The 56283-nt window shown below is 65.5% G+C and carries 56 protein-coding genes (2 of these 56 running past the window's edge); 24 read left to right on the forward strand and 32 right to left on the reverse strand.

Annotated elements, in window-relative coordinates; all coding sequences use genetic code 11:
- From U1H99_RS08930 to U1H99_RS08955, 6 genes are all read left to right on the forward strand, one after another.
- Positions 1–140 carry the 3' end of a type II secretion system protein GspM gene (locus U1H99_RS08930; RefSeq protein ID WP_323141384.1) on the forward strand. It extends 574 nt beyond the left edge of the window, so only the last 140 of its 714 coding nucleotides appear in the window; its start codon lies off the left edge, out of view; the stop codon is at positions 138–140.
- A complete protein-coding gene (locus U1H99_RS08935) occupies positions 125–496 on the forward strand; it encodes a hypothetical protein (protein ID WP_323141385.1) in 372 nt (123 codons plus the stop codon). Before U1H99_RS08930 ends, U1H99_RS08935 begins: the two co-directional genes overlap by 16 nt.
- Positions 497–523: 27 nt before the next feature.
- Positions 524–2293 (forward strand): pilus (MSHA type) biogenesis protein MshL, encoded by a 1770-nt coding sequence (mshL, locus tag U1H99_RS08940; protein WP_323141386.1) that lies wholly within the window; start codon positions 524–526, stop codon positions 2291–2293.
- Positions 2293–3189, forward strand: a complete 897-nt coding sequence (locus U1H99_RS08945; protein WP_323141387.1) for an ExeA family protein — start codon at positions 2293–2295, stop codon at positions 3187–3189. The genes mshL and U1H99_RS08945 overlap by 1 nt, the downstream gene beginning before the upstream one ends.
- 30 nt (positions 3190–3219) lie before the next feature.
- Complete coding sequence (locus U1H99_RS08950; protein ID WP_323141388.1) at positions 3220–4473, forward strand: tetratricopeptide repeat protein; 1254 nt, start codon at positions 3220–3222, stop codon at positions 4471–4473.
- Between the two features lie 301 nt (positions 4474–4774).
- Complete coding sequence (locus U1H99_RS08955) at positions 4775–6484, forward strand: DUF262 domain-containing protein (RefSeq protein ID WP_323141389.1); 1710 nt, start codon at positions 4775–4777, stop codon at positions 6482–6484.
- A gap of 436 nt (positions 6485–6920) precedes the next feature.
- On the opposite strand, the gene U1H99_RS08960 is transcribed toward U1H99_RS08955, so the two are convergent.
- Both U1H99_RS08960 and U1H99_RS08965 read right to left on the reverse strand, forming a co-directional pair.
- Positions 6921–8078 carry a pyridoxal phosphate-dependent aminotransferase gene (locus U1H99_RS08960; RefSeq protein ID WP_323141390.1) on the reverse strand — a complete coding sequence of 386 codons (1158 nt, stop codon included), beginning with the start codon at positions 8076–8078 and terminating at the stop codon, positions 6921–6923.
- Between the two features lie 211 nt (positions 8079–8289).
- Positions 8290–8733 (reverse strand): PIN domain-containing protein, encoded by a 444-nt coding sequence (locus tag U1H99_RS08965; RefSeq protein ID WP_323141391.1) that lies wholly within the window; start codon positions 8731–8733, stop codon positions 8290–8292.
- 45 nt (positions 8734–8778) lie between these two features.
- Between U1H99_RS08965 and yaaA the strand changes: the two genes are divergently transcribed.
- Complete coding sequence (gene yaaA, locus U1H99_RS08970) at positions 8779–9549, forward strand: peroxide stress protein YaaA (RefSeq protein WP_323141392.1); 771 nt, start codon at positions 8779–8781, stop codon at positions 9547–9549.
- A 100-nt stretch (positions 9550–9649) separates the two neighbouring features.
- Entirely contained in the window at positions 9650–10621 is a 972-nt protein-coding gene (locus tag U1H99_RS08975) for a hypothetical protein (protein WP_323141393.1), read from the forward strand.
- A 79-nt stretch (positions 10622–10700) separates the two neighbouring features.
- On the opposite strand, the gene U1H99_RS08980 is transcribed toward U1H99_RS08975, so the two are convergent.
- Positions 10701–11543 (reverse strand): outer membrane protein assembly factor BamD, encoded by an 843-nt coding sequence (locus U1H99_RS08980; RefSeq protein WP_141829384.1) that lies wholly within the window; start codon positions 11541–11543, stop codon positions 10701–10703.
- 126 nt (positions 11544–11669) lie between these two features.
- Between U1H99_RS08980 and U1H99_RS08985 the strand changes: the two genes are divergently transcribed.
- Together U1H99_RS08985 and pgeF are read left to right on the forward strand one after the other, a co-directional pair.
- The gene (locus U1H99_RS08985; protein WP_323141394.1) at positions 11670–12674 is read left to right on the forward strand and encodes an RluA family pseudouridine synthase; all 1005 of its coding nucleotides are present in this window, start codon (positions 11670–11672) and stop codon (positions 12672–12674) included.
- On the forward strand, positions 12674–13453 hold the full coding sequence (pgeF, locus tag U1H99_RS08990; RefSeq protein WP_323141395.1) for a peptidoglycan editing factor PgeF: 780 nt from the start codon (positions 12674–12676) through the stop codon (positions 13451–13453). Before U1H99_RS08985 ends, pgeF begins: the two co-directional genes overlap by 1 nt.
- A 26-nt stretch (positions 13454–13479) precedes the next feature.
- Here the strand turns inward: pgeF and U1H99_RS08995 are convergent, their stop codons facing one another.
- Positions 13480–13698 (reverse strand): hypothetical protein, encoded by a 219-nt coding sequence (locus U1H99_RS08995; RefSeq protein WP_323141396.1) that lies wholly within the window; start codon positions 13696–13698, stop codon positions 13480–13482.
- A gap of 50 nt (positions 13699–13748) precedes the next feature.
- Between U1H99_RS08995 and phaC the strand changes: the two genes are divergently transcribed.
- From phaC to U1H99_RS09015, 4 genes are all read left to right on the forward strand, one after another.
- A complete protein-coding gene (gene phaC / locus U1H99_RS09000) occupies positions 13749–15551 on the forward strand; it encodes a class I poly(R)-hydroxyalkanoic acid synthase (RefSeq protein WP_323141397.1) in 1803 nt (600 codons plus the stop codon).
- 221 nt (positions 15552–15772) lie between these two features.
- The gene (gene phaR, locus U1H99_RS09005) at positions 15773–16333 is read left to right on the forward strand and encodes a polyhydroxyalkanoate synthesis repressor PhaR (protein WP_323141398.1); all 561 of its coding nucleotides are present in this window, start codon (positions 15773–15775) and stop codon (positions 16331–16333) included.
- 247 nt (positions 16334–16580) lie between these two features.
- A complete protein-coding gene (gene rimO / locus U1H99_RS09010; RefSeq protein WP_323141399.1) occupies positions 16581–18068 on the forward strand; it encodes a 30S ribosomal protein S12 methylthiotransferase RimO in 1488 nt (495 codons plus the stop codon).
- 252 nt (positions 18069–18320) lie between these two features.
- Positions 18321–19484, forward strand: a complete 1164-nt coding sequence (locus U1H99_RS09015) for a cystathionine beta-lyase (protein WP_323141400.1) — start codon at positions 18321–18323, stop codon at positions 19482–19484.
- Between the two features lie 3 nt (positions 19485–19487).
- Here the strand turns inward: U1H99_RS09015 and U1H99_RS09020 are convergent, their stop codons facing one another.
- Positions 19488–19862 (reverse strand): DUF4870 family protein, encoded by a 375-nt coding sequence (locus U1H99_RS09020; protein ID WP_323141401.1) that lies wholly within the window; start codon positions 19860–19862, stop codon positions 19488–19490.
- Between the two features lie 50 nt (positions 19863–19912).
- Positions 19913–20356, reverse strand: coding sequence for a thioredoxin TrxC (gene trxC, locus U1H99_RS09025; RefSeq protein WP_323141402.1), 444 nt, complete (start codon positions 20354–20356; stop codon positions 19913–19915).
- Positions 20357–20636: 280 nt separating this feature from the next.
- Between trxC and U1H99_RS09030 the strand changes: the two genes are divergently transcribed.
- The 5 genes from U1H99_RS09030 to U1H99_RS09050 all read left to right on the forward strand — a co-directional run bounded on the left by U1H99_RS09030 (position 20637) and on the right by U1H99_RS09050 (position 24231).
- Entirely contained in the window at positions 20637–21401 is a 765-nt protein-coding gene (locus U1H99_RS09030; RefSeq protein WP_323141403.1) for a DUF72 domain-containing protein, read from the forward strand.
- A 31-nt stretch (positions 21402–21432) separates the two neighbouring features.
- Positions 21433–22203, forward strand: coding sequence for a Mut7-C RNAse domain-containing protein (locus U1H99_RS09035; protein ID WP_323141404.1), 771 nt, complete (start codon positions 21433–21435; stop codon positions 22201–22203).
- A 62-nt stretch (positions 22204–22265) separates the two neighbouring features.
- The gene (locus tag U1H99_RS09040) at positions 22266–22682 is read left to right on the forward strand and encodes a hypothetical protein (protein WP_323141405.1); all 417 of its coding nucleotides are present in this window, start codon (positions 22266–22268) and stop codon (positions 22680–22682) included.
- 76 nt (positions 22683–22758) lie between these two features.
- Entirely contained in the window at positions 22759–23205 is a 447-nt protein-coding gene (locus U1H99_RS09045; protein WP_323141406.1) for a hypothetical protein, read from the forward strand.
- A 108-nt stretch (positions 23206–23313) separates the two neighbouring features.
- A complete protein-coding gene (locus U1H99_RS09050; protein WP_323141407.1) occupies positions 23314–24231 on the forward strand; it encodes a PAS domain-containing protein in 918 nt (305 codons plus the stop codon).
- Between the two features lie 18 nt (positions 24232–24249).
- On the opposite strand, the gene U1H99_RS09055 is transcribed toward U1H99_RS09050, so the two are convergent.
- The 7 genes from U1H99_RS09055 to U1H99_RS09085 form a co-directional block, all read right to left on the reverse strand.
- Positions 24250–24558, reverse strand: coding sequence for a hypothetical protein (locus U1H99_RS09055; RefSeq protein WP_323141408.1), 309 nt, complete (start codon positions 24556–24558; stop codon positions 24250–24252).
- Positions 24559–24601: 43 nt separating this feature from the next.
- Positions 24602–25225 (reverse strand): RNA polymerase sigma factor, encoded by a 624-nt coding sequence (locus tag U1H99_RS09060; protein WP_323141409.1) that lies wholly within the window; start codon positions 25223–25225, stop codon positions 24602–24604.
- A gap of 123 nt (positions 25226–25348) precedes the next feature.
- On the reverse strand, positions 25349–25576 hold the full coding sequence (locus U1H99_RS09065; protein ID WP_323141410.1) for a hypothetical protein: 228 nt from the start codon (positions 25574–25576) through the stop codon (positions 25349–25351).
- 8 nt (positions 25577–25584) lie between these two features.
- Positions 25585–26214 (reverse strand): ABC transporter ATP-binding protein, encoded by a 630-nt coding sequence (locus U1H99_RS09070; protein WP_323141411.1) that lies wholly within the window; start codon positions 26212–26214, stop codon positions 25585–25587.
- Positions 26215–26224: 10 nt separating this feature from the next.
- Positions 26225–27448 (reverse strand): DUF6136 family protein, encoded by a 1224-nt coding sequence (locus U1H99_RS09075; RefSeq protein WP_323141412.1) that lies wholly within the window; start codon positions 27446–27448, stop codon positions 26225–26227.
- Between the two features lie 98 nt (positions 27449–27546).
- Positions 27547–28743, reverse strand: coding sequence for a GGDEF domain-containing protein (locus tag U1H99_RS09080; protein ID WP_323141413.1), 1197 nt, complete (start codon positions 28741–28743; stop codon positions 27547–27549).
- A 198-nt stretch (positions 28744–28941) separates the two neighbouring features.
- Positions 28942–29691, reverse strand: coding sequence for a type 1 glutamine amidotransferase domain-containing protein (locus U1H99_RS09085; RefSeq protein WP_323141414.1), 750 nt, complete (start codon positions 29689–29691; stop codon positions 28942–28944).
- A gap of 405 nt (positions 29692–30096) precedes the next feature.
- Between U1H99_RS09085 and U1H99_RS09090 the strand changes: the two genes are divergently transcribed.
- A complete protein-coding gene (locus U1H99_RS09090; RefSeq protein WP_323141415.1) occupies positions 30097–30399 on the forward strand; it encodes a putative quinol monooxygenase in 303 nt (100 codons plus the stop codon).
- A gap of 54 nt (positions 30400–30453) precedes the next feature.
- Here U1H99_RS09090 and U1H99_RS09095 read toward each other — a convergent pair whose 3' ends face one another.
- The gene (locus U1H99_RS09095; RefSeq protein WP_323141416.1) at positions 30454–30801 is read right to left on the reverse strand and encodes a winged helix-turn-helix transcriptional regulator; all 348 of its coding nucleotides are present in this window, start codon (positions 30799–30801) and stop codon (positions 30454–30456) included.
- 30 nt (positions 30802–30831) lie between these two features.
- Between U1H99_RS09095 and U1H99_RS09100 the strand changes: the two genes are divergently transcribed.
- Positions 30832–31143, forward strand: a complete 312-nt coding sequence (locus U1H99_RS09100; protein ID WP_323141417.1) for an SDR family oxidoreductase — start codon at positions 30832–30834, stop codon at positions 31141–31143.
- Here the strand turns inward: U1H99_RS09100 and U1H99_RS09105 are convergent.
- On the reverse strand, positions 31138–32316 hold the full coding sequence (locus tag U1H99_RS09105; protein ID WP_323141418.1) for a sugar diacid recognition domain-containing protein: 1179 nt from the start codon (positions 32314–32316) through the stop codon (positions 31138–31140). The genes U1H99_RS09100 and U1H99_RS09105 overlap by 6 nt on opposite strands.
- Positions 32317–32525: 209 nt before the next feature.
- Between U1H99_RS09105 and U1H99_RS09110 the strand changes: the two genes are divergently transcribed.
- Positions 32526–33854 (forward strand): MFS transporter, encoded by a 1329-nt coding sequence (locus U1H99_RS09110; protein WP_375341604.1) that lies wholly within the window; start codon positions 32526–32528, stop codon positions 33852–33854.
- A gap of 22 nt (positions 33855–33876) precedes the next feature.
- Entirely contained in the window at positions 33877–35073 is a 1197-nt protein-coding gene (locus U1H99_RS09115; protein ID WP_323141420.1) for a glycerate kinase, read from the forward strand.
- 19 nt (positions 35074–35092) lie between these two features.
- Here U1H99_RS09115 and U1H99_RS09120 read toward each other — a convergent pair whose 3' ends face one another.
- Entirely contained in the window at positions 35093–36298 is a 1206-nt protein-coding gene (locus U1H99_RS09120) for an MFS transporter (RefSeq protein ID WP_323141421.1), read from the reverse strand.
- Positions 36299–36434: 136 nt separating this feature from the next.
- Here U1H99_RS09120 and U1H99_RS09125 point away from each other — a divergent pair, with 136 nt between their 5' ends.
- Entirely contained in the window at positions 36435–37049 is a 615-nt protein-coding gene (locus U1H99_RS09125; protein ID WP_323141422.1) for a TetR/AcrR family transcriptional regulator, read from the forward strand.
- A 20-nt stretch (positions 37050–37069) separates the two neighbouring features.
- Here the strand turns inward: U1H99_RS09125 and U1H99_RS09130 are convergent, their stop codons facing one another.
- From U1H99_RS09130 to U1H99_RS09205, 16 genes are all read right to left on the reverse strand, one after another.
- Entirely contained in the window at positions 37070–37687 is a 618-nt protein-coding gene (locus U1H99_RS09130; protein ID WP_323141423.1) for an SRPBCC family protein, read from the reverse strand.
- 101 nt (positions 37688–37788) lie between these two features.
- Positions 37789–38217 (reverse strand): hypothetical protein, encoded by a 429-nt coding sequence (locus tag U1H99_RS09135; protein WP_323141424.1) that lies wholly within the window; start codon positions 38215–38217, stop codon positions 37789–37791.
- Between the two features lie 61 nt (positions 38218–38278).
- Positions 38279–38803 carry a hypothetical protein gene (locus U1H99_RS09140; RefSeq protein ID WP_323141425.1) on the reverse strand — a complete coding sequence of 175 codons (525 nt, stop codon included), beginning with the start codon at positions 38801–38803 and terminating at the stop codon, positions 38279–38281.
- Positions 38804–38899: 96 nt separating this feature from the next.
- Positions 38900–39628 (reverse strand): ABC transporter ATP-binding protein, encoded by a 729-nt coding sequence (locus U1H99_RS09145; RefSeq protein WP_323141426.1) that lies wholly within the window; start codon positions 39626–39628, stop codon positions 38900–38902.
- 10 nt (positions 39629–39638) lie between these two features.
- On the reverse strand, positions 39639–41579 hold the full coding sequence (locus U1H99_RS09150) for a branched-chain amino acid ABC transporter ATP-binding protein/permease (RefSeq protein ID WP_323142093.1): 1941 nt from the start codon (positions 41577–41579) through the stop codon (positions 39639–39641).
- 20 nt (positions 41580–41599) lie between these two features.
- Positions 41600–42490 carry a branched-chain amino acid ABC transporter permease gene (locus tag U1H99_RS09155; RefSeq protein WP_323141427.1) on the reverse strand — a complete coding sequence of 297 codons (891 nt, stop codon included), beginning with the start codon at positions 42488–42490 and terminating at the stop codon, positions 41600–41602.
- A 204-nt stretch (positions 42491–42694) separates the two neighbouring features.
- A complete protein-coding gene (locus U1H99_RS09160; protein ID WP_323141428.1) occupies positions 42695–43852 on the reverse strand; it encodes an ABC transporter substrate-binding protein in 1158 nt (385 codons plus the stop codon).
- 263 nt (positions 43853–44115) lie between these two features.
- Positions 44116–44547 (reverse strand): hypothetical protein, encoded by a 432-nt coding sequence (locus U1H99_RS09165; RefSeq protein WP_323141429.1) that lies wholly within the window; start codon positions 44545–44547, stop codon positions 44116–44118.
- 92 nt (positions 44548–44639) lie between these two features.
- Entirely contained in the window at positions 44640–46214 is a 1575-nt protein-coding gene (locus U1H99_RS09170) for a methyl-accepting chemotaxis protein (RefSeq protein ID WP_323141430.1), read from the reverse strand.
- A gap of 182 nt (positions 46215–46396) precedes the next feature.
- Positions 46397–47665: an SGNH/GDSL hydrolase family protein gene (locus U1H99_RS09175; RefSeq protein WP_323141431.1), complete on the reverse strand. Its 1269-nt coding sequence runs from the start codon at positions 47663–47665 to the stop codon at positions 46397–46399.
- Positions 47666–47783: 118 nt separating this feature from the next.
- Positions 47784–49058 carry an SGNH/GDSL hydrolase family protein gene (locus U1H99_RS09180; protein ID WP_323141432.1) on the reverse strand — a complete coding sequence of 425 codons (1275 nt, stop codon included), beginning with the start codon at positions 49056–49058 and terminating at the stop codon, positions 47784–47786.
- Between the two features lie 201 nt (positions 49059–49259).
- Complete coding sequence (gene serB, locus U1H99_RS09185) at positions 49260–50108, reverse strand: phosphoserine phosphatase SerB (protein WP_323141433.1); 849 nt, start codon at positions 50106–50108, stop codon at positions 49260–49262.
- A gap of 17 nt (positions 50109–50125) precedes the next feature.
- Positions 50126–53581: a transcription-repair coupling factor gene (mfd, locus tag U1H99_RS09190; protein ID WP_323141434.1), complete on the reverse strand. Its 3456-nt coding sequence runs from the start codon at positions 53579–53581 to the stop codon at positions 50126–50128.
- Between the two features lie 117 nt (positions 53582–53698).
- Positions 53699–54703 carry an HDOD domain-containing protein gene (locus tag U1H99_RS09195; protein ID WP_323141435.1) on the reverse strand — a complete coding sequence of 335 codons (1005 nt, stop codon included), beginning with the start codon at positions 54701–54703 and terminating at the stop codon, positions 53699–53701.
- A 128-nt stretch (positions 54704–54831) separates the two neighbouring features.
- Entirely contained in the window at positions 54832–55146 is a 315-nt protein-coding gene (locus U1H99_RS09200) for a hypothetical protein (protein WP_323141436.1), read from the reverse strand.
- 196 nt (positions 55147–55342) lie between these two features.
- Positions 55343–56283: the final stretch of a penicillin-binding protein 1A gene (locus U1H99_RS09205; protein WP_323141437.1), read on the reverse strand. 1426 nt of this gene lie beyond the right edge of the window; the window shows 941 of its 2367 coding nt (coding positions 1427–2367); its start codon lies off the right edge, out of view; its stop codon occupies positions 55343–55345.

Below are 56283 nucleotides of genomic sequence, written 5' to 3' on the forward strand. Positions count from 1 at the left end.
ACTACATGGCGGCGCTGGAAGCGCTGCCGACCCAGCTGTTCTGGGGCCGCGCCCAGCTCGAGGTCGAAGAATACCCGACCGTGCGCCTGACCCTGACCCTGTACACCCTGAGCCTGGACGAGAAATGGATGAAGCTGTGAAGACCCTGCTGGCCGCCGTGCTGACGCTGGCCGCGGGCGCCGCCGCGGCCCAGGCCTTGCAGGACCCGATGCGGCCGCCGGCCAGCCTGATGGAGGTCACGGCCGGCTCCAGCGCGGCGCCGAGCGCCGCGCCGCAGCTGCAGACCATCCTGATCGGGCGCGCGCCCGGCGGCCGCCACCTGGCCGTGATCGACGGCGAGACCCTGCGCCCCGGCGACGATTTCCACGGTGCGCGCGTGGCGCGCATCGCCGACAACGAGGTCGAACTGGTACGCGGCCGCGAACGCCAGGTGCTGCGCCTGGTGCCGCCGGCCGCCGGCGGCATCTCGCCCGCACGCTCCACCCGAGGACAATGAATGCATAAGAAGACGCTTACCTGTGTGATGACCCGAGCTACCTTGATCGCAAGCGCCGCGGCGCTGCTGCTGGCCGGCTGCCAGAGCGCGCCGAACAACACGACCTACGACCAGATCCGCAAGGAAGTCGCCGGCGTCAATGCCAGCCGTCCGGCCGCCGCCCCGAGCGTCGACCGCGCCGTGGCCGACGCGCTGCTGCCGCCCGCCGCCGCGCTCGCGACCCAGCTGCCGAAGGCGCGCCCGGCACTGGAAGAACGCTTCAACGTCTCGTTCAACAACGTCCCGGCGCAGCAGTTCTTCCGCTCGATCGTCGCCGGCACCCGCTACAACATCCTGGTGCACCCGGACGTCAGCGGCACCATCACCGCCAACCTCAAGGACGTGACCCTGCCCGAAACGCTGGACGCCATCCGCGAGATGTACGGCTACGACTACCGGATCGAAGGCACCCGCATCTCGATCAAGCCGCTGACCATGCAGACCAAGATGTTCCATGTGAACTACCTGGTCGGCAAGCGGCGCGGCGCCTCCAACCTGCGCGTGACTTCGACCTCGGTGTCGAACGCCGTCAACAACCAGAACGGCAACCAGAACGGCGGCCAGGGCACGAGCGGCCAGAACAACGGCAACCAGAGCAGCCAGTACGGCGCCAACCAGGGCCAGGTCGAGAGCACCGACGTCAATACCACCTCGGACAACGATTTCTGGGCCGACCTGAAGTCCGCCGTGGAAGCCATTGTCGGGCCGAAGGAGGGCGGCCGCAACGTCGTGATCAGCCCGCAGTCGGGCGTGATCGTGATCCGCGCCATGCCGGACGAACTGCGCAACGTCGACGCCTACCTGAAGGCGACCCAGCTTGCGGTCGACCGCCAGGTGATCCTGGAAGCAAAGATCCTCGAAGTCGAGCTGAACGACAGCTACCAGAGCGGCGTGAACTGGGCCTCGTTCGCCTCGATCCGCAGCAGCCACGACAACCGCGTCTCGGGCGGCATCATCGGGCCGGGCGCGTCGCTGACGCCGCTGCCCTTCGGCGGCGGCCAGCCGGCCGTGATCACCGACCCGGCCACCGGCCTGTCGGCCAGCACCGGCTTCTCGCTGTCGAACGCGGTCAGCTCGGCCGGCTCGATGTTCGGCCTGGCGGTCCAGACCAGCAACTTCGCGGCGCTGCTGTCCTTCCTGGAAACCCAGGGCACCGTGCACGTGCTGTCCAGCCCGCGCGTGGCGGCGATCAACAACCAGAAGGCGGTGCTGAAGATCGGCACCGACGAGTTCTACGTGACCGGCGTGACCACCACCACCGCGCTGTCCACCAGCAGCAATACCGTCACGCCGAGCGTCACCCTGCAACCCTTCTTCTCGGGCGTGGTGCTGGACGTGACCCCGCAGATCGACGAGAAGGGCAACATCCTGCTGCACGTGCACCCGTCGGTGAGCCAGGTCTCGACCGTCAACAAGGATGTCAGCCTGGGTTCGGCCGGCAACCTGACGCTGCCGCTGGCGGCATCGGCCACCTCGGAACTGGACAGCATCGTGCGCGGCACCAACGGCCAGGTGGTCGCCATCGGCGGCCTGATGCGCCAGGCCTCGACCAACGACAGCTCGAGCGTGCCGGGCGCCACCAACGTGCCGGTGCTGAGCACCCTGTTCGGCCAGAAGAAGCGCGTCAACCAGAAGCGCGAACTGGTGGTGCTGATCAAGCCGACCATCGTCGAAGGCATCAACAACTGGAACGACGACCTGCTCGACGCCAACCGCCGCATCGAGCAGCTCGATCCGCGCGCGCGAGGGATGCGGTAATGTACACGGCCCACTTCGGTTTGCGCGAGGCCCCGTTCGGGATCACCCCGGACACCAGCTTCTTCTTCGGCAGCCCGCATTCGCAGGAAGCCCTGAACACGCTGCTGGTAGCGGCGCGCGGCGGCGAGGGCTTCATCAAGATCACCGGCGAAGTCGGCACCGGCAAGACCCTGTTGTGCCGCAAGTTCATGGCCACGCTGGGCCAGGACTTCGTCACCGCGTATATCCCGAACCCCTATCTGGAACCGCGCACGCTGATGCTGGCGCTGGCCGACGAGCTCGAAGTGCATCTGGAGCGCGACGTCGACCAGCACCGCATGCTGAAGGCGATCACCGACCGCCTGCTGCAGCTTGCGGGGCAGGGCAAGCACGTGATCCTGTGCCTGGACGAAGCGCAGGCGATGCCGGTGGAAAGCCTGGAAGCGCTGCGTCTGCTGACCAACCTGGAAACCGAAAAGCGCAAGCTGCTGCAGATCGTGCTGTTCGGCCAGCCGGAACTGAACCGCAAGCTGGAACTGCAATCGATCCGCCAGCTGGCCCAGCGCATCACCTTTCATTACCACCTCGGACCGCTCAGCCGCGACGACCTCGATTATTATGTGGCCCACCGGCTGCGCGTGGCCGGCTGGAGCGGGGCGCGCCTGTTCACGCAGGGTGCGATCGGCCGCCTGTACCGCAGCAGCGGCGGCGTGCCGCGCCTGGCCAACATCCTGGCGCACAAAGCGCTGATGCTGAGCTACGGCGAAGGCCGGCACCAGGTGGCGGGCGCGCACGTGACCGCCGCCGCGCGCGACACGCTGGCGGCCAGCCCGCGCCGTGTCCGCCCATGGATGGCGGCGGCGGGCGCGGGCGCAACCTGCGTGGCCGCGGGCCTGGCCTGGGCGCTGTTGCGCTGAGCGCACCGTAACATTCGGAATGAGTGAGCGATGAGTCTGATTAACAAGATGCTGCAGGACCTGGACGCGCGCGGTACCGCGCCGGGCGAGGCCTTACCTTCGCAAATCAAGCCGGTGGCGCGCGAGCCCCACGGCGTCAACAAGCGCGTGCTTGCGGCTGGTGTGGCCGGTGGCGTCGCTGCCGTGGCGGTGGCATGGTTCGGGTGGCAGCAGCTGCATGCACCGGGCGTGGCGAGCGCGCCGGTGGTGGCCAAGCCCGCGCCGGCTGCCGTGCCGGTGCCCGTGCCTGCGGCGGCCAAGGCACCGCCGCAGATGACCAGCACGATTACCATGCTGCCGGCGGGCGCGCCTGCGCCGGAATCGGCGCCTGCAGCCGAACTGCCTGCCGCGCCGGCGCCCGAACCGGCACCGGTGGTGGCGGAACGTGCGGCAGCGTCCGAGCCGCCGGTGCCGGTCAAGGCAGAGGCCCGGCCGGCAAAGCCGGAGGCACCGCAGGCCCGCCGCGAGGGCGCCGTGCCGAGGCAAAAGGCCGCCGCCGACACGGCGCCGGTCCGGCTGGCGTACCAGTCAGTGGCGCCGGTCGAGCCGGACAGCGAGCAGGCGCGCACCGTGCGCCGCGCACTGGTCCAGGAACTGGAAGCGCGCCAGGCACGCAAGCCCTTCGCGCCTGCAAAGGCCGTCGCCGACAGCCGCAACGCACCCGGCCGCAACCAGAGCGTGTCGCAGCGCGCCGAAGCCGACTACCGGCGCGCGCTGGCCAGCATGCAGGACGGCCGCATGGGTGAAACCATCGCCTCCCTGGAGTCCGCACTGCGCATCGACCCGGGCCACGAACCCGCGCGCCAGACCCTGGTCGGCCTGCTGATCGAAGCCAAGCGCCCCGACGACGCCATCCGCCAGCTGCAGCTCGGCCTGACCCAGGACCCGCGTCAGCCGGCGCTGGCGATGCTGCTGGCGCGCCTGCAGATCGAGCGCGGCGGCAACGGCATCGAGACCTTGACCCGCACCTTGCCGTATGCCGGCGCCAACCCCGATTACCACGCTTTCCTGGCCGGCGCTCTGCAGCGCCAGCAGCGCCATCGCGAAGCCGCGGCCGAGTACCAGGCGGCGCTGCGCAGCGTGCCGGGCAATGGCGTGTGGTGGATGGGGATGGGGATTTCGCTGCAGGCCGAGAAGCGCAACAGCGAGGCGCTGGAGGCGTTCCAGAAGGCGCTGGGGAGCGGGGTGCTGTCGGCCGAGCTGCAGGCGTTTGTCGAGCGGCAGATTCGGCAGCTGGGGCGCTAGGACTCATATCAAAGTATCTTAATTTCGCGTGCAGCCAATAATTTTGTAAGTGCTCTCGTGAACAAAAATTTTCGGCGTGTTATGTCCCAAGCCTACGAGACTGAGACAATCTGCTCGGTATCTTGGATGCAATTTCTCTATAGCCGCAAGGTTAAGAGTGAATTAATGGCGAAGTTTGGACATGCGATGAGGAAATAAGGGTTGCTTTAATATGTTTAGAGAAATCTTATTTTTGATAGCTTCAAAATCCTCTCTTATCTGAATGATGGCGTGAACAATAGTACTCATTTAAAAAATTATCATGAAAATAGAAGCGCATGACAAGGAAATTCAAGATATTTTTTCCCTGAGTTATTTTCAGATCCCACGTTTTCAACGGCCATATTCTTGGGAGCGTGACGAGGTAGAGAATTTTTGGAATGATGTCGTAAATGAGTCGACAGAGAACTATTTCATTGGGTCAATGGTCGTCTATCAGTCCAAAAAACCATATTTTGGTATCGTCGATGGCCAACAGCGCCTTACAACAATCACTTTAATGTTGGTGGCTGTCCGCAATGCTTTTAATGCATTAGGTGAGGAAAACTTAGCTAAAGGTGTGCATAAATACATCGAAAAGCCGAATATCGAAAATTCAGAAGAGTTTGTTATTCATGCCGAAACATCGTTTCCCTATTTTCAAGATCACATCCAAAGTTTCGATGGCTTAGCTATTGATTGCGAGGTAGGTGTAGAAGAACAAAACCTTAAATCCGCCTTTGAGTTGATAAATCAGCGACTAACTAATTTTATTCCATTGTCAGTCGAGCAAAATCAGTCTAGTCTTTTTTTGGATATCAATTCTGACCTTATTCAAAAGTTGAAAGAGTTGAGAGACAAGATTCTGTCGCTTAAACTTGTTTTCATCCAGCTGGACAATGAGGAAGATGCTTATTTAATATTTGAAACTTTGAATGCTAGGGGGCGGGATTTAAAAACTTCTGATCTCGTAAAGAACCTTTTGCTCAAGAAAATGAAATCTGCAAACAGCAGATTGGATTCGCCCAAGGAATCTTGGAATAGTCTAGTCAAAAAGTTCGATGATACGAATGATTCGAATATTTTGGATACATTTCTGCTGCATTACTGGATATCAGAGCACTCTTACACTACTGATAAAAAACTTTTTTCGCAGATATCAGAATACGTATCAGTGGCCGAAGGTAATGCGTCTATCTTGCTAAAAAAATTAGTTGAGGTGGCAACAATCTACTGCAAGTTATTGCATCCGAATGGTGCTAGGTGGACTAGAGAAGAAGCAGAAGTAAAAGAATCGCTCCTGGCTTTAAATTCTTTTAAGGTTAAACAGCAGTATTCAATGACTCTCGCATTGCTTCGCGCATATGAAGATCGTAGGCTATCGCTTAAGAATCTAAAAACTTCGCTGAAGAAGATTGAATTTTTTCACTTTGTTTTTAATGCGATAACCTCACAGAGGTCATCAGGCACAATTGCAACTACATACTCAAGTTTCGCAATTAAGCTAACAATGGCGACTTCCGAAAGCGAAATTCAGTCGATACTGAGAACCCTGTTCCAGTCTCTGGGGAATAAAATTCCTGGGTTCGAAGAGTTTGAAGTGAAATTCATTTCACTGAATTATTTGTCAAATTTCACAAAAAATAAGCCGGTAGTGAAGTACGCGTTGTCAAAGCAACTGGGCGCAAACGCAAACGGATTAAACATTCAACATGAAAGTCTTACTATTGAGCACTTATTACCAGAAACAAAAATCAGGGAAGGTGTGAGTGAGGATTTGGTCGGCAGTATTGGCAACTTAATACTAACTGATGGGCCAACCAACGCGGAAAACCTAGCTGCAAGAGATGCTACTGAAAAAATAAGAATTTTGCGCGAAATTAATTATCCTTTAGCGGCCGCTCTTTTAAACACTAGTACATGGAGTGATAAGGAAATAAGAGATAGAGCTAAAGAAATGGCGAAATCTCTTTATTATTCTGTAAAACTTTAATTGTATTTACGTAAGCTGTCTGGGGCTTAAGGCATGCTATGCGTTGCGACGTTTCGGACTTTTTTTGGATGAGGTCGCATTAGGCGGTGCTGAGATCGAGTTGTGCGATCCAGAAAATCTACCGATGAATAGGCGTGAAAAAGAATCGACGAGCAGAAGGCATCTTGCATAGAAGCTGTGATTCTCTGAAGTTTGTGTAGATGGCTTTGGTGTGGCCAGCGTATGATCCACGGTGTGCGGCATTGCCTGCAATATTGTTGCATCAATGGCGTACCGCTCAGTAATTATTCAAAGTGTTAAACGGCATTGAGCCTGCGCTAGTAGAGCTATAAGCCGCTGCTAGCTCCGGCCGAAATTTTGTCCGCGCTTGCTCTAGTGTCGCTCGGGGATAAATGCAACCTTGATGATTTCCCTGGAAATGCAGCTGATCGGAAGCTCAAACTTCGCGCAATCGCTCCAACGCCGACCTCAACGTCTCATTCTGCTTCGCAAAGCAAAACCGCACGATCCCCGACTCCTTCGGCGTGCTGTAGAAAGCCGACACCGGAATCGCCGCCACCTTGATCTCGCGCGTCAGCCACTGCGCGAATTCCGATTCGCCCAGATCCGAAATGCCTTCATAACGCACGCACTGGAAGTAAGTCCCGTCAGCCGGCAACAGCGTAAAACGCGACCCCTCAAGCCCGGCCCGGAACAGGTCGCGTTTGCGCTGGTAGAACGCCGGCAGCTCGACATACGGCGCCGGATCGCGCATGTACCCGGCCAGCCCATGCTGCATCGGCGTATTCACCGTGAACACGTTGTACTGGTGAACCTTGCGGAATTCCGCGCTCAAGGCAGCCGGTGCGGCCACGTAGCCGACCTTCCAGCCGGTCACGTGGTAGGTCTTGCCGAAGCTGGACACGACGAAGGCGCGCTCGGCCAGCACCGGGTGGCGGCTGACGGATGCGTGCTGCTCGCCGTCGTAGACCATGTGCTCGTAGACCTCGTCCGACAGCACCAGGATGTCGGTGCCGGCGACAATCGAAGCCAGCGCGTCCAGGTCGGCAGCGCGCAGGATCGAACCGGTCGGGTTGTGCGGCGTGTTAATCACGATCATGCGCGTGCGCGGGGTGACCGCGGCCGCGATCTGGTCCCAGGGCACGCTGTAGCCTGCCTCGCCGAGCCGCATCTGTACCGTCACCGCCACGCCGCCGGCCAATTGGATTGAAGGCCTGTAACTATCGTAGGCCGGTTCGATGACGATCACTTCGTCGCCCGGATGCACCGCGCACAGGATCGCGGTGATGATGCCCTGGGTGGCACCGGCGGTGACCGTGATCTCGGTGTTGGCGTCATAGGCGTGGCCGTACAGCGTGGCGATCTTGGCGGCGATGGCCTCGCGCAGCGGGGCGGCGCCGGCCATCGGCGGGTACTGGTTCAGGCCGGCGCGCATGGCGTCGTTCACCATGTCGAGGAGTTGCGGGTCGCAGCCGAAGTCGGGGAAGCCCTGGCCGAGGTTGACCGCGCCATGTTCCGTGGCGAGGGCGGACATCAGGGTGAACACGGTGGTGCCGACGGCCGGCAGGCGCGATTGCAGGACGGGAGTGGTCATGATGAACGGTGCAGTTGTCGAATGGCCCATTGTAGCGCGGCCGGTATTTCCGTCTAGAGCCTAGGTCAGTGGGCAGGGGGAAGCGGATGGCGACATGCGCGTAGGCGATGCATGGCAAGCGCGGGCAAGGCGCGAGGAGGAAGCATGGTATTCCATGCGACGACGAGCAACGCCGCACCCGCTTGCCAGGCGCGCCAGCAGCGACTCCTGCCTACTGACCTAGGTTCTTGTGCCAGGCTTCGGGCGTCATGATGCGGAACAGCCCTTCGCGTGCGGCCTTGCGCGCCAGCTTGAGCAGCGCCTTGTCCTTGGTGACGAGGATGGCGGCGCCGGCGTCGCGCGCGATTTCCAGGAATTTCTGGTCATCGCGGTCGCTGCAGACGGGCAGGCGGATGGCGCGCGAGTCGGGCGCCACTACCTGGATCAAGGCATCGAAACGTGCCTCGGCATGCAGGCGCGCCACCTCGTCGAGCGGCAGGTGAGGGTAGTGCAGCACGATCCGGTATTCGTCGCGGCAGTCGGCGCGGGTCACGGCCTGGACCGTGCCAGCTTCGAGCGCCGCCAGCAGCGGCGCCCAGCGCGGGTCGTGGAACACGAACAGGTCGAGGCAAACATTGGTGTCTAGAATGATGGGTTTCGCTGGAGCAGGTATCATGTGCGGCATTGTACCTTTACCGAGCCGCTCCAAAGTTTCCGCACCATGCTGATCGTCCTGTCCCCCGCCAAATCCCTCGACCTCGACACCCCACCGACCACGCACCATGCCACCACGCCGCGCTTCATCGACCACGCCGCCGAACTGATCGGAGTCCTGAAACCCTGGTCGCCGGCCCAGGTCGGCGAGCTGATGAGCATCTCCGACCAGCTCGCCGTGCTGAACGTGACCCGCTACGCCGACTGGCACCCGGACCACGGCGCCGCGCGCCAGGCCATCATGTCCTTCGACGGCGACGTCTATACCGGCCTCGACGTGCGCACGCTGCACGCGGCCGGCCTCGACTACGCGCAGGCGCACGTGCGCATCCTGTCCGGCCTGTATGGCCTGCTGCGGCCGCTGGACCGCATGCATCCCTACCGCCTGGAAATGGGCACCCGCCTGCAGAACCCGCGCGGCAAGGACCTGTATGCCTTCTGGGGCGAACGCGTCACCGAGGCGCTGAATGCCGACGCGGCCGAGGCGGGCGCCGGGGCGCTGGTCAACCTGGCATCGGAAGAGTACTTCAAGTCGGTCAAGCCGAAGCTGCTGGACGTGCCGGTGATCACACCTGTATTCGAGGACTGGAAGAACGGCAAGTATAAGATCATTTCCTTCTTCGCCAAGCGCGCGCGCGGGATGATGGCGCGCTATGCGGCCGAGAACGGCATCACGGATCCGGGGCAGTTGAAGGACTTCAATGTGGATGGCTATGCCTTCGATGCCGCGGCGTCGAAGGAGAAGCAGTGGGTGTTCCGGCGCCGCCAGGAGGCCTGAGCCAGCGTGGAAATCCGCGCATTTTGACGGCTGCCGGCACGCTATCATGCGGATAGCGTCGCCCCCGCGGGAGGTGGGAACGCACCTGCCAAGGAGCCGAATGCGCCAGCTGTTCCCCGTCCTGTTAGCCGCGGCACTGGCTGCGCCGGTTGACGCCGCACCGCCGGCCGCTTCGGCGCCCGGCCAGCGCGTCCAGTTCGCCTTCCATAGCGGGTTCCTGATGAACCTGCACCACTTCCTGTACAACCTGGCGACGCATCCCGAGCGCCTGGCGGCGTTCCGGCAGGCGAATCCGCTGTCGGCGCAGGAAGCCGGCGCCCTGCAGCAAGCCGTCACCTTCTACCACGCCAATTACGCCGAACGCGACCTGCTGTTCGACAAGGACCTGGCCGCGATCAAGCGTGCCCTGAGCGCAGCCGCCGACGACCGGCGCGATCCGCAGGGGCTGGCACTGGCGCCGCCACTGGCGGGTCACCTGCGCGCCGTCGCGCCGCTGTACGCGGCCTACGCCTGGCCGGCGCAGGACGCCGGCAACCGCGCATGGATCCGCGCAGCGGCGGCACTCGACGCCCGTTACGGCGCTGCAGTCCAGGCCGGCATCGAAAAGGGCCTGGGGGCCGGTTTCCCGCGTACCCCGGTGCGGGTCGACCTGGTCGCGGAGACCGGCAAGCGCCAGGGCGCCTACACCGACCTGCAGGCCGTGATCCCGTCCGGCCGGCCCAGCTACCAGGGCCTGGCCGCGCTCGAGATGCTGTATCACGAGACCGCGCACGTGCAGACCACCGAGCCGCTCGAAGCGAAGATCGGGACTCGCCTGAAAGCCGCGGGCAGGCCGGACGATTCGGAGCTGTGGCACGTGCTGCAGTTCTACACGGTCGGGCGCGCGGTCACGCTGGCGCTGGGGCGCGACGGCATCGCCTACCGGCCGTATGCCGACAGCGTCGGCCTGTTCAGGGGCCATTGGGCGCCGTTCGTGCCCTTGATCGCGGCCGACTGGCAGCCGTGGCTGGACGGGAAGACGGGTGAAGACGAGGCCATCGCGCACATGGTCGCACACCTGCCGCCGGAATGATCAGGAAGCGACAACAATGAAAAAAGCCCCGCGGCCGTTGCCGGCACCGGGGCTTTTTTTTGCAGAGAACGAGGGCAGCTTACTGCACCACGTCCTTCGGCGACGGCTTCGGACCCGACTTGGCCCAGAACTTCCACCACGCCGCATCGCCCCTGGCGTTCGGGTTCAGGAAGCGGCTGTCCGGGTAGTTCTTCTGGAAGATGCGCTGGGTGTCGTCGCGCAGGTCGAACATGCCCAGCTTGTCGTAGCTGCGGATCATGATGAACAGCGCTTCTTCGCGCGCGGTCGCTTCGCTGAACTGGGTCACGGCGGTCTGGGCGCGGTTGAGGGCGGCCAGGTAGGCGCCGCGGCGATAATAATAGTTGGCGACGTGGACTTCATAGGCCGCCATCGCGTTGATCAGGTAATTCATGCGCGCGATCGAATCAGCTGCATATTTGCTGTTCGGGAACTTGTCGACCAATTCCTTGAAAGCGGCGAAGGCTTCGCGCGTGGCTTTCGGATCACGCTCGGTCGGGTCCTGCGAGTAGATGAAGCTCAGGAAGCCGATCTGGTCGTTGAAGTTGATCAGGCCGCGCAAGTAATACATGTAGTCGACGTTCGGGTGGTTCGGGTGCAGCTTGATGAAGCGCTCCACGGCCGCCATCGCCTCGGCGGCATCCTGGGCCTTGTAGTGGGCGTAAGCGATTTCCATCTGCGCCTGGGCGGCGTAGGTACCGAACGGGTAGTTGGATTCCAGGCGCTGGTACAGCTTGATCGCGGACTCGTAGTGGCCGCCCGCCATTTCATCCTTCGCGTCAGCGTATAATTTCGATGCTGACACGTTCTTGCTCTCGTCGTTACCGCGGTCCTTGAACAGACCGCAACCGGACAAACTGAGCAGGGCACAGGTCATGACCAATACAGACAATTTTTTTTGCATAGCTATTTGCAAGAAGTTTTTACCGAGCGGGACTGTGGACTTGCCACGGTTCCCAGAATCAACGAACAGCTGATTATAGCTGATGGGACTGACGTGATATTAAATGCTGCGCCGAATTCGGCTGAAATGATGATCGACTCCGACTTGGACGATGAACTCGATGCCGAATTCCCTGCCGAAGCGGGTGGCTTCGATGCTGAACCGATTACCCTGCAACTGAACGAAGAACACTGCGGCCAGCGCCTCGACAAGGTGGTCGCCGGCCTGGTGCCGCAATTCTCGCGCAGCCGCCTGCAGCAATGGTTCGACGAGGGCCATATCCTGGTCGACGGCAAGCCGGCCAAGGGCAAGGGCACCGCCTACGGCGACGAAACCGTGGTGGTAGTGCCGCAGCCGGCCCCGGAAGACACCGCCTACACCGCGGAAGCGATGGACCTGAACATCGTCTACGAAGACGAGTCGATCATGGTGATCAACAAGCCGGCCGGCCTGGTCGTGCACCCGGGCTCGGGCAACTGGTCGGGCACGCTGCTGAATGGCCTGCTGCACCATTGCCCGCAGCTGGTGTCGGTGCCGCGCGCCGGCATCGTGCACCGCCTGGACAAGGACACCAGCGGCCTGATGGTGGTCGGTAAAACCCTGGAAGCCCAGACCGACCTGGTGCGCCAGCTGGCGGCGCGCACCGTCAAGCGCGAGTATTTCGCCCTGGTCTGGGGTACGCCGCGTGACCACGGCACCATCGATTCGCCGATCAGCCGCCACCCGAAGGACCGCATCAAGATGGCGGTGTCGAATGCGCCGCTGGCCAAGCCGGCCATCACCCATTACGAATTGCTGGAGACCGGCGAGCTGGATCGCCGACCGGTGAGCCTGGTGCAGTGCCGCTTGGAGACCGGCCGCACGCACCAGATCCGCGTCCACATGCAGCACCTGGGCTACGCGCTGGTCGGCGACACGGTGTACGGCAAGCCGCACCTGATGCCCTTCTTCCACCGCCAGGCGCTGCAGGCGCGCCGCCTCGGCCTGAGCCACCCGGCCACCGGCGAGCACATGGAGTGGGTCGTGCCGCTGGCCGACGATTTCGCCGAGCTGCTCGAACGCGCCGGCATCGAAGAGCCGGAAGCGGTCTGATGGCCGGACTCGAGGCCTGCGTGATCCGGCCCGACTGGCCGGACCTGCCCGCCGGCGTCGGCGCGCTGGCGACCACCCGCAAGGGCGGGGTCAGCGCCGCGCCCTGGGATGACGGCGCGGGCGGTGGCGGCCTGAATCTCGGCCGCCACGTGGACGACGTCCCCGAGGCGGTCCAGGAAAACCGGGCTCGCCTGCGGGCGCTGCTGCCGGGCGAACCGGCCTGGATCGCGCAGGTGCACGGCGCCGACGTGGTCGATGCCAGCCTGGTCCGGCCGGGAGCGCCGGTGCATACCGGCGACGCCAGTATCGCGGCCGGCGCCGGCATCGTCTGCGCCATCCTCACCGCCGATTGCCTGCCGGTGCTGTTTGCCGACCTCGATGGCAAGGTGGTGGGCGCGGCCCATGCCGGCTGGCGCGGCCTGGCCGGCGGCGTGCTGGGCGCCACCGTCGCCGCCATGCGGGCGGCGGGAGCAGGGGAGATCACGGCCTGGCTCGGGCCGGCCATCGGTCCGGACGCCTTCGAAGTCGGGGGTGACGTGCGCGACGCCTTCGAGGCTGCGCTGCCCGGCGCGGCGGCCGACGCCTTCCGCGACTATCCCGGGCGCGAAGGCAAATACCTGGCCGACATCTATCTGCTGGCGCGGCGCATGCTGGCGCGCGATGGCGTCACCCGCGTGCATGGCGGCGAGCGCTGCACCTTCAGCGAGGCCACGCAGTTCTATTCCTACCGGCGCGACCGCGTCACCGGCCGCCAGGCGAGTTTGATCTGGCTCAAATGAAGCGCCGGGCCTGACGCCGAAGCGTGTCAGTGCCCCGGCGGGTCGGCCTCATCGGGCGCAGCCGCGGGCTCGCTGCGCGGCGCCGGCGGCGGGCGCCGCCGCAAGCGCACTCCGCCGAGATATAAAACGAGCGATAATGGCAGCACGCCATAACCAAGAAAAGTCATCATGCCGCCAACCACGCTCGGTTCGGTCGCCGCCATCAGGGTCACCACATACATCCATCCTATGGCCACGATCCACATCGACATCTCCGCGTTGGACAATCACTCATTCTAAAACAAGGGACACCGCTATGAATACGCCTGATGCCGCCTCCTGGATGTCGCAGTTTTCCGATCCCACTGCCTGGCAAGCCTGGATGAAGCTGCCCGAAGCCGGAATGGCTGCCATGAATGGTGCGATGAACGGTGCCTTGAACGGCGCTTTCAACGGTGGAGGCACACCGGCCGGCCTGGCGACGCGCCTGATGGGCGATTTCGGTGCCAGCCTGGCGCCGGCCAAGCTGGATGCGCTGCGCAACGACTACCTGCAAAAGGCGGCGCGCCTGTGGCAGGACGTCATGACCGGCAAGACGCCGAGCCTGCAGGACAAGCGCTTTTCGGCGCCGGAATGGAGCGCGAACCCGATGTCGGCCTTCAGCGCGGCCTCCTACCTGCTGAACGCCGAATTCCTGATGGCGCTGGCCGAAGCGGTCGAGGTGCCGGCCCGCGAAAAGCAGAAGATCCGCTTCGCGGTCCAGCAGCTGGTCGACGCCCTGTCGCCGGCCAATTTCCTTGCGACGAATCCGGAAGCCCAGCAGAAAGTTATCGAAACCAATGGCGAAAGCCTGACCAAAGGCTTGCAGAACATGCTGGCTGATATGCAGAAGGGCCGCATCTCGCAATCCGACGAATCGGCCTTCGAAGTCGGCCGCAACGTCGGCGTGACGCCGGGCAGCGTGGTATTCGAGAATGCGCTGTTCCAGCTGATCCAGTACACGCCGACCACGCCGACCGTGCATGCGGTGCCGCTGCTGATGGTGCCGCCGTGCATCAACAAGTTCTACATCCTCGACCTGCAGCCGGAAAACTCGCTGGTGCGCTACCTGGTGGAGCAGGGCAATACGGTGTTCATGGTGTCGTGGCGCAATCCCGACCAGACGATGGGCAACATCACCTGGGACGACTACGTGGAACAGGGCGCGATCGAAGCGCTGAACGTGACGCGCGCCATCTCCGGCCAGGACCAGGTCAACGTGTTCGGCTTCTGCGTGGGCGGTACCATCGCCGCCACCGCTTTGGCGGTCGAGGCCGCGCGTGGACGCAAGCCGGCGGCCAGCCTGAGCCTGTTCACGACGCTGCTCGACTTTGCCGACACCGGCGTGCTCGACGTGTTCGTCGACGAGACCCAGGTCGCGCTGCGCGAACAGACGCTGGCGCGCGGCGGCCTGATGCCGGGGCGCGACCTGGCCACTACCTTCTCGTCGCTGCGTCCGAACGACCTGGTGTGGAACTACGTCCAGCAGAATTACCTGAAGGGCAAGACCCCGCCGGCCTTCGACCTGCTGTACTGGAATGCCGACAGCACCAACCTGCCTGGCCCGATGTATTGCTGGTACCTGCGCAATACTTACCTGGAAAACAAGCTGAAGGTGCCGGGCGCCCTGACGGTGTCCGGGGTGCAGGTCGACCTCGGCCTGATCGATTGCCCGGTCTTCATCTACGGTTCGCGCGAAGACCACATCGTGCCCTGGGAAGCCGCGTTTGCCTCGATGGGCCTGCTGAACCCGGCAAAACCGAAGGCCAACCGTTTCGTGCTGGGCGCGTCCGGCCACATCGCCGGGGTGATCAATCCGGCCTCGAAGAACAAGCGCAGCCACTGGGTGTTTGAAGGCGGTCAAGGTAAGGGCAGCGGCAAGGACGCGAGCCGCCCGAGGACGGCGGACGAGTGGCTGGCAGGTGCCGTCGAAAAGAAGGGCAGCTGGTGGCCGGAATGGGCCAGCTTCCTGGCGGAGAACGGCGGCGCCGAAGTCGATCCGCCGGCGGCGCCGGGCGGGGCCGGCTACGCTGCGATCGAAGCGGCGCCGGGCCGCTACGTCAAGGCGCGTGGGGACTGACCGCCTGTTTCGTGTCTGATGGTTAAATCGGGCGACTTACTTGTGGAAGAATTTAGTTGCCCGCTGAATAATTGCTGCACCTGCGTGCACGACGTGGTATTTTTAGGGCGGTTCCTCGCGGAATCGGAGACACCACGGCTTGGCCGTGGCTGCGGCATCAGACAGCGCCGATTTATCGATGGCGCAATGGCGTAACGTAAGAACATGAGCAGGAACATGAGATGAGTAGTGCAAAGAAAAACACCGAACGCCTGATCAAGAAATACCCTAACCGCCGGCTGTATGACACCCAGACCAGTTCCTACATCACCTTGTCGGATGTAAAACAGCTGGTGCTCGATGCCGACGAATTCACGGTGGTCGATGCGAAGAGCAACGAGGACCTGACCCGCAGCATCCTGCTGCAGATCATCCTGGAAGAAGAATCGCACGGTGTGCCGATGTTCTCGAGCAGCGTGCTGTCCCAAATCATCCGCTACTACGGTCACGCGATGCAGGGGATGATGGGCTCGTACCTGGAAAAGAACGTGCAGGCTTTTACGGATATCCAGACCAAGTTCGTCGGCTCGGCCACCGGCGCGCTGGAAGGCAAGCCGCTGAACACCGAGATGTGGACCCAGTTCATGAACATCCAGGGCCCGATGATGCAGGGCATGATGAACAACTACATCGACCAGAGCAAGAACCTGTTCCTGCAGATGCAGGAGCAGATGCAGAACCAGAGCAAGGCGATGTTCGGGGTGTTTCCGTTCGTGGCGCCTCAACCGCCGGAGAAGAAGTAAGCATTCGAGGATTGCAGGTGCTTCAACTGGCCTGCGGCCTGAGTCCGTCGCCCCTGCGCAGGCAGGGGCCCAATTTGACGTTGCCGACGTGCTACGAACTTGGGCCCCTGCCTGCGCAGGGGCGACGTTCATCGGTAGCGTTACAAAAGCAAGTGTCACCGAACCGCCGCATTTCTACCCCGCCGTTCTCCTTCCCCGCCCACTTGCTGTAAAATCGCGGATTGCCCAGAATTTTTCTTCGCACTCCATGCCCGAACTCCGCCGCAATCCGCTTCCCGTCTCCACCCCTGCCGACGCCGACGTCGCCGTCCTTGACAAGCCGACGACGGCCGCCGAGGTCACGATCCCGCCGGCCGTCGTCACGCCGGGCGAGCTGGCGCTCGCCCCCCCCGCGCCCAAGGTCGGTTTCGTGTCGCTCGGCTGCCCCAAGGCGCTGGTTGATTCCGAGCAGATCCTCACCCAGCTGCGCGCCGAAGGCTACGAGACCGCCAAGTCGTATGCCGGCGCGGATCTGGTCATTGTGAATACCTGCGGCTTCATCGACGCCGCCGTGCAGGAATCGCTGGATGCGATCGGCGAAGCGCTGGCCGAAAACGGTAAAGTGATCGTCACCGGCTGCCTCGGCGCCAAGAAGGATGCCGCTGGCGACGACATCATCACCAAGGTGCACCCGAAGGTGCTGGCCGTGACCGGTCCGCACGCGGTGGCCGAGGTGATGGAGTCGGTGCACATCCACCTGCCCAAGCCGCACGACCCCTTCGTCGACCTGGTGCCGGACCACGGCGTCAAGCTGACGCCGAAACACTACGCCTACCTGAAGATTTCGGAAGGCTGCAACCACCGCTGCAGCTTCTGCATCATCCCGTCGATGCGCGGCGACCTGGTGTCGCGCCCGATCCACGAGGTGCTGCAGGAAGCCGAGAACCTGTTCAAGTCGGGCGTCAAGGAACTGCTGGTCATTTCGCAGGACACCAGCGCCTACGGCGTCGACGTCAAGTTCCGCACTGGCTTCTGGCAGGGTCGCCCGGTCAAGACCCACCTGACCCAGCTGACCGAAGAACTGGGCAAGATGGCCAAGCAGTACGGCGCCTGGGTGCGCATGCACTACGTGTACCCGTACCCGCACGTCGACCAGGTGATCCCGCTGATGGGCGAGAACGTCGTGCCTTACCTCGACATCCCGCTGCAGCACGCCCACCCGGACGTCCTGAAGCGCATGAAGCGCCCGGCCAGCGGCGAAAAGAACCTCGACCGCATCCTGGCATGGCGCAGGATGAACCCGGACCTGGTGATCCGCTCGACCTTCATCGCCGGCTTCCCGGGCGAGACCGAGGAAGAGTTCGAATACTTGCTGGACTTCCTGCGTGAAGCGCAGATCGACCGCCTCGGCTGCTTCGCCTACTCGCCGGTCGAGGGCGCCAGCGCCAATGCGTTGGAAAATCCGGTGCCGGAAGCCGTGCGCGAAGAACGCCGTGCGCGCGTGATGCTGCTGCAGGAAGAGATCTCGCTGAAGCGCATGCAGGCCAAGGTCGGCAGGACGATGCGCGTGCTGGTCGACGAAGTCGGCGCACGCGAGGCGATCGGCCGTTCGGCGGCGGATGCGCCGGAAATCGACGGCGTGGTGCACATCAAGCGCGCGCTGGCGCCGGGCAAGGCCAAGCCGGTCGTGGGCGAGTTCATCGACGTGGTGATCACCAAGGCCGACGCGCACGATTTGTGGGCGACCGTGGCCTGAGCCTAAGCGTTACAATCTGATATTGGTACGTCGTTCCCGCGCAGGCGGGAACCCAAGTTACATGGACGGTCGGCGGCATATGCTACCGATACGCGCCGAACATGGGTTACCGCCGCCCCGGGAACGACGTTTTTTCCCCCGCGTTAACCTCTTACGCTAGCGGCAATCAGCGGTAGCGGCAATTAGCGTCAGCCGCAATCAACGTCAGCCGCAGTCAATGCCAGCGGTATTCAATAGAAGGGGAGCCACACCGTGACCAAGAAATCCATCCAGACCCAGCTGATCCGCAGCGACTACCGCGCTCCCGCCGGCTTCGACGCCTACCCGACCGCCATCCACCATGCTTCCACGGTCTTGTTCAAGGACGTGGCCAGCATGCGCTCGGGCGACTGGAAGAACAAGAACGCCTACACCTACGGCCTGCACGGCACCCCGACCACCTTCACGCTGGAAGCGCGCCTGGCCGAAATCGAGGGCGGCAATCACTGCCTGCTGGCGCCGTCCGGCCTGGCCGCGATCGCGATGATCAACCTGGCGCTGCTGAAATCGGGCGACGACGTGCTGCTGCCGGAAAACGTCTACAACCCGAACCGCGAGCTGGCACGCTGGCTGGCGAGCGACTTCGGCGTGACGGCGCGTTTCTACGACCCGATGGTCGGCGCCGGCATCGCCGACCTGATCCAGCCGAACACCAGGCTGATCTGGACTGAGGCGCCCGGTTCGGTGTCGATGGAAGTGCCGGACATGCCGGCGATCTGCGCCGCCGCCCATGCGCGCGGCGTGCTGGTCGCGCTCGACAATACCTGGGCCGCCGGCCTGGCCCTGCGCGGCTTCGACGTCGGCGCCGACATCGTGATGCAGGCGCTGACCAAGTACCAGTCGGGCGGTTCGGACGTGCTGATGGGCGCCGTGATCACGCGCGACCGTGCGCTCAACGACCGTATCGCTGCCAGCCACATGCGCCTGGGCATGGGCGTCGGCGCCGACGATGCCTACCTGGTGCTGCGCGGCCTGGAAACCATGAAGCTGCGCTTCGACGCCCATGACGCCAGCGCGCGCAAGATCGCGGCCTGGCTCAAGGCGCGTCCGGAAATCACCAGGGTGCTGCACCCTGCCTTCGAGGATTGCCCGGGCCACGCCGCGTGGAAGCGCGACTTTTCGGGTGCCGGCGGCCTGTTCTCGGTGTTGTTCGACCCGCGCTACACGGAACAACAGACCGACCGCTTCGTCGATGCGCTGAGCCTGTTCGGCATCGGCTACAGCTGGGGCGGCACGCACAGCCTGGCGGTGCCGTACCGCATCCAGGGCATGCGCAGCGGCTGGCAGGATGCGGGGATCCTGGTGCGTTTCAACATCGGCCTGGAAGGGACCGAGGACCTGATCGCCGACATCGAACAGGCCCTGGCCCGGCTGTAAGCCTTACACCGGCATCGGCTTGTTGTTGTTCAGGTCCATGAAGCCGCGGATGATGCGGTAAGCCATCCAGATCCAGGCGAGCCCCCAGATGCCCCATGCAATCGGCAGGCCGATCAGGATCAGGCCGAGCGTGAAGAAGATCACGGTGGCAATCGCGAACCAGATCGCATACCACCAGAACGAGCGGATCATCCAGGTGTGGTGGCTGTAGACCATGGTCCCGGCGGTGTCCGGGCGCTTCACGTAGTTGACGATCAGCACCAGGATCGACAGCATCCCCGCCGAGAAGAAGAAGGTGAGGGCGTGTGCGACATACAGGATGCGGGCGAACTGCTTGGCATCCTCTACTCCGCGTTCATAGACGAGTTCCTGCGACATGGTGCTCTCCTGTCAATATCAAGTTGCCTGAATGATAACCGATCCGCGGGTCAGGCGGCGCGCGTTCGTGCCTGTACCCACGCCGTGATATTCCCCGCATCCATCGCACCGGCCTGGCGCGCGATTTCGCGGCCGCCCTGGAACAGCGCCAGCGTCGGGATACTGCGGATGCCGAAGCGCGCGGCCAGGTCCTGCGACGCCTCGGTGTCGACCTTCAGCAGGCGCACCTGCGGCTCCAGCCGGGCGGCGGCCTGCTGGTAGGCCGGCGCCATCATCTTGCACGGACCGCACCACGCGGCCCAGAAATCGACCAGCACCGGGATGTCGCTGCGGCCCACGTGTTTCTCGAAGCGCGCGCTGCTGACGTCGAGCGGCGCACCGGTGAACAGTGCCTTGCTGCACTTGCCGCAGACCGGCTGGTCGGCCAGGCGTTCGCCGGCGACGCGGTTGACGGCGTCGCAATGCGGGCAAACGATGTGAAACGGATCGGCCATGTTTTATCCTCCATAGTCATGATGCATTTATTCTAAGCCTTGCGGGTGGCCGGCGTGCGCCGTCAACTGGACCTTTCGTCATAGAATCGGCTTCCGGGCGCTTGTCCCCAGAGCCTATCTCAGTAGGCGGGGGGAAGCGGATGGCGATGCATGGCACGCGCGGGCAAGGCGCGAGGAGGCCGCATGGCGAGCCATGCAACGACGAGCAACGCTGCCCCCGCTTGCCAGGCGCGCCAGCAGCGACTTCCGCCTACTGAGATAGGCTCTTAAATAAGAACAGATGAGCGATTTGCAACCCACCCCCAGCGGCGCGCGCCTGATCGGTTGCGCGGGCTGGAGCATCCACAAGGACGCGGCGGCCGCCTTTCCGGAAGAGGGCAGCCACCTCGAACGCTATGCCCGGGTGTTTTCCGCCGTCGAAATCAATTCCTCGTTCTATCGCCCGCACAAGCCGGAGACCTATGCGCGCTGGGCCGACAGCGTGCCGGACGCGTTCCGCTTCTCGGTCAAGCTGCCCAAATCGATCACCCACGAGGCACGCCTGCGCGACGCCGACGAATTGCTGGAACGCTTTGCCCAGGAAACCGGGGCGCTCGGTTACAAGCTCGGCTGCGTGCTGGTGCAACTGCCGCCGCGCGGCGTGTTCGACGAGGCCGCCGCCGCCGACTTCCTGCCGCGCCTGCGCATGCGCTTCGGCTGCATGCTGGCGCTGGAAGCGCGCCACCCGACCTGGTTCGGCGACGCCGCGAGCGCACTGCTGGAACAGCACGTGGTCACGCGCGTGATCGCCGATCCGCCGGCCGGCCAGCCCGGTCCGCACGTGCCGACCACGCTGGCCACCTACATCCGCCTGCACGGCACGCCGAAGATCTATTACTCGAGCTATCCGCCCGAGTTCTTGGCGCGGGTCGAGCGCCAGATCGAGAAACGGCGCGCCGGCGGCGACGTCTGGTGCATCTTCGACAATACGGCCGCATTCGCTGCCGTGCCGAATGCGCTCGAGGTGCTGCACGGCGCTACCGGCGGCGGCGCGGCCGCCGCCTGATCCCGGTCCGGCTTCCGTCCGAGGCGCAGACATGGTCCATGCCACCTTCCGCTTCTACGACGGCCTGAACGATTTCCTGGCACGCGCGCAGCGCGGCGTGGACGCCACCGTGCCGTGCGCGCGCGACGCCACCACCAAGCACATGATCGAAGCGCTGGGCGTGCCGCACACCGAGGTCGAGCTGATCCTGGTGAATGGCGCATCGAGCGGACTGGAGCGCATCCTGGAAGAGGGCGACCGCGTTGCCATGTATCCGCGCTTCGCCCGGCTCGACGTGGCGCCGCTGGCGCGCCTGCCGCAGCAGCCGCCCGGGCGATTGCGCTTTGTCGCCGACGCCCATCTCGGTGGCCTCGCGCGCCTGTTGAGAATGGCGGGGTTCGACACCATCTACCGCAATACGATCGCTGACGGCCAGATCGAAGAGCTGGCCGTGATCGAGACCCGCATCGTGCTGACGCGCGACCGCGAACTGCTGAAGCGCCGCGGTGTCGAGTTCGGCTGCTACGTGCGGGCTCTGCATGCACAAGAGCAATTGCACGAAGTATTCGACCGGTATCGTCTGGCGGAGCGTGCGCGGCCGTTCACGCTGTGCCTCCACTGCAACGCGCCTTTGCGCAGCGTCGCCAAGGCCGAGGTGCTGGACCGGCTGCCGCCCGCGGTGTGCGCCTCGCAGGAAATATTTACCACATGCGACTGCTGTGGCCGGGTGTTTTGGAAAGGCTCGCACTGGAAGCGCATGGCCGCCATGCTGGACGCGGCCATGGATGACGATCAACTGTCCGCGCCGGAGGAAGACAACTGATGTACACTCGATGCTCGGCCGGCGCCCGGCGCGATGCGAACCGTTCTTGAGAGCGTGATTCCATGTTGCAACAAGCAAACATACCGATTCTCCGCACCGAATGCCCGCCCGGCGCCTGCGTCTGCGGCCGCGAGATCCTGCTCGCCGAACCCGGCGCCGACCTGCGTCCGCTGCGCCTGACGCGGATGGAAGAAGACCGCCTGCTCGAGCGCATCGACCGCGTCACCAGCTACGAGGAACTCAGGACACTGCAGGCCCGTGTCCGTGCCAACCTCGGCGTCGAACTCAGGATCGTGCCGGGTCCGAACGAGGTGCGCACGCTGCGCGGCATCCTGATCGTGCTCGAAGACCGCCCCGGCCTGTGCAAGAAGGTACGCCAGTCGGTGCCGGCCGCGGTGCGCAAGGTGCTCGACCGCCATCCCGAGATCACCTATGCGATCCTCGACGCGCACGACCTGTTCGGCCTCGAAGACCAGTGACGAAGCCGCCTGCAGAACGGCGTCCGGCCGGGAATCGGCCTAGAATGCGAGCAGGACCAGCACACGGGAGGACCCGATGGCGACTCGATACGATGGCGTGGCGGCACGCCTGACGCTGCCGCTGGCGGCGCTTGCGGCAGCCGCCGCCCTGTCCGGCTGCGCGGTGTATGCGCCGCCGTACGCCTACGATGCCGCCCCGGTGGTCGCGCCCTACGGGCCCGCGGTGGTGGCGCCCTACGATCCCTATTATTACCCGTACAGCTACGGCTATCCCTACGCCTACGGCCGTCCGGGCTGGGTGGGGCCGCCGGTGGCGCTCAACTTCGGCTACTACCACGGCAGCCGCCACGGCGGCTACCGTGGTCCCGGCTGGCACGGCGGCGCGGGCTGGCACGGCCAGCCGGGCTATCGCGGGCCCGGCCGCGGCGGACCGGGCTGGGGTGGCCCGCGCGGCGGCTATCGGGGCGGCTTTGGCGGCGGCTACGGCGGCGGACGAGGCGGCGGCGGCCGCGGCCACCGCTGAGGGTACCGGCTGTCTATACGGCGCGACAGGGCGCCGGGAATGGATGGCAGTCGCTGCGCGGCTGGGCTACACTCGCGCTTCCGCTTCCGCTTCCGCCACGCCTGACGCATGACCCCGCACGACCCCGCCGCGCTTGATTTGTCCGCCTTCCAATCCGATCCCGACGATGACGTGCCCCTGCAGCAGGTGCAGGCGCTGCGCCGCAGCGACGAACGGAACCGGGCCGAACTCGAGCAGCAGGTGGCGGCGCGCACCGCCGAACTCGAACGCAGCCGCGACCTGCTGCGCGCCACCATGGACGCTTCGATCGACATGATCCATGTGTTCGAGGCGGTGCACGATGGCGACGGCAGGATCGTCGATTTTCATTGGACCCTGAACAACCACACCTCGGAATCGCGCTACGGCGAAGTGCGCGGACAGAGCCTGCTGGAACGCAACCCGGGCGTGATCGAAGAGGGCATTTTCGCTGCCTTCTGCCAGGTGACCGAAACCGGCGAACCGCTGCAGGCCGAACGCCATTACGTGCACGAGCAGTTCGACAGCTGGTTCCTGCAATCGGTGGTCAAGCTGGGCGACGGCGTGGCGACCACCACCAAGGACATCGGCGACTGGAAGCGTGCGCAGGCGGAGTTGCTGCGTTTGCGCGACAAAGTGGCCCAGGCCCGCCAGCAGGAAGGAGAGCGCCTGTCGCTGCTGCTGCAATCGATGGGCGAGGGCGTGATCGGCATCGCCGCCGACCACCGCTGCATGTTCGTCAACGCCGCCGCCGCCGCCATGCTGGGGTGCCGGGCGGACCAGCTGGTCGGCCGCAGCGCGCAGGACTTGCTGGGCGAAGGCCAGGTGCTGGCGGCGATGACGGCGGGCGTACCGGTGCGCGTCGAGGACGAGGCGTTCCGGGGCACGGACGGCACGCCGGTGCGCGTATCGTGCCAGGTGTCGCCGATGGTGCTGGGCGGGAATCCGGCAGGGGCGGTGGTGGTGTTTCGCCAAGCGCAAGAACGGCGCCCACCACGCGACGACTGACGGACGCCGGCCCGGCGGTCACGGGCAATCGCGTGCCATCGATGCCCGCAGATGGGCGCGCTCCTCGTCGGTCAGCAGGTGGCGGCCGTCGCCGCGCCCGCCACGATGACGGCGTGACCGCAGTCCGCCGGCACCGCGCCAGCCGCCGAACAGCAGCCAGCTCAGCGCCATCAGGCCGACCGCTTGCCAGAAGCCGATGACGGGCAGGCCGAACAGCCCCGGCATCAGCCGGTTCCACAGCTGCCAGATGGCCGAACCGAAGCCGGCGACGGCGATCAGGGCCCAGATCAGGATCAGTACGATCAGTTTGCTACCGCGATGTTTCATGTCGACTCCTCGATAAAAGATGATGGTCATGCCCGGTTGCCCTTCAGCTGCCCGCCAACGCATCGTGGACGGCCTGCAGGCGTGCCCGCAGTGCCTTGACGGCATAGTGCTTCCTGGACAGCAAGGTGTTGACGCTCTCGCCGCTGGCCTGTGCCATGGCCTTGAACGAAACGCCTTCGATTTCGTGGGCGATGAAGACGGCGCGCTGGTCGTCGGGCAGGGCGCGCAGCGCCTCTTCGAGGGCCGCGACCAGGCGCTTGCGGACGTAAGCCTGTTCCGGTCCGCCGTCCGGATCGGGCAGCAGATCCTCCAGCCATCCGGCCTCGTCATCGTCCGGCGCAGCGCCGATGGGGGCGCCGGCGGCACCCGCGCGCTGGCCGCGCCGGCGGTAGCCGTCGGTCACGCGGTTGCGGATCACGGTGAACAGCCAGGCGCCGGCATTGCGCACCGGTTCGATCAGGCGCGAAGCGAGCACGAATTCATAAAATGCATCCTGCAGGATGTCTTCGATGTCCTGCGGATCGGGTACCTGGCGGCGCAGCCACGCCCGCAGCCGCGGCTGCTCGCGCCGGATGGTGGCGGCGACGGCGGCGTCACGCGCTGCATCGTCCGCTGCACCCGCGCTTGGCGGGCGTCCCTCTGCGTCAAGTTGTCGGCTCGTCTCCATACCTGTATAGACGCACGGCGCGGGCGCATATTGTATTCATGGGCGCATCGTCGGCGGCCGGCCGACGTCAGCCCGCCAGTCACTGCACGGTTCAATCGTACAGGCCGATTTCTTCGTCTGTCATCATGCGCCTGCTGCCGTCGTCGCCGATGACGACGCCGTTCGGCGGCTGCCCATGTAGACCACGTGCGTGCAGTCATCCAGTCGATAACGCCACCAGTGGACCGATACCCGGTCCCGCTCGACGTCCCCGTAGTCGGGCAGGTTCGCCCGCACAGCCTCGTCGGCGGCGAGCAACTCGCGCGCGAAGCTGTCGACGACGGACTGGATGACGGTGTCTGACTGGTGCATGGCGCGCCTCAGTGCACAACTGTAGCGCGCAGCGTGTCGAACTCGATCACGCGGGCGCCCACGGACTGCACAAACACGTGATCGTGGGTCGACATCAGCACCACCGCGTGCCGCGACTTCGCGCCGACCAGTTCGGCCAGCACCGCACGCGCATCCACGTCCAGCCCGTTCGACGGCTCGTCGAACAGCAGCACCGCCGGCGTGCCGATCCAGGCCGCGGCCAGCATCAGCTTTTTCTGTGTACCGAGCGACATGGCGCCGCAGCGCGTGCCCAGGTGCCGCGCCAAGCCGAAGCGCTCGACGATGCCGAGGACCTCGGGCGAAACGCTGCAGCGCTTTGCCCAGGCCACGAAGTCCAGCAACTCGCGTCCGGTCATGAAGGGGTAGGCCGGGCACTCGTCGGGCGCGTAGGCCAGGCGCGCCTTGGCCGCGCCGCCCGCCGCATCCATTGCCACGCCGTCGATCCAGATGCTGCCGCCATCCGGCGCGGTGATGCCGGCCAGCACCCGCAGCAGCGTCGACTTGCCGATGCCGTTCGGGCCGCGCAGTGCCCAGGCGCCGCAGGCGAAATCGTGGCGCAGGTCGTGCAGGACCTGCCTGCCGCCGTAGGACTTGGATAAGTGTTCGAAACGCAGCACGCAGCCCTCTCTAATAAAGACAAGCGATGGTGGCCGCCATCCAGCCGCCGGCCACGATGACGCTGAGGACGACGGCATGGCGTTCGCTGGCAAGTTGCGGTGCCCGCAGCACGCACAGCAGGACCGCGTACGACAGCAGTCCGGCCGCCGTCCGTGCAGGTCCCGCGCCTTCGTAGCACGCCAGCAGCGCGGGCGCCGCAAGGAAGGGCAGCGCAAAACCCGACACGGCGGCCAGGTCGAAGCGGCGCCACCAGTTCGGCGCGAGCGGCAGCGCACCGGTATAGGCGGCGCTGGCCCGGTGCGCCATCTGCAGTCCGCGGAACAGGCCGCTCAAGTGGAGCGCGATACAGCCTTGGGCGAACCAGGCGGCGGCAAGGGCGCGGGCGTCGTGCTCGAACACCGTGGCAAGGCCGAGTGCACCTGCGGACAGCGCCGCGGCGCCGAGCGCCTTGGCCAGCGCTTCGTCGCGCCGTTCGCGCAGCAGGATCGAGAACGACGCCTGCAGCGGCGCCGCGTGGCGGCCGGCCACGGCATGCAGCAGGCGGCCCGGCCAGGCCGGTGCGCGCAGGTGCACGCGGGCCAGCGCGCGCGGCTGTGGCCACGGGGCCTGGTGCAGCGCCAGCGCGGCGGCAGTCGATACCAGCAGGTTGACAACCGGCGCCAGGCGGGTATCGAAGGCGGCTACCAGCAGCATGCAGGCGGCAACCAGGCCGGCAGCGGCCAGCGGACGCTGTTCCAGCACGCCCACCTGGGCGGCCAGCGCCAGCGGCACCAGCGCGGCCAGCAACAGCAGGTGCGCCGGTGCGCCGCCACGCGCGGCTTCCGACGCCAGGGCGCCGGCCACGATCAGCAGCAGCGGGCTGTCGGCCAGCACCAGCACGGCGAGGTCGGCGCGGCGGCGCTGGCGCGCATCCAGGGGCAGCGAAGCGGCGAAGGCCATGAAGGCGCCGCCCTTGATCTGCATGCGCTGCATATGCGCCCACAGCGAGGCCAGGGCCAGCAGCAGGAGCAGATAGCTGAAGCGCCAGCCCGGTCCGTGTCCGGGTGCCACGACCAGCAGAATGGGCCGGGCAAATGTATCGGCGTTACTAAAGACCGAGGCGTTGGCGGAAGCCAGCACGCCGAGCAGCAGCACCAGCGCTTGCCAGCGCCGCAACAGCAGGCGCGCCGTGCTCACGGCGTACCAGCGCAGGCGGTAGTGGAGCAAAGGACTGGCGATGGCGGTCTCCGACAAGGGTTGTCGAAGTATTATGGAGCACGTCCTATTCCGTCGGCAACATATGCATGCCACTGCGGTAAGCCGCCAAGCTCGCGCCGCGATGACAATATCCGCTACAAACAGGCGGAAGTGGCATTTACGCTTGAGGATGCGGATCCTGGATGCGCAGCGAAACATGCGGGTTTCGCTTCTGCGGCCGAGACGACGCGATTTCTACCGGACGCCTTGGCGCCGTACAGCGCCCCGTCGGCCCGGCTGACGGTCGAGGAAAAGCATTCCCCATTGCACGAAGTTGCGATGCCGATCGACACCGTCACGCCCTCCGGACCGGCGGCATCGGCAAACCGCAAGTCGGCCACGCGTTGACGAATCTTCTCCGCGAACGCTTCGGGACGAAGACCTTCGCGCCCTGTGAACAGGACGATGAATTCCTCGCCGCCGTAGCGCCCGAAACAATCTTCGTCGCGCACCTCGGCCTGGATCGATTTCGCAACCGTCTGCAGGACGACGTCGCCCACCGCATGGCCGAAGGTGTCATTGATCTGCTTGAACCGGTCAAGGTCGATCAGGCAGATATGGAAGGGGCCCGCACCGGTTCGCGCACGCCGTTCCGCGTCTTCCATGCGTGTCGAGATGTGGCGCCGATTGAAGATGCCGGTGAGCGGGTCGCGGATGGCGAGTTCGCGGATGACGTCGTTTGCATGCTGCAGACGCAGATAGGCATTCTTTCTCGATGCCTCCACCATGAAGACGAAGATCGTCACACTCAGGCCGAGGACGACGAGGCTGAAGGTGTACAGGAAGTTCATGTCGGCAGGAAGGAGTCCTGCCATGTTCGGGCTGCCGGCGTGCAGGTGGTGCAATATGAGCAGGCAGGCGGTCGATATGCCCAGCCAACACAATCCCGAGATAACGCTGCCGAGCAGGATGGCGACGATCGGCAGCGCGATGAACCATGTGCTGCCGGGGGACGTTACGCTCGCCAGAAATACGGATTCGTACAGCTTGAACGCGAACAAGCTGACAAGAAAACTCTCCCGCGCCATCGGCAGGCTGCGTGCCTTCTTGTAAATCCATGGGGACGCCATCATTACGGTGCCGGCCAGGGTCAGCGACACGGCAAGCTGCCAGATGCCGAAAATGGCGAATTCCGCGACAAAAGCGACGACCACTGGCCCAGCCAGCAGCGATAGGTTGAGCAGCCGCGCAACGTCGTGCGCTTGTTCGGAAAGTGGATCGATGCCAGGCAGGCTCACCCGTGCAAGCAGTGTCGAATATTTACCGCGAACGTATTCAGCCAGGCGATCCATGCTTGTTAGCGAAACCCGAAATAAGAACAAACTATTATAAGGTGTTACTGCGAAGAAATATTAGATTGCTCAAATTTTTATGCTGATGTGGTTTTTCTGTGTTTACATGGCTTGTCACCAGAGACGGCCGCTCCTGGCGGAAGCTGCCTGTGCTGGCAGCTCGACAGCGGCAGCACTGGCGCTGCCGCCCCAACAGGCTTAGCGCGATGGCGTCCCTTGCTGCCCGCTGCAAGAGCCGGCCCGGCTCGCCGCGAGCAGCCCGCCGCCGATCAGCGCAATGCCGAGCAACTTGCCCATCGACGCCGAGGGCAACAGGCGCATGGCGGCGGTCGCCCAGGGTGCCGGACGCTCGCGCTGCGGATCCGAATCGCGGCGCTTCAGGGCGCCCTTGCTGGCCGGACCGCCGGCGTACAGCTGGATCATCTCGCGCACGAAGGGCATCAGGTCCTGCGGCCCGCGGCTGGTCAGCCAGTTGCCATCACGTACCACCTCCTGGTCGAGCCATGTGGCGCCGGCGTTGACCATGTCGTCGCGCACGCCGGGCCACGAGGTGAGCGCGCGTCCGTCCGCAAGTCCGGTCGAGGCGAGCAACCATGGACCGTGGCACAGGGTCGCGATCGGTTTGCCTTGCCCGTCGAATTCACGCACCAGCGCGCGCGCCTCGGCCGACTGGCGCAGCAGATCGGGATTGATGAAGCCACCGGGAATCAGGAGGCCGTCGTAATCGCTCGCGCTCACCTCGTCGATCGTCCGGTCGACGTCGACCCGCTTGGCCGGCTTGTTCAGGTTGACGCCGCGGATGGTGCCGCCATGCAGCGAGACGATGTCCACCTGCGCCCCCGCCGCCTTGAGCGCCGTGACCGGCACGCTCAGTTCGACTTGTTCGAAGCCGTCGGTCGCCAGCACGGCAATGTGTTGCCCAGCCAGTTTATTACGTCCATTCATCATGTCCTCCGTTGTGAGTTAACCGATAAAGTGAATACGCTGGCAATCGCGCTTGGCGCACGAATGCAAGGCATGCGGTGGCAGTACTGCTCGTCAGGAAGCAGTCGTTGCCGTTGGGAGCCAGGCCTGGCCGATCGCAGCGAGGACATACAGTACCGTGAATGCCGATGTCCCGACGTTCGATAACCAGCGGGCATGACGAGCGTTCGGCAGGGAGAGGGACAGTTCATCCATGCCGGCATCGGTCAGCCGCACACGTCGAGCACTGCCAGCGCGCGGGTATGGGCTCCGGGCCGTCATCTGTCCATCGCTGGTAAACTGCCTTCAGCCACTCAAACAACGCGGCTTCGCCGCTAGTGGCAGCGTTCTGGTCATCATTGCATTATGTTTAACGACAGGAGATATGTCATGGTCAAACTCGCGTTGTTCGTTCGTCTGGAAGCCAAGCCGGGTAAAGAGGAAGACGTAGCGCGTTTTCTGGTGAGTGGTCTTCCGCTTGTTCAGGCAGAGCCAGCTACGACGGCCTGGTTCGGGATCCGCCTGGGGCCGTCGACCTTCGGCATCTTTGACGCGTTTCCAGATGAGGCTGGTCGGCAAGCCCATCTTTCCGGCAAGGTTGCAGCCGCACTCATGGAAAAAGCGGGTGAATTGTTCGCCCAGCCGCCGTCGATCGAACAGGTTGACGTTCTTGCGGCGAAGTTGCCGGACTGAACAAGCCGAAAACGTCGCTCAAGCAGCCCGAACCGATTGCGCGCGACATCTGCTTCATTCGGGCGTTCCGGTGTCGGCGGCATGGGCGACCGAAAACGCACGCGCCGCCTTCAACAACGGCATCAGCTTGCGGCCGATCGGGGACAAGCGATATTCAACCCGCAGCGGCTTCTCTCCATAGTCGACGCGCTCGATGAGCCGGTCGCTGGCGAGTTCGCGCAACTGCTGGGTCAGCACCTTCTGCGAGATGCCGTGCAGGTCCCGCTTCAGTTGCAGCGTGCGCAGTGCCGGATCGGCATATAGCCGGAACAGGATCTGCAGTTTCCACCGGCCCCGTATCATGTCGATCACGCGGCTGACATGGGCAACCGCGCCGTCGGGCCCGAGGCAGTTCGTGCGCACATCGCCCGACACCGGAGTAGGTACAAAAAGGTGCGTACTTCGCTGGCCAAGGCAGTGGCCGCACAGGGCATTACCGTCAATGCCATCTCTCCCGGCACCATCCATAGCAATACGCTGGACCGCAAGTTCCGTGAAATCGCCACGCAACATGGACTGGCAAGCGATGCGCCGTGGGAGGAGATCGAACGCGCTGTCCTGCCGCTGTTCGCCCAGGTGCCGGTCGGGCGCGTCGGCCAGCTTGACGACATCGCCAACGCCGCAGTCTTCCTTGCCAGTCCGCTGGCCGCCTATATCACCGGCAGTAACCTGCGCGTCGATGGCGGCTTGTCGCCCGGCTTATAGCGGCGCCAGCAGCACCGACACGTACAGCAGCAGGCGGTCTTCGCTGCGCGCCAGGGCCAGGCCGGTCAAGGCCTCGATGCGGCGCAGCCGGTAGTCGAGCGTGTTGCGGTGGATGTCGAGCGCGGCGGCGGTGGCGGCGGCGCTCTCGTCGCAGGCGAACCAGGTCTGCAGCGTGTGCAGCAGGCCGGCGCCGCTGCGCTCGTGCCCGAGGAGGGCGAGCGGGCGCCGCAGCTCCGCCGCCTGCCAGCCGGCGTCCAGTCCGGACAGCAGCACCGGCAGTGCCAGGCCATAGTAACTGTGGCGGCGCGCCGCCGGATCGCGGGAGTGGCCGATGCGCGCGGCCGCTTGCGCGCTCTGGTAGGACACGGCGGCGGCGCCGGTGCCGCTCGAGGCCAGGCCCATGGTGAGGATGGCCGCCGCGCCCGCCAGCTCGTCGGCCAGTGCGTCGACCTGGGTCGCCAGCGTCTCGTGGCGGCGCGCCAGCGCTTTGACGCGGTCGGTATCGCGCGCGTCGGGTTCGAACACGTCGAGGATCACCAGTTCGTGCGGGCCGGCGGTGGCGCTGAGCAGGGCCGGGCGGCGCGCCAGCAGTGCCAGCTGCAGGCGCTGCAGCCGCGCCAGGGCTTCGTCGTCGGCCAGGCCCGGGTTTGCTCCGGATGCGCTCAGTTCCAGCAGGAATACCACCTGCATGCGCCGCAGATCCACGCCCAGGCGCCGGCCCCAGGCTTCCAGGTCGGGGCGGCCGCCGGCATCGGGCCGGATCAGATTCAGCACGAAGGCTTCGCGGTAGCGGCTGTCGCGCTGCAGTTCGCCGGCCAGGCTGGCCTGTTCCAGGATCATCTCGGCGGTCAGCCGCACCAGTTCGCCGAACTGGCGTACCGCCGCCGGCTCGCCGCTCAGGCCGACCGCGCCGCACAGGCGCCCGCCGACCACCAGCGGCAGGTTGATGCCGGGCTTGGCGCCGTGCATCAGGCGGCTCGACGCCGCATCGACTTCGACCGTGGCGCGCTTGGCCAGCGCCAGCAGGGCGCCGTCGTGCAGCTCGCCGACACGGGCCGCATCGCCGCTGGCCAGGATCACGCCGTGCGCATCCATCACGTTGACGTTGAACGGGATGATGCGCATGGTGCGGGCGACGATGTCCTGCGCCAGATGGGTGCTGAGTTCGATCATGGCGCCAGTCTAGACGCTCACCGAGATTGTGCCAAGCGCCGAAGGAAAGGCTCCCATCGGCCCGGTCGCCATGTGCAGACTGTGCAAGCGCACAAAATCATGGCAGAAAAACATGAGGCGGCTCGTGCCGCGTGCCGACGCGTGGTGGCGCCGCATTGGTCATAATGCAGGTTGCCGCCATCGGTTTTCGGCGGACACAACGGAGACATATCACCATGAACAACAATATCGGCAAGAGTGCGTACACCGACCCCGCCATCCTCGAACGCGGCTACCGCAAGGCCACCTGGCGCCTGATCCCGTTCATCTTCATCTGCTACCTGTTCAACTACCTGGACCGCGTCAACGTCGGCTTCGCCAAACTGGAGATGCTGGACGCCCTCAAGCTGAGCGAAACCGTGTACGGCCTCGGCGCCGGCATCTTCTTCATCGGCTACGTCACCAGCGGCATCCCGAGCAACCTGATCCTGCACAGGCTGGGCGCGCGGCGCTGGATCGCCGTTATGATGATCCTGTGGGGCGGCCTGTCCGCGGCCATGATGTTCGTCCACAACGCCGGCTCGTTCTACGTGCTGCGCTTCTTCACCGGCGTGGCCGAAGCCGGCTTCTTCCCGGGCATGGTCTTCTATTTCACCAACTGGTTCCCGACGCAAAAGCGCGGCCAGGTGATGGCGCTGTTCATGTCGGCGATTCCGGTGTCCGGCCTGATCGGCGGCCCGCTGTCGGGCTGGATGCTGAGCCATTTCCAGTCGGGGCAGGGCGGCCTGGCCGGCTGGCAGTGGCTGTTCCTGCTGCAGGGCTTGCCGACCGTGCTGCTGGGCGTGGGCGTGCTGTTCTACCTGTCGGACGGCCTGAAGCATGCGAAATGGCTCAGCACCGACGAAAAGGCGGCGATGCAGGCCGCGCTCGACCTCGACGAGCAGAGCCGCAGCGCCGGCGGCCATGCCGTCCACTCCTTCGGCCAGGTGCTGCGCAACGGCCACGTGTGGCTGCTGGGCGTGGTCTACTTCAGCATCCAGATGGGCGTGTACGCGATCAACTTCTGGCTGCCCTCGATCATCAAGGCGCTCGGCTTTTCCAGCGCCACCACGGTCGGCTGGCTGAGCGCCTTGCCCTACCTGTTCGCCGGCATCTTCATGGTCGTCGTGGGCCGCTCGGCCGACGCCAGGGGCGAACGCCGCTGGCACCTGTCGGTGCCGATGCTGATGGCCCTGGTCGGGCTGCTGCTGGCCGCGCACTTCTCCAGCAACGTGGTCATCGTGATGGTCGGCCTGACGCTGGCGACCATGGGCGCGCTGACCGGCCTGCCGATGTTCTGGCCGCTGCCGGCCGCCTTCCTGGGCAGCGCGGCGGCGGCCGGCGGCCTGGCACTGATCAATTCGCTGGGCCAGGTGGCCGGCTTCGTCAGCCCCTTCCTGGTCGGCTGGATCAAGGATGCCACTGGCAGCACCGACGTCGCCCTGTACATCCTGTCGACCGTGCTGCTGGTCGGCGCCATCCTGGTGATGCTGGTGCCGGCGCGCCTGGTGAACCGCTAATCAACGCGGAGAGGAACAGTCCATGAAATTCGTGATCGCCCCCGATTCGTTCAAGGAAAGCCTGTCGGCCCTGCAGGTGGCCGCCGCCATCGAAGCCGGCATGCGCGAGGTGTTCCCGGACGCCGAGTACGTCAAGGTGCCGGTCGCCGATGGCGGCGAAGGCACGGTGCAGGCGCTGATCGACGCCACCGGCGGCTGGCGCGTCGAGCAGCGCGTCACCGGTCCGCTCGGCGAGCCGGTCGCCGCCTTCTACGGCCGTACCGGCGACGGTGGCGCGGTCATCGAAATGGCGGCCGCCAGCGGCCTCGAACTGGTGCCCCCCGCCCGGCGCGACCCGCTCGTCACCACCAGCCGCGGCACCGGCGAACTGATCCTGCACGCGCTCGACGCCGGCGCGCGCCGCTTCGTGCTCGGCGTGGGCGGCAGCGCCACCAACGACGGCGGCGCCGGCATGCTGCAGGCGCTCGGCGTTGGCCTGCTCGATGCCGAGGGCCAGCCTATCGGCCCCGGCGGCGGCGAACTGGCGCGCCTCAGGCGCATCGACCTGAGCGGCCTCGATCCGCGCCTGCTGGAGAGCGAATTCCACATCGCCTGCGACGTCAGCAATCCGCTGACCGGTCCGCGCGGTGCCTCCGCTGTCTTCGGCCCCCAGAAGGGCGCGACGCCGGACATGGTCGAGCAGCTCGATGCGAACCTGGCGCATTACGCCGACATCGTCGCGCGCGATGTCGGGGAAAATCGTGGCCGCGACGAACGCGACATGCCGGGCGCCGGCGCCGGCGGCGGCATCGCGCTGGCCATGGTCGTGTTCCTGCGCGGCCGCCTGCGGCCCGGCATCGAGATCGTGACCGAGGCGGTCAAGCTGGATGTCGCCGTGCGTGGCGCCGACCTGGTGATCACGGGCGAGGGCCGCATCGACGGCCAGACCGTGAACGGCAAGACGCCGATGGGCGTGGCGCGCGTGGCCGCGGCGCATGGCGTGCCGGTGATCGGCATCGGCGGCGGGCTGGCCCCGGATGCCGGGGCGGTGCATGCGCATGGCATCGATGCGGTATTCGCGGCGGTGAGCCGGCCGTGCACGGTGGCGGAAGCGCTGGCGGCCGGCGAGCAGAATCTGCGGACCGCGGCGCGGAACGTGGCCGCCGCCTTGCAGCTGGGCGCGCGGCTGGCGGCCGCTGCACCCCGCGCCGGCAGCACCGGGAGCACCGGGAGCAACTGAGCGGGGCAGGCCCGGGGCGCTAGTGCACGCGCGGACCCGGCCGGAATCCGTGTGCCCGGGCCGACCAGGCGACACCCAGCCCGGCCGCCGCCATGGCCAGCACCGCCCATGGAAACGCCACCGCACCCCAGGACGCCAGCAGCACCCCGCCGAGTACGCCGGCACCGGCGATGGCGCTGTTCCAGGCGACCACGTTCATCGACAGCGCGACGTCGGCGCCGCTGCCGGCGCTGTCGGCCAAGGCGGTCTGCAACAGCGTCGCCGCGCCGCCGAAGGTCACGCCCCACAGCGCGACGCCCACGTGGATCGCAGCCGGTGTGCCGGACGCAAAGATGAACAGTACGGCGACCAGCGCGAACACGGTCAGGCTGGCGAGGACAGCGCTGCGCAGCCGGCGGTCCACCATGCGTCCGGCGGCCCAGATGCCGGCCAGTGCCGACACACCGAAGTTCAGCAGGACCGTATCGACGGCGTGCGCCATGCCGGCCAGCGCGAGGAAGGGTGCGATATAGGTGTACAGGACGTTGTGACCCAACATCCACAGGATCACGGTCGCCAGTACGGCTTTGACGCCCGGCGTATTCAAGACGGCGCCCATCGATTGCCGTTCGTGGCCGGCCTGGCCTGGAAAATCCGGCACCTTGGCCAGCACCAGCACGATTAAAAGCAAGGTCAGGCCGGACATGACGTTGAACGCGTTGCGCCAGCCCAGTTCGTTGCCGAGCCAGGTGCCGAGCGGAACGCCGAGCGCCAGCGCCACAGGTGTCCCGACCATCGCGATCGCCATCGCCCGGCCCTGTTGATGCACGGCGACCATGCGCCGGGCATAAGCCCCAAGCAGGCTCCAGGCCAGGCCGGCCGAGGCGCCGGCGCCGAAGCGCGCCACCATGATCAGCCAGATAGTCGACGAGTGCGCCGTCACCGTGTTGAAGAGCAGGAAGCCGAATACCGTCAGCAACAAGACCTTGCGCCGGCGCCAGCCGCCGGTTGCGATCGTCAAGGGGATGGCGGCCAGCAGCGAGCCAAGCGCGTAGGCGGTCACCGTTTGCCCTGCCACGGCGTGGCTGATGCGCAGGTCGTCGGCAATGAGGGGCAGCAGCCCTGCCGGCAAGGTTTCGGAGGCGATGCAAATAAAACCTGTCATGGCCAGTGCGAGCAGGGCGGCGATCGGCAACGGTTCGGTACTGGCGGCCGAGCGCTCTTGGGACGAATTGGCTATTTCCATGGGTGATCCTGTCGACAAGTGAAGTGAGGTGACCGGTACTTATGTATCGATCGGTATAGATGTTAGGCAGGGGCCTAGCGCCTTGTCAACAAGTTTTGTACCGTTTAGTATAGATATCGACGACAAGGAGAAAACGATGGCGCAGATGGGACGACCCCGGCAGTTCGACCGGGATACGGCGCTGACCAAGGCGATGCATTTGTTCTGGCAAAACGGGTTCGGTGCCACATCCTTGAGCCAGCTGAAGACCGCGCTGGGCATCTCGGCGCCCAGCTTCTATGCCGCCTTCGGTTCCAAGGAAGCCTTGTTTCAGGAGACGGTCGCGCTGTACCTGAAAAGCCATGGCAGCGTGATGGACTGCCTGTGGGACCCGTCGCTGGCGCCGCGTGCCGCCGTCGAACGGGCATTACGCGGGTCGGCGCGCATGCAGAGCGAGGCGGGGCATCCCACCGGATGCATGGTGACGCTTGGGGCCGCCAGTGCAGGCATGCCCGACGACGCCGCGGTGAGTGCGGCACTCACCGCGGCACGCACGCGCAACCGGGCCGGCATCCTGGCCTGCGTCGAGCGCGGCGTCGCCCAGGGGGCGCTCGACCCGGCAACCGATGTCGCTGCCTTGGCCGGGGCCTTTGAAAGCTTCCTGCTCGGCTTGTCGACGCTGGCGCGCGACGGCGCGAGTCAAAAGGTCATGGATGACGCTGTCACGCAAGTCATGCGGCTGTGGCCGGACGAGCCGTCGGCTCGGGGCTGACGAATTCGACAGTCGGCCACTTACTCTCTCTCGATGAGCGTGATCTTCTCCGCACCGCTGCTATTGGCCCGTTCGATACGCTTGAGCACTGCCGTCATCATCCTGGCGATATCCTGCCGCACCAGGTTCGTCCCGATCGCCTGCGGGACATAAAAGGCCGGCTCGATGGCGGCGCGGTAAAGCACGCGCGTACCCCCACTCTCCAGCGGAACGAGCTCCCAGCTGCAGCGGTACACTTTCATGTCGCCCTCGATCAGGCTCACGTCGATCTTATTCGGGGGCTGTTCGTGCACCAGCACCACGAGACGAATGTCGCGGCTGAAAAAGAGAAAGCGGGCGGCGCCCACCTGTTCGACGATGACCTTGTCGCCGTCGCGCGCCAGCACCCGGGCGCTTTTCAGGTCCGGCACGTAGTCGGCCAAGCGGTCGTAGTCGGTGAGGATGCGCCAGGCAAGGGATTGCGTCGCCGCGACGGTACCGTTCGCGGCGATGCGGTAGGCCTTGCCGCCATCGGGGGCATCGGTATGGCGCACCGTCAATTCCAGTGCCGGCGCCGCCGGCTGGGCGGGCAGCGCAGACGCGCTCCAGGCCAAACAGGCGCACCCCAGCATTAGCGTGGTCAAGATGCGATTCACCATTCGCCAAGCGTACCATGGGGTGCAAGGTGGTGCCCGTTACGGTGGCGGCCCTGCGGCTGGAGGAGCGGTTTTCGCCGACGGTAAGGGACCGGCGCCGGCAATTACGCCGAGCAGCCTCCGACCACCGGAATGCGTTCGCCGCCGCCGCGCTGTTTCAATTCGATGCGGCCTTTATAGGTTGCCGTGTCATCATGGGCGCCGGTTTTGCGCAGGTCGAGGGTCAGCGTCAGCTCGCCCGCCTGAAGCACATCGTGCCAGCGTTTTTGATCTGACTGGCGCTGCCTCTCATGGTCGGATTGGCGGGTGACGAATTCGACCATCTTGCCGTCGACCTTGACCCAGAATTTTTCGATCCAGTCGCTGGCCAGCACGGTTTGTCCCGCCTTGTTTTCGAATGCGCATTGACTGCCGACCAAGTGAAGCTGGTCGGGATCGAAGCTGTCCAGTTGCGGGTCGGCGGCTGCGGCGAGCATGGGGAAGGTGATTCCCGCTGCAAGACGCCATCGGTTTTTCACATTTTGTGTGTGCATACCTGCTCCCATGGCACAGTAGTGGAACGCGCGAGGGCGCCCGGTAGCGTTGCCGTATTCATTAACGGGTGTGGCCATGGGACGGGTTCACGACCCGGATCAGCGCCGAGGCGCCTTGCGTTCCCTGCCAGACAGGAAGCCCAAGGGTGAATTCGCGAGGAAGATTCATACGATAGTTGAAGTCGATACGGTAATTTCCTGGCTTGCTTATCCCGAGATCGTCGAGCTTGTCGTAACGTATGTCCTCGACAGACTGGCCTGGCTTCAGGAGCGTGAAATTCTCCCTTCGTGGCGGCGGTGGCATGGCCTCTTCAATGATTTGCTTTCTCATGCTTTCTTTCGAGCCAGCATATGCCCATACTGAGACGTAATAGTTCAAATCGTTGAACACATACATAGGCGTCTGGCTGCGATTCGTGATGCGAAGGCGGGTCGCCAGGGGCTGCGAGACTGATAGCACCGGCGATAGCGCCTGCACCGTAAACTGCATCTGGTCGGTCGTCTGGGCCTGCGCGCCGTGCAACAAAAAAAGTGCAAACCACAGGGCACGAGCAGTCTTTCCAGCGGTGTCGAGTGTAAAAATCATTCGGAAGCTTCATCTTATTCTATCCACAGCAAGGCGTACGGGCCGCCCCGCCATGCGATGCCGGAGTCGAACCAGGCAATCCACGTCGAGGCCACCTCAATGCGCTTGCCCGCCACCCAAATAAGCCGCCACCACCTTCGGATCCGTCTTGAGGCTCTCGGCCGGCCCATGCACGGCAATGCGTCCATTCTCCAGCACGTACCCGTAATCCGCAACATTCAGCGCCGCCTGCGCGAACTGCTCGACCAGCAGCATGGTCACGCCTTCGGCCTTCAGCCGCGCGATGATGCGAAACACCTCGTCCACCAGGATCGGCGCCAGCCCCATCGACGGCTCGTCCAGCAGCACCACTTCCGGATTCATCATGACCGCGCGCGCCATCGCCAGCATCTGTTGCTCGCCGCCGGACAGGGTGCCGGCCAGCTGGGCGCGGCGCTCCTTCAGGCGCGGGAACAGTTCCAGCGCGCGCTCCAGGTCGCGCCCGATGTCGCCCTTGGGACGGGCGCGGGTAAAGCGCGGAAAGGCGCCCAGCAGCAGGTTGTCGGTGACGCTCATGGTCGCGAACACGCGCCGTCCTTCCGGCGAGTGGGCGAGGCCGGCGCGCGCGATGCGGTGCGAGTCGAGGCCGGTGATATCGATGCCATCGAGCGTCACGCTGCCGCCGCGCGGCTTGACCATGCCCGAGATGGCGCGCATGGTGGTGGTCTTGCCAGCACCGTTGGAACCGATCAGGGTCACCAGTTTTCCTTTCGGGACCTCGAGCGAGATGCCGTGCAGGACTTCGACCTTGCCGTAGGCGGCGTGCAGGTTCTGGATGTTCAGCATGGGTCGCTCCTCAGGCGGCGGCGGAGGCGGGTGATGCGCCCGCGCCGCCCAGGTAGGCTTCGATCACTTTCGGGTCCGACTGCACACGCGCCGGCGTGCCTTCGGCGATCTTCTGCCCGAAGTCGAGCACCGTGACGGTGTCCGAGATCGCCATCACCACGTCCATGTGGTGCTCGATCAGCACGATGGCGATGCCGTGCTCGCGGATCTTGCGGATGATCGCCATCAGCTCGCGGATGTCGGGCGCGGTCAGGCCGGCGGCTGGCTCGTCGAGCAGGAGCAGGCGCGGATCGAGCGCCAGTGCGCGGCCGATCTCGAGCAGGCGCTGCTTGCCGTAGGGGAGGTTGCGCGCTTCCTCGTCGGCCAGTTCGTCGAGGCCGACAAAGGCCAGGATCGCCTGGGCGCGCCGCCGCGCCGCCGCTTCTTCGCGCAGGTAGCGCGGCGTGTGCAGCATGGCGTCCAGCCAGGTCGAGCGGAAGCTGTGGTGCAGGCCGACCAGCACGTTTTCGAGGGCCGTCATCTCGCCGAACAGCTGCACGTTCTGGAAGGTGCGGGCGATGCCGCCGAGCGCGATCTGGGCCGGTGTGCGGCCGGTGATGGCGGCGCCCTGGAAGCTGACCTGGCCCGCGGTCGGCTTGTAGATGCCGGTGAGGACGTTCATCATCGTGCTCTTCCCCGAGCCGTTGGGACCGATCAGGCCGTGCACGCTGCCGCGCACCACCTGCAGGTCGACCCCGTTCAGCGCCTTCAGGCCACCGAACTGCATCAGTACCCCGTCCACGCGCAGCAGTTCGCCGCTGGGCGCTTCGGCGCGCATGCCGGCGAAGGGATCGGCATCCGCCGCCCCGGCCAGCGCGTGCGCGTGCGTGCGCCCGCGCCCGAGCAGCCCGCGCAGGAAGCCGACGATGCCGTCCTGCAGGTAGTAGACCACGAACAGGGTCATCAGGCCGAAGATGGTCAGGCGCCAGTCGACCATGTTGTCGAGCTTGAAGGAGAAGGCGGCCAGCGCCAGCGTCGCCACCACCGGCACGGCCATCATGCGCACGCTGGTCCGCTTGCGGGCCAGCGCGATGCCGGCGCCGATCACGGCCAGGACCGCGGCCGTCACCGCGATGCGGCGGAACACGTCGATGTCCGACAGCAGGCTGGGCAGCATCACCACGATCAGCGCGCCGAGCAGGGCGCCGCTGCGGGTCTTCCGCCCGCCCATGATCACGGCCAGCAGGAACAGGATGGTCAGTTCGAAGTTGTAGGTATTGGGCGAGATGTAGCCTTCCGAGTAGGTGTACAGGCTGCCAGCCAGGCCGGCGAAGCCGGCGCTGATGACGAAGGCGTACACCTTATAGCGGTACACCGACACGCCCATGCAGTCGGAGGCGATCGGGCTGTCGCGCAGCGCTTCGAAGGCGCGCCCGATGTGGGAGCGCAGCAGGCGGTGCACCAGCAACAGCGACACCAGCATCAGGCCGGCCACGGCGTAGTAGTACTGGACTTCGCTCAGGGTAGTGCCGAAGACGGCGGGCTTGGTCACCGTGATGCCCATCGGCCCTTCGGTCAGGAAGCTCATCTCGTTGATCAGGATTTGCGCGATGGTGCCGAAGGCCAGCGTCACCATGGCCAGATACGGACCGGTCACGCGCAAGGCCGGCAGCGCCAGGACGGCGCCGAACAGCGCCGTGACCAGCACGCTGGCCGGCAGCGTCAGGTACCAGGCCGCATCCAGCTTCAGGATCAGCACCCCGGCCACGTACGACCCGATGCCGAACAGGCCGGCGTGGCCGAGCGAAACCTGGCCGGTGTAGCCGACCACGATGTCGAGTCCGAACAGCAGGATCGCGTAGATCAGGATGGTCTCGGCCAGGTGCACGTAGTACGGATTGGTGAACACCAGCGGATACGCCACCAGTGCCGCGATGCCCAGCAGCGCGGCGCCCAGAAATCGTTTGCTCATGCGGAGGTGGGTGGCCATGCTCATACCTTCTTGATCGCGGTCTTGCCGAACAGGCCGGACGGCTTCACGGCCAGCACCAACAGCAGCAGGACCAGGCCCGGCACTTCCTTGTAGCCGGTGGACAGGTAGAAGCCGGTCGCGGTTTCGGCGATGCCGAGGATGATGCCGCCGACGATCGCGCCCATGCCCGAGGTCAGGCCGCCGATGATGGCCACGGCGAAGGCTTTGAGGCCGAGCGAGGCGCCCATGGTGGCGCTGGTCAGCGTGAGCGGTGCGATCAGGGCGCCGGCGAAGGCGGCGGTGGCCGAGGACAAGGCATACGAAAAGGTGATCACCATCCGGGTGTTGATGCCCATCAGGCCGGCAGCGTCGCGGTCGTTCGAGGTCGCCACCACCGCCTTGCCGTAGATCGAGCTACGGTTGAAGATCTCGACCGCCAGCATGATCGCCAGCGCCCCCAGCACCACCGCTACCTGCATCGGCTGGATATTGGCACCCAGTACCGTGAACGGTTCCGAGGCCAGCGGCGACGGGAAGGGCAGCACGTCCTTGCCCCAGATGTTCTCGGCCACGTTTTTGAAGATGATCGCCAGCGCGATGGTCGACATGATCCAGCCGAATTCCGACTTGATCCGCAGCGCCGGCCGCACGCCGATGCGTTCGACGAACATGCCCTGCAAGGCGCCGAACAGCACCACCAGCGGGATCATCAGCCAGTAGCTCATGTAGGGGCCGCCGTGGATGCCGCCGACCAGCGACAGCCCGACCAATGCACCCAGCATCAGCGCCTCGCCCTGGCCGAAGTTGAGGGTGCCGGAGGTGGCGAAGGTGAGTTGGTAGCCGAAGGCGATGACGGCGTAGATCATGCCGAGGGCGATGCCGGAGACGACGAGTTGCAGGAGGATGTCCATGGTTCATCCGATCAGGTGGCACTGCATAAGTTTATCTACCGTCGTCCCCGCGCAAGCGGGGACCCAAGTTCATCGCGAACCCATGGCGCATGTTGCGGACTGTTCGCGAAACTTGGATCCCCGCCTGCGCGGGGAGTCGTTTCCGGCAATGCCGGGAACGACGTTCTCAGGGCGCGGGGAGCAAGGTATTTGGTAGCGCGCGCTCTACTTGGCCAGCACCACCCGCCCGCCCCGCACCTCGCCGAACTGGGTATTCTCGAAGTTGATCGCCTCGTGGTCGGTCTTGCTGAACGGCTTGTTATAAGTGGTGACCACGCCTTCGACCGGCGTGTTCAGGTTTTCCAGCGCCGCCAGGATCTTCGGTCCTTCGGTACTGTTGGCCTGCCTGATCGCGGCAGCCAATAGGTACACCGAGTCGTAGCCCTGGGCCGCCGACACCGCCGACGGCATGCGCCCGCCCGGTGGGTTGTAGGCCTTGACGTAGGCGTCGATGAAGGCCTTGCGCTTGGGCGTGCTCGGCTCCTGGATGAAGGTCTGCGGCATGCGCGTGCCTTCGCCGTTCTTGCCGGCGTTGTCGACGAAGTTGGCCATCGACAGGGTCCAGCTGCCGACGATCGGCACCTTCCAGCCCAGCTTCTGCATGCCGTTGGCGATCTGCGCCAGTTCCGGGCCGATGCCGTAGGTGAGCACGACGTCGGCGCCGGCCTGCTTGGCGCGCAGCAACTGGGCGGTCATGTCGACGTCGCCGATGTTGTACTTCTCGACGGCGACCGGCTTGACGCCCTTGGATTCCAGGACTTTTTCGAGGTCGGCGCGGCCGAGCTGGCCGTAGTTGGTGGAGTCGGCCAGGATCGCCGGTTTCTTGAAGCCGCGGCGGCCGACGGCTTCCTGGGCGATCATCGCCGACTGGATGGTGTCGTTGGCGGAATTGCGGAAGGTGTAGTTCTCGGGCTGGCCCTCGAACTTCTTGGTCACGACGGAGCCGGTAGCCACGTTGATGAACATCGGGATCTTGCCGTCCTGGTAGAAGCGCTGGGCGGCCAGCGCCACGCCGGTGTTGGCGTAGCCGACCGTGGCCACCACCCGCTCCTTGCTGACCAGCTCCTGCGCGATCTGGACGCCGCGCTCGTTCTTGGCTTCGTCGTCGCGCTCGACCAACTGGATCGGGCGCCCGAGCAGCCCGCCCTTGGCGTTGATCTCGCTGACGGCGAGGCGCACGCCGTCGCGCATCGAGACGCCCATCGGTGCCGAGCCCGCCGTGAACGGTCCCGCCACGCCGATCTTGATCGGGTCGGCCGCCAGGGCCGCCATCGACCAACCCAGTACAACACTTGCAAACAACGCTTTCGATTTGAAATCCATTGCCGTCTCCTGTGTTTTATCTGTATCCGGGCTTGCCCGGCTGGGTCCATCTCGACCGATTGTAGGATAGCAAACGGGCAACAGCAATCCATTGCTGTGACGCGATGCAGCATGCGTCATTCATGCAAATGCGTAAGACATACGTAAGGCGCGTGGCGTATGTACAAACAAAAAAGGCCGCGCCAAATGGCGCGGCCTTTTTTGTTTGTACTTCTTTATTGTCTTTCAGCGGTGCAGCCCATTCAGGGCCGCACGGCGCTCCCTTAGCGGTGGCGTCCGCCGCGATAGCCACCGCGGTAACCACCACGGTAGCCGCCGCGGTAACCGTGGCCCCAGTTACTCCAGCCAAAGTTCAGGCCGATCGACACCGGCGGATACCAGAACGGATCGGCGTAGATCGGGGCCGGGGCATACACCGGGACCGGAGCATACACCGGGGCCGGCACGTAGACCGGCTGGGTGACGACGGTGGTCGGCGCCGCGGCATAGGTGGTGACCGGCTCCGAAGTGACCCTGCCGGCATCGCCGGCGTTGGCGCCGGTACCGACCGGGACCGGGGTGACGGAGACGACCTGCCAGCCGTTCGGATCGGCCGGGGCGGCGTAGGCCCGGGTGCCGTAGTTGGCCGGACCCGGGTAGGTTGTGGCACAGCCGCTCAGTGCGGCAACAGCAAGAATGATGGCAAGCGTTTTCATGGCGGTTCTCCTCGTGTGATAACTATACGAGTTTGCACCTGGTCGTGCTGGTTTAATTACAGGCTGTTACAGCTGTTCGATTTCCCGACATATCAGGCCGCGGCCAGGCTCAGCATGTCGTTGCGCGCACGGCTGCCGCCGGTGCGGAAGCGTCCCACCTGCGCCGTCAGGCGCTGTGCATGCTCATGCATCGATTGCGCGGCGGCGGCGGCTTCCTCGACCAGTGCGGCGTTCTGCTGGGTCAGGCCGTCGACGTGGCCGACCGCCTGGTTGATTTCGCGGACGTGGACCGCCTGGTGGTCGCTGGCCGCCACGATGGCCTGCATGGTCTCGGCCAGGTGGGTCACCTTGCCGACCACGTCCCTGATGGTGGTGCCGGCGCTGTTCACCAGTGCCGAGCCGTCCGAGATGGCGTCCACCGATTCCTGGATCAGGCCCTTGATTTCCTTGGCGGCGCCGGCCGAACGCTGGGCCAGCGTACGCACCTCGCCCGCCACCACCGCGAAGCCGCGGCCCTGTTCGCCGGCGCGGGCCGCTTCCACGGCCGCGTTCAGGGCCAGGATGTTGGTCTGGAAGGCGATGCCGTCGATGACTTCGATGATGTCGACGATGCGTGCGGCTGCGTCGTCGATGGTCTTCATCTTGGCAACCACCGACGCCATCACGGCGCCGCCCTCGGATGCCGCCGCGGAGGCGTCGGCCGCGGCCTTGCCGGCCGTCTTGGCGGTGGCGGCGCTGTCGCGCATGGTGACGGTCAGGGTTTCCATCGAGGCCGCGGTCTGCTGCAGCGACGAAGCCTGGGATTCGGTGCGATGCGACAGGTCGAGGTTGCCGCTGGCGATTTCCTCGGTCACCTGGCTGATGTTGGTGGCGCCCTCGCGGACCTCGACCACGATCCGTTCGAGGCCGCAACGCATCTGCTGCAGGGTGCGCATCATCACGCCGAGTTCATCGTTCGAATGCGCGTCCAGCTGCACGGTCAGGTCGCCGCGTTCGATCGCATGGGCGAAGTCGCAGGCACGGGTGACCGGGCGCACGATGCTGACCGACACGGTGTAGGCCAGGAAGGCGGCACAGGCGACGGCCAGTGCGGAGATGGCGATGATGATGGTGCGCGACGCGGCGGTCACCTCGTTGACGTCCTGGCTGGCGGCGTTCATGTCGGCTTCGATGACCTTGATCGCCTTGTCCAGGTCGAGCACGATCTGGCGCCGCAGCGGGGTGCATTCCTTGATCAGGAAGTCGGAGTAGGCCTGCATCGCATGGGCTTCGCGCATGGCGCGCGGCCGGCCGAGTTCTTTCGACATGCGCACCAAGCCGTCGTGGGCGGTGCGGAATTCGGGACGGCTGCCCAGCACGGGCTCCAGGGCGGTGAGGCGCGCCAGGTAGATATCGCGGAATTTGTCGATCAGGTCCAGTTCGCGCGCCGCCTCGGCGTCGTCCTGCATGATGAAGGCGTTACGTGCCGAGATGCCGGTCTGGGCCAGGGCTTCGCGGATGTCGTACAGCGGCGCCAGGTGGTTCTGGCGGATGTCGGTCGCTTCCGAGATGGTGTGCGCGGTGGTGGCGAAACGCGTCAGTGAAATCGCTGAAATCGCGAGCATCAGCGCGACGACCAGGGCGAAGCAGGTGGCGAGGCGGGTTCCAATTTTCAGACGGGTCAGCACGGCAAGTCCTTTGGTTTGAAAGTTGCCTTAGTTTAACCGGAAAAATCGGTAAAATAAGCAAATCCGAAATTAGTTAATATATTGTAGCTAGGAAACAACGATAGCCTGCCGTGCAATGAACCATACGCTTGTCGCCCCGTCCCGGACGTGGGCGACGAGCAAGGGCGTTCGATGCTATTGGGTCAGGAGCTCAACAAGGACAGGGGCACCGCCCGCGCCATCGCCTCGTAGCCGGCATCGTTCGGATGCAGGTGATCGCCGCCGTCGCGTGACGGCAGCAAACGTGTCGGGCGGCTGGGGTCGCGCACCGCGGCGTCGAAGTCGACCACGGCATCGAAGGCGCCGGCGGTGCGGATCCAGCTGTTCACGCGCTGGCGCACGCTTTCGCGCGCCGCCGAATACCATTCGTAGCCTTCGAAGGGCAGCAGGGTGGCGCCGAACACGCGCATGCCGCGCGTGCGGGCGCGCGCCACCAGCTGCTGGTAACCGTAGGTGATCTGGCTGGCCAGGCTGGCATCCGGCGAGGAGCTGAACAGGATGTCGTTGATGCCGATCAGGATCACCAGGAAGCGCGCGCCGGCAGTCGCCAGCACGTCGCGGTCGAAGCGCTCGATCGCATCCTTGCCGGCCAGCGGCGTGTTGTCGGCGTCGCCCAGCAGGCGATTGCCGGCGATGCCGCGGTTGACCACCCCGACCGGCAACGCGCCGGAGCCGGTCTCGGTCAGCAGGCGGCGGGCCAGGTAGTCGGGCCAGCGGCAATTGGCGTTGTTGGTGCTGCGCAGGCCGTCGGTCTGCGAGTCGCCCAGCGCGATCAGGGTGGCGCCGGCGCGGGTGGTGCCGATGTCGATCTCGGTCAGGAAAGGCCAGGAGTACAGGGTGCGCTGGCTGCTGATGTTCTGGCTGGCGGCGTAGTTGCCGGCGCCGGACACGTAGCTGGTCTGGTAGGCGGCATCGTGCACGGTGGCGGCCTGCACGCTGCCCGGCAGGTACAGGCTGAGCGCCAGGTTGGCCTGGGCCGGGATGCTCAGGTCCACCGGATCGGACAGCAGCGCGCTGCCGGCGGCGAGGCTGGTGCCGGTGCTGCCTTTGAACAGCAACTGGCGGTTGCTGCCCGCGACCAGGCTGGCGCCGGAAGCGCTCACCCCCAGCCATACGGCGCCGATCTGCACCGAGGCGCGTCCGAGTTCGTTGGACAGGCGCACGCGCGCGCGGCTGCCGCCGATGCTGCCGTGGGCGATCAGGCGCAGCGTCTGGTTGCTGAAGCTGAGGTAGCTGCCGGTGGGCGCCGGTCCGGCCGGGGCCGCGCCCCAGGTGCCGTACCAGGTTTCGGCGGCGGCCGCCTGACGGATGGCGCCCGGGGCCAGCGCCAGCCCGGCGGCCAGGGTGGACGTGGTCTGCATGAAGCTGCGGCGTGACGGCTTGGCAGGCGCTTCGGATGACGCATTCGGCATGGCATTCTCCTTGGGTGGGTTGATATGCCATGTGAATGTACGATCGCGACAGGACCCGGCGGCCCGCCGGCGGCACACCATGTTTGCGAAATGTCGAGGCGCGTTGCTGTCTTTGTGCTCAGTTCGCCGCAAAAAGACCGAGCGGAATCGACCGTGCGATCGCATCGAAGCCGGCGTCGTTCGGATGCAGGTGGTCGCCGCCGTCGTAGGCCGGCAGCAGGCGTCCCGGCTGGGCCGGATCCCGGATCGCGGCGTCGAAGTCGAGCACGGCGTCGAAGGTGCCCGATGTCCGGATCCAGCTGTTGACCTGCTGGCGTGCGGTCTCGCGCGCCGGCGCATAGTAGACGAAGCCTTCGAACGGCGGCAGCGTGCTGCCGAACACGCGCAGGCCGCGCGTGCGCGCGCGCGCGATCAGCTGCATGTAGCCGAGCGCGATCTCGTCCTGGATCGTGGGCAGGTCGCTGGAGGCGGCGAACACGATGTCGTTGATGCCCAGCTGGACCGCCAGCCAGTGCACGCCGGCAGTGGACAGCACGTCGCGGTCGAAGCGCTCCAGCGCATCCTTGCCGGCCAGCGGCGTGTTGGCGGCGTCGCCCAGCAGGCGGTTGCCGCTGAGGCCGCGGTTGACGACGCCGACCGTGACCGCCGGCGACTCCAGCTGCAGGCGCCGCGCCAGGTAGTCGGTCCAGCGGTGGTTGGTATTGCCGACGCTGAGCGCGCCGTCGGTCTGGGAGTCGCCCAGCGCCACCAGGGTACTGCCCGCGACCGCCATGTCGATCTCGGTGAGGAAGGGCCAGGAATACAGGCCGGCCGCGATCGGCAGCGAAGCGCTGGCCGCGTAGTTGCCGCTGCTGGACACGTAGTTGGTCTGGCAGGCCGCGTCGTGCACGGTCTGTGCGGTCACGCTGCCGGGCAGGTACAGGCTGACCGCGAGGTCGGACTGGGCCGGCACCGCCAGGTCGACCGGATCCGACAGCATCGGCGCGCCGGGGGTGATCGTGATCGCGGTGCGCCCGCCGAAGGTCAGCTGGCGGTTGCTGCCGGCGACCAGGCTGGCATAGGTCGAGGTGATCCCGACCCACGCCGCGCCGATCGTCAGCGGCGTGCTGCCCATCTCGTTGGACAGGCGGATGCGCAGGCGGTTGCCGCCGATGCTGGTACGGGCGATCAGGCGCAGGGTCTGGTTGTTGAAGGTGAGGGCGCTGGCGCTGGTGGGCGGTCCGGCAGGGGCCGTGCCCCAGGTCGCCGTCCAGTTTTCCGCCGCCAGCGCCTGCGTGACCGCACCCGGCGCCAGGCTCAGGCCGGCGGCGAGTGCCGATGCGCCGCGCAGGAAGCTGCGGCGGCCCTGGACGGCGTGGCGGAAGGGAGCGGAAAAGGGAAGGGGGCGGGGCATGGCATTCTCCTGGCGCACGGTGCGGGTATGCGAAGGGAATGTTAGACCTCGCCTTACTGTCGGGCTCGCTGTTTGCGCAGGATGTGCTTTGCGCTAGCTCCAGGTTTAGCTTGATTCCTAGCAGGAAATATAGCGAGGACAAGAATACGGCACCGCCGGTACCGCCATGCGCTACCAGGGCCGCGCGCAGGCGCGGCGACCTCAGGCCAGGATGGCCAGCACCCCATCCAGCCCGCTGAAATTCAGCGCGATATCGGCCTGCGCCCGCACCACCGGCTTGGCACGGAAGGCCACCGACAGGCCGGCGATGCCCATCATCTTGAGGTCGTTGGCGCCGTCGCCCATCACGATCGCCTGGCGCGGCGCGATGCCGAGCTCGGCGCACACGCGCTCGACGGTGCGGCGCTTTTCCTCGGCGTCGACGATGCCGCCGACCACGCGGCCGGTCAGCTTGCCGTTCTCGGCTTCCAGCACGTTGGCGTGCGTGAAGTCGAGACCCAGGCGCGGCTTCAGGCGCTCGGTGAAGAAGGTGAAGCCGCCCGATACCAGCAGCGTCTTCAGGCCGGCCGCCTGCACGCCCGCCAGCATCGCTTCGCCGCCCATCGAGATCGCCAGGCGCTCCTCGTACACGCGGCCCAGCGCCTCGACCGGCAAGCCTTCGAGCAGGGCCACGCGCCGCTTCAGGCTTTCGGAAAAATCGAGCTCGCCGCGCATCGCCGCTTCGGTAATGGCGGACACCTGCGGTTTCAAACCCTGCATGTCGGCGATCTCGTCGATGCATTCGATGGTGATCAGGGTCGAGTCCATGTCCATCGCCACCAGCTTGAAGTCCGCCAGAAACAGCCCAGCGTCGACGAAGCTGGCGTCGACACCCGCGGCGAAGGCGGCGGCTTCCACTTCGGCCTTCAATGCCGGCGTGAAGTCGATGCCGTCGCAGCGCAGCGCATGCGGGTTCAGTGCGGTGGTGGTGCGTGCCCCCGCCAGGGCGGCGATACGGGCGAGCGTGGCCTGGTCGGCGCCTGGACCTTGGAGAATCAGCTTCTTGGACATGTCGCTCTTTTAAACTTCTATGCTAATAATTGTCGGATGGTTTGCTTGACCTGGTTCACGCGCGCCGGCAGGTCCGGCATCGCGGCCGTGATGCGCAGCTTGTCCTGGCCGGCCAGCTTGATGTGGCGGTTCTTCTGGATCAGCGTGATGATCTTGATCGGGTCGATCGGCGGCTTTTCCATGAACTGCAGGCTGGCCGCTTCGCCGTGGGCGTCGATCTTGACGATGCCGACCTGCTTGGCCGCGATGCGCAGGCGGTGGGTTTCGATCAGCGCCTTGACCGGGTCCGGCAGCTTGCCGAAACGGTCGATCAATTCTTCCTGCATGGCGTCGATGCGGTCCTGGGTCTCGCAGTTGGCCAGGCGCTTGTAGATCGACAGGCGCTCGTGCACGTCGCCGCAGAAGTCGGCCGGCAGCAGCGCCGGCACGTGCAGGTTGATTTCGGTGGTGGACGAGAGCGGCGCCGCCAGGTCCGGCTCCTTGCCGGCTTTCAGCGCTCGCACCGCCTCATTCAGCATGTCGGAATACAGCTGGAACCCGACCTCGAGCATCTCGCCCGACTGGTTCTCGCCCAGCACTTCGCCGGCGCCGCGGATTTCGAGGTCGTGCATGGCGAGGTAGAAGCCGCTGCCCAGTTCTTCCATCTGCTGGATCGCGTCGAGGCGGCGCTGCGCCTGCTTGGACAGGCCCAGCACGTCGTTCACCAGCAAATACGCATACGCCTGGTGGTGCGAACGGCCGACGCGGCCGCGCAGCTGGTGCAGCTGGGCCAGGCCGAATTTATCGGCGCGGTGCATGATGATCGTGTTCGCGCTCGGCACGTCGATGCCGGTCTCGATGATGGTGGTGCACAGCAGGATGTTGTAGCGCTGGGCCACGAAGTCGCGCATCACCTTTTCCAGGTCGCGCTCGTGCATCTGGCCGTGGGCGATGCCGATGCGCGCTTCCGGCAGCAGGTCGCGCAGCATGGCGAGGCGGTTCTCGATGGTCTCGACTTCGTTGTGCAGGAAGTAGATCTGGCCGCCGCGTTTCAGTTCGCGCAGGCAGGCTTCGCGGATCACCGAGCCGTCTTCGCTGCGCACGAAGGTCTTGATCGCCAGGCGCTTCTGCGGCGCGGTGGCGATGACCGAAAAGTCGCGCAAGCCTTCCAGCGCCATGCCCAGCGTGCGCGGGATCGGGGTCGCGGTCAGGGTCAGCACGTCGACTTCGGCGCGCAGCGCCTTCAGCGCTTCCTTCTGGCGCACGCCGAAACGGTGTTCCTCGTCGATGATGACCAATCCCAGGCGCGTGAATTTCACGTCCGGCGACAGCAGTTTATGGGTGCCGATCACGATGTCGACGGTGCCGTCGGCCATGCCCTTGATCGCGTTGTTGATCTCCTTGCCGGTGCGGAAGCGCGACAGTTCGGCGATCTTGACCGGCCAGTCGGCGAAGCGGTCGGAGAAGGTCTGGGCGTGCTGCTCGGCCAGCAGCGTGGTCGGCGCCAGGATCGCCACCTGCTTGCCGCCCATGACGGCGATGAAAGCGGCGCGCAGCGCGACCTCGGTCTTGCCGAAGCCGACGTCGCCGCACACCAGGCGGTCCATCGGGCGGCCCGAGGTCATGTCCTTGATCACATTGTGAATCGCTTCCGCCTGGTCGGGCGTCTCGTCGAAGCCGAAGCTCTGCGCGAAGTTCTCGTAATCGGTGGCGGAATACTCAAAGGAATGGCCGGTGCGCGCGGCACGGCGCGCGTACAGGTTGAGCAGCTCGGCGGCGGTGTCGCGCACCTGCTCGGCGGCTTTTCGCTTGGCCTTGTCCCACTGGCCGGAGCCGAGCGCGTGCAGCGGCGCATCTTCCGGCGAGGCGCCGGAATAACGCGAAATCACGTGCAGCTGCGACACCGGCACGTACAGCTTCGACTCTTTTGCATATTCCAGGTGCAGGAACTCGGTCTCGCCTTCGCCCAGGTCCATGCTCATCAGGCCCATGTAGCGGCCGATGCCATGGTTGATGTGCACCACCGGGTCGCCGATCTTCAGCTCCGACAGGTCGCGCACCATCGATTCGACCTGGGTCGTGGCTTCCTGCTTCTTCTTGCCGGCGCGCCGGCCCGAGCCCGCGTACAGCTCGGTCTCGGTAATGAAGATCAAGTGGCCGCAGGCGCTGTCCATCAGCTCGAAGCCGGCCTGCAGCGGCGCCACGCCGAGCATCACCTTGGCGGTCGAGGCGCATACGCCGCCATAGCCTTCGACCGCGGCCAGGTCGAGCTTGTATTCGTTGAAGTACTGCTGCAGGGTTTCGCGGCGGCCGTTCGACTCGGCGCAGATCATCACCTGCGCACCCGACTGCGCGGTGCGCGCCAGGAAGGCGCGCAGGTTGGCCAGCGGGTCGTCCAGGCGGCGGTTGACGGCGATGTCGGGTAGCGGCGCCGACAATTCGGATGGCTGGCCGTCGAGGTCGCGCTGGATGGTCCAGCGGCCGTGGCGCTTGGCGCACACGAAGAAATCCTCGGCCGCCAGGAAGATCTCCTTCGGCTCCAGGATCGGACGCTCGCGGTCGGCCTTCAGGAATTTGTAGCGCGACTCGGTATCCGACCAGAAGCGCCCGATGCTGGCTTCGATGTCGCCGACCAGGGCCAGGCTGGCATCCTCGGGCAGGTAGTCGAACAGCGTCGCGGTCTCCTCGAAGAACAGCGGCAGGTAGTATTCGATGCCGGCCGAGGCGATGCCGTTGCCGATGTCCTTGTAGACCGGCGAGCGGGTCGGGTCGCCTTCGAAGCGCTCGCGCCAGCGGCCGCGGAAGCCGGTGCGCGCCGCTTCGTCCATCGGGAATTCGCGGCCCGGCAGCAGGCGCACCTCGCGCACCGGGTATAGCGAGCGCTGGGTGTCGGCGTCGAAGGTGCGGATGGTCTCGATCTCGTCGCCGAACAGGTCGAGGCGATAGGGCAGCGCGGAGCCCATCGGGAACAGGTCGATCAGGCCGCCGCGCACCGAGTATTCCCCGGGCGACATCACCTGCGACACGTGGGTGTAGCCGGCCAGGGTCAGCTGGGCCTTCAGCCTGGCTTCGTCCAGGGTCTCGCCCTGGCGGAAGAAGAAGGTGTAGGCCGCCAGGAAGGAGGGCGGCGCCAGTCGTACCAGCGCGGTGGTGGCCGGCACCACCAGCACGTCGCACTGGCCGTTGCGGATTTCATGCAGCGTTGCCAGGCGCTCGGACACCAGGTCCTGGTGCGGCGAAAAGGCGTCGTAGGGCAGGGTTTCCCAGTCCGGCAGCAGGTGGCAGGCCAGCTTGTCGTCGGCGAACCAGGGGATCTCGTCGAGCAGGCGCTGGCCGTCGCTGGCATTCGCCACGATCACGGTGAGCATCTGTTTTTTCGCTTTCAGCGCGAGGGCCGCCTGCGCGAGGGCATAGGCGTCCGAAGAGCCGTACAGGGCCGGCAGCGCGAAGCGGGTTCCGGGTTTCGGGAGATGTTTTTTGAGATCGAAAGGCATCGACGCGTGCTATCAACAATCGGCAGGACCAGAGGGCTTCATTATAGACGAAGCCCTGAATGAAGGCCGCTCAAGTCCCTGCATCGTTGGCATTGGCGCTTTCGGCAGACAAGCCTGTCAGCCGTCGCGGTTTCCCAACCGTTCGAAATACTTTTGCGCCGGGCCGGCCAGCAGTGCCGGCAGCGGCGCATCGCCGGCGCCGAACACGCCGGCGTCGAGCAGCAGGCGCAGCTTGGCCAGCAGGTCGGCGCGGCCGAGCGCTTCGGCCAGCGGTTGCGTGCCCGGACGGCCGGCGCGCACGATCGCGGCGGCGGCGAACGGCGGCAGTTCCCAGTGCGCGGCGATGCCGGCCGAGAGTTCGCGCGCGCCTACCAGCAGCGCGGCGCAGAAGGCATCCGACTGCGGTACCACCGGGTGCCCGAGCTGCTCGATCAGGCGGAAGGCCACCAGCAGCCCGACGTTCAGCACCAGCCCGCTGAGATAGGCTTCGAACGGATCGGCGCCCAGCTCCGGCGCCAGCAGGCTGGCGGCCAGCGCGCAGGCGTCGACGTGCAGCCACAGGCGCGGCGCCACCAGGCGCACGATGCGGTCGGTGGCGCGCCCGCCCTGCATGTTGATGACCGGCCGGAATGCTACCCGCGCCAGCAGGATGCGCAGTCCGTTCTCGCCCAGCACCATGACGGCGCCGTCGATCGTGGTGACCGGGCGCCCGCTGCGGAAATACGCGCTGTTGGCTTCGCGGATGACTTCCGCCACCAGCACCGCGTCGCGCGCGATCTGGCGCGCCAGCTCGCCGCTCGACATGCTGTCGTCGCGCAGGCTCTTGAGCAGTTGCGGCACCACCGCCGGCACTCGCGGTACCAGCGCGCCGGCGGCGGCCGGGTCGCGCGCCAGGCGCGCCAGCTCGGCCAGGATGCCGGCTTCGGCCCGGGCATCGGCATCGCCGCGTACCGGATCGGTGAGCCAGCGGTAGAACGCGAGGTCGACGTGGGGCGCTGCGGCGTCTGGCGACGCGGCCGCGGCAGGACGGGGAGCCGTTCCGGAGAGGGAGGTGGAAGGTGTCTTCTGCGCGGGGGCAGCCGTGGCGGCGCCGCCGAACAAACGCGTGAGCCATTGTTTCATGCTGGGCCGCCGTGGTGGAATGCGCGCATTCTACTCCGGTACCGGGCCGGGAGCTAACCCATCGGGTGCAGCATTTACCGCGGGTAGCGCCGTGGCGCTGCCGGCACACGCCGGCGGCAAGGTCATGCTCAGCGGTTCTGGCTGGGCGGCATCGAGGTGCTGCCGGAGATGCCGCTCGGGGCAGCGCTCGACGTCCCGGTGCCGGTGTTCGGGCTGGTCGAGCCGGAAGCGCCGGTCGCCTGCGGGTCGGCCTGGGAACGGCCGGCGCCCTGGGAACTGGTCGACGAACCGGTGCCGGTGCCGCCTTCCATGCCGGCGGAAGTCGTGCCCGAGGTGGCCGAGCTGCCGCTCATGCTGCTGGAGCTGCCCGTGCCGGTCGCGCTGCAAGCCGCCAGGCTCATGGCCATCAGGCCGGCGACAATCACGCTTTGGTAAGTTTTCATGGTCGACTCCGTGTGTTTGATTGGTGATGCGATGATGTGGCCGCAGCATGCCGTTCAAAATAGGATGAGCACGTCCAGTCGCGTAGGACAAACCGGACACTTGCCTTATCCCTCGCCATACTAATTACATGCGTGAACATGCAATAGGAACGGGCCGCGCAGGGCGGCCCGTCGGGGGATCAAGCTGGGGTCCAGGTCAGAACAGGCTGTTCTGCAGCTGGGTCTGTTGCGGCGACGGTGCCTGCTGTGGCGGCGCATTCGGGTCCGCTGGCGGCGCGTTCGGATCCGCGGCGGGCTGCTGGTCGAGGTCGATCCCGCCCAGCACCGGCGTCTGCGCGTACTCGGTGTACACCCAGTCGTCGTTCTCGCGCACCAGGCCTTCCGGCTGCGCGCGCTCGTTCTGCGGACGCTTGGCCAGCGCCACCTTCATGTAGTCGATCCAGATCGGCAGCGCAAGCGTGGCGCCGAATTCGCGTCCGCCCAGCGAGCGCGGGTCGTCGTAGCCCATCCAGGCCACCGCCACCACATTGCCGCCATAGCCCGAGAACCAGCCGTCGACGGCGTCGCTGGTGGTGCCGGTCTTGCCGGCGATGTCGCTGCGGTTCAGGGCCTTGGTGGCGGCGGCGCCGGTGCCGTAGCGGGTCACGTCGCGCAGCATGCTGTCGGTGATGAAGGCATTGCGGGCGTCGAGCACGCGCTGTTCCTCGTTGTGGGCGGCGGGCGGCGCCGCCTGCTGGATCACCTTGCCGTCGGCATCCTCGATCTTGGCGATCAGGTAGGGCTGGACCTGGTAGCCGCCGTTGGCGAACACCGCATAGGCGCCCGCCATCTGCAGCGGGGTGACGGCGCCGGTGCCCAGCGCCAGCGTGAAGTTCTTCGGCTGGCGCTGCAGGTCGAAACCGAACTTGCCGAGGAATTCGTGTGCGAACGGCACCGAGACCGAACGCAGCAGGCGCACCGAGGGCACGTTCTTGGACTTGACCAGTGCTTCGCGCATGGTGATCGGGCCATCCCACTTGAAGTCGTCGTTCTGCGGCGACCATGTCTTGCCGGCGTCCTCGCCCGGCAGGTCGAGCGGCGCGTCGAGGATGCGCGTGGCCGGCGAATAGCCTTTTTCCAGCGCCGCCGAGTAGACGA

The sequence above is a fragment of the Massilia phyllosphaerae genome, from assembly GCF_034659755.1.
GTDB lineage: Bacteria > Pseudomonadota > Gammaproteobacteria > Burkholderiales > Burkholderiaceae_D > Telluria > Telluria phyllosphaerae.

What these genes read in the sequence shown, in the direction of transcription:
- U1H99_RS08935 (WP_323141385.1), top strand. Translation starts at nt 125, where the DNA reads ATGGATGAAGCTGTGAAGACCCTGCTGGCCGCCGTGCTGACGCTGGCC.
- mshL (WP_323141386.1), top strand. Translation starts at nt 524, where the DNA reads ATGACCCGAGCTACCTTGATCGCAAGCGCCGCGGCGCTGCTGCTGGCC.
- U1H99_RS08945 (WP_323141387.1), top strand. Translation starts at nt 2,293, where the DNA reads ATGTACACGGCCCACTTCGGTTTGCGCGAGGCCCCGTTCGGGATCACC.
- U1H99_RS08950 (WP_323141388.1), top strand. Translation starts at nt 3,220, where the DNA reads ATGAGTCTGATTAACAAGATGCTGCAGGACCTGGACGCGCGCGGTACC.
- U1H99_RS08955 (WP_323141389.1), top strand. Translation starts at nt 4,775, where the DNA reads ATGAAAATAGAAGCGCATGACAAGGAAATTCAAGATATTTTTTCCCTG.
- U1H99_RS08960 (WP_323141390.1), bottom strand. Translation starts at nt 8,078, where the DNA reads ATGACCACTCCCGTCCTGCAATCGCGCCTGCCGGCCGTCGGCACCACC.
- U1H99_RS08965 (WP_323141391.1), bottom strand. Translation starts at nt 8,733, where the DNA reads ATGATACCTGCTCCAGCGAAACCCATCATTCTAGACACCAATGTTTGC.
- yaaA (WP_323141392.1), top strand. Translation starts at nt 8,779, where the DNA reads ATGCTGATCGTCCTGTCCCCCGCCAAATCCCTCGACCTCGACACCCCA.
- U1H99_RS08975 (WP_323141393.1), top strand. Translation starts at nt 9,650, where the DNA reads ATGCGCCAGCTGTTCCCCGTCCTGTTAGCCGCGGCACTGGCTGCGCCG.
- U1H99_RS08980 (WP_141829384.1), bottom strand. Translation starts at nt 11,543, where the DNA reads ATGCAAAAAAAATTGTCTGTATTGGTCATGACCTGTGCCCTGCTCAGT.
- U1H99_RS08985 (WP_323141394.1), top strand. Translation starts at nt 11,670, where the DNA reads ATGATGATCGACTCCGACTTGGACGATGAACTCGATGCCGAATTCCCT.
- pgeF (WP_323141395.1), top strand. Translation starts at nt 12,674, where the DNA reads ATGGCCGGACTCGAGGCCTGCGTGATCCGGCCCGACTGGCCGGACCTG.
- U1H99_RS08995 (WP_323141396.1), bottom strand. Translation starts at nt 13,698, where the DNA reads ATGTGGATCGTGGCCATAGGATGGATGTATGTGGTGACCCTGATGGCG.
- phaC (WP_323141397.1), top strand. Translation starts at nt 13,749, where the DNA reads ATGAATACGCCTGATGCCGCCTCCTGGATGTCGCAGTTTTCCGATCCC.
- phaR (WP_323141398.1), top strand. Translation starts at nt 15,773, where the DNA reads ATGAGTAGTGCAAAGAAAAACACCGAACGCCTGATCAAGAAATACCCT.
- rimO (WP_323141399.1), top strand. Translation starts at nt 16,581, where the DNA reads ATGCCCGAACTCCGCCGCAATCCGCTTCCCGTCTCCACCCCTGCCGAC.
- U1H99_RS09020 (WP_323141401.1), bottom strand. Translation starts at nt 19,862, where the DNA reads ATGTCGCAGGAACTCGTCTATGAACGCGGAGTAGAGGATGCCAAGCAG.
- trxC (WP_323141402.1), bottom strand. Translation starts at nt 20,356, where the DNA reads ATGGCCGATCCGTTTCACATCGTTTGCCCGCATTGCGACGCCGTCAAC.
- U1H99_RS09030 (WP_323141403.1), top strand. Translation starts at nt 20,637, where the DNA reads ATGAGCGATTTGCAACCCACCCCCAGCGGCGCGCGCCTGATCGGTTGC.
- U1H99_RS09035 (WP_323141404.1), top strand. Translation starts at nt 21,433, where the DNA reads ATGGTCCATGCCACCTTCCGCTTCTACGACGGCCTGAACGATTTCCTG.
- U1H99_RS09040 (WP_323141405.1), top strand. Translation starts at nt 22,266, where the DNA reads ATGTTGCAACAAGCAAACATACCGATTCTCCGCACCGAATGCCCGCCC.
- U1H99_RS09045 (WP_323141406.1), top strand. Translation starts at nt 22,759, where the DNA reads ATGGCGACTCGATACGATGGCGTGGCGGCACGCCTGACGCTGCCGCTG.
- U1H99_RS09050 (WP_323141407.1), top strand. Translation starts at nt 23,314, where the DNA reads ATGACCCCGCACGACCCCGCCGCGCTTGATTTGTCCGCCTTCCAATCC.
- U1H99_RS09055 (WP_323141408.1), bottom strand. Translation starts at nt 24,558, where the DNA reads ATGAAACATCGCGGTAGCAAACTGATCGTACTGATCCTGATCTGGGCC.
- U1H99_RS09060 (WP_323141409.1), bottom strand. Translation starts at nt 25,225, where the DNA reads ATGGAGACGAGCCGACAACTTGACGCAGAGGGACGCCCGCCAAGCGCG.
- U1H99_RS09065 (WP_323141410.1), bottom strand. Translation starts at nt 25,576, where the DNA reads ATGCACCAGTCAGACACCGTCATCCAGTCCGTCGTCGACAGCTTCGCG.
- U1H99_RS09080 (WP_323141413.1), bottom strand. Translation starts at nt 28,743, where the DNA reads ATGGATCGCCTGGCTGAATACGTTCGCGGTAAATATTCGACACTGCTT.
- U1H99_RS09085 (WP_323141414.1), bottom strand. Translation starts at nt 29,691, where the DNA reads ATGATGAATGGACGTAATAAACTGGCTGGGCAACACATTGCCGTGCTG.
- U1H99_RS09090 (WP_323141415.1), top strand. Translation starts at nt 30,097, where the DNA reads ATGGTCAAACTCGCGTTGTTCGTTCGTCTGGAAGCCAAGCCGGGTAAA.
- U1H99_RS09105 (WP_323141418.1), bottom strand. Translation starts at nt 32,316, where the DNA reads ATGATCGAACTCAGCACCCATCTGGCGCAGGACATCGTCGCCCGCACC.
- U1H99_RS09115 (WP_323141420.1), top strand. Translation starts at nt 33,877, where the DNA reads ATGAAATTCGTGATCGCCCCCGATTCGTTCAAGGAAAGCCTGTCGGCC.
- U1H99_RS09120 (WP_323141421.1), bottom strand. Translation starts at nt 36,298, where the DNA reads ATGGAAATAGCCAATTCGTCCCAAGAGCGCTCGGCCGCCAGTACCGAA.
- U1H99_RS09125 (WP_323141422.1), top strand. Translation starts at nt 36,435, where the DNA reads ATGGCGCAGATGGGACGACCCCGGCAGTTCGACCGGGATACGGCGCTG.
- U1H99_RS09130 (WP_323141423.1), bottom strand. Translation starts at nt 37,687, where the DNA reads ATGGTGAATCGCATCTTGACCACGCTAATGCTGGGGTGCGCCTGTTTG.
- U1H99_RS09135 (WP_323141424.1), bottom strand. Translation starts at nt 38,217, where the DNA reads ATGCACACACAAAATGTGAAAAACCGATGGCGTCTTGCAGCGGGAATC.
- U1H99_RS09140 (WP_323141425.1), bottom strand. Translation starts at nt 38,803, where the DNA reads ATGATTTTTACACTCGACACCGCTGGAAAGACTGCTCGTGCCCTGTGG.
- U1H99_RS09145 (WP_323141426.1), bottom strand. Translation starts at nt 39,628, where the DNA reads ATGCTGAACATCCAGAACCTGCACGCCGCCTACGGCAAGGTCGAAGTC.
- U1H99_RS09150 (WP_323142093.1), bottom strand. Translation starts at nt 41,579, where the DNA reads ATGAGCAAACGATTTCTGGGCGCCGCGCTGCTGGGCATCGCGGCACTG.
- U1H99_RS09155 (WP_323141427.1), bottom strand. Translation starts at nt 42,490, where the DNA reads ATGGACATCCTCCTGCAACTCGTCGTCTCCGGCATCGCCCTCGGCATG.
- U1H99_RS09160 (WP_323141428.1), bottom strand. Translation starts at nt 43,852, where the DNA reads ATGGATTTCAAATCGAAAGCGTTGTTTGCAAGTGTTGTACTGGGTTGG.
- U1H99_RS09165 (WP_323141429.1), bottom strand. Translation starts at nt 44,547, where the DNA reads ATGAAAACGCTTGCCATCATTCTTGCTGTTGCCGCACTGAGCGGCTGT.
- U1H99_RS09175 (WP_323141431.1), bottom strand. Translation starts at nt 47,665, where the DNA reads ATGCCGAATGCGTCATCCGAAGCGCCTGCCAAGCCGTCACGCCGCAGC.
- U1H99_RS09180 (WP_323141432.1), bottom strand. Translation starts at nt 49,058, where the DNA reads ATGCCCCGCCCCCTTCCCTTTTCCGCTCCCTTCCGCCACGCCGTCCAG.
- serB (WP_323141433.1), bottom strand. Translation starts at nt 50,108, where the DNA reads ATGTCCAAGAAGCTGATTCTCCAAGGTCCAGGCGCCGACCAGGCCACG.
- mfd (WP_323141434.1), bottom strand. Translation starts at nt 53,581, where the DNA reads ATGCCTTTCGATCTCAAAAAACATCTCCCGAAACCCGGAACCCGCTTC.
- U1H99_RS09195 (WP_323141435.1), bottom strand. Translation starts at nt 54,703, where the DNA reads ATGAAACAATGGCTCACGCGTTTGTTCGGCGGCGCCGCCACGGCTGCC.
- U1H99_RS09200 (WP_323141436.1), bottom strand. Translation starts at nt 55,146, where the DNA reads ATGAAAACTTACCAAAGCGTGATTGTCGCCGGCCTGATGGCCATGAGC.